The organism is Natronohydrobacter thiooxidans, from assembly GCF_001884735.1.
Lineage (GTDB): Bacteria > Pseudomonadota > Alphaproteobacteria > Rhodobacterales > Rhodobacteraceae > Roseinatronobacter > Roseinatronobacter thiooxidans_A.
This window is the reverse complement of the sequence record NZ_MJAP01000002.1, coordinates 229060-284500: the sequence shown is the minus strand read 5'-3', so window position 1 is coordinate 284500 and position 55441 is coordinate 229060. Positions and strand designations below refer to the sequence as shown.

The following is a 55441-nucleotide window of genomic DNA, read 5'->3' as shown; positions in this document are numbered from 1 at the left end:
CCCGACGCCGGACGCGGAAATGCTGCATCGGATCGCCGAGCGCGAGATCCAGCGCCGTGTCGAAGCGCGCGTTCAGGAGAATGGAATCCTGCTGCGACAGGCCGCCGAGGTCATGCCCGCCGCTGCAGTACCTGCAACGGCAGTCACGGCGCCCGCCGCGATTTCCGCTGGCCAAACCGCCGCCGTCACGACCGAAGCCGCAGAAGACACAGACCAAGGCAACGCCCCGGCAGTGCCCGAGATGGAAACGCCCGTAACGGAAACGCCTGTCGCGGCCGAACCCGCTGGTGATGTCGACACGGCACCAGAAATCGGGATGGCGCCGCAGGAACCGGAAGCCGCAGAGGCTGACACCCCGGTTGCGGACACCGCCGAAACACCGCAAGCCACGGACACAGATGCCGCAGCGCCCCAGATCAGCGCAGTCGCGCCTTCCTCGCCTGCGGCGCAGGAACTTGGCGACAAACTGGCACGAATCCGCGAGGCTGTTGCCAGATCGGCAGTCGCTCCGCTCGCTGAAGCCGTGGTGGCTGAAGCTGCAACCGCAGAGCCTGAGCCTGTCGAAGCCGACGCCGAATCGCTGACGGAAACCGCGCTCGATACGCAGGCACCCGTCACAGATCTGACCGATCCGGAGCTTTCCGAAACTGATCTCGTCGCGGAAACGCTTTCGACCAGTCCGGATGCGGCAGAGGGCAGCGAAGATGACAGCGCCATCGCCGATGATTCGCATCACGAAGATGCCCCACTTGGCCTCGATGAATTGCCCGAGGACGTGGCGGAAACTGCGACCGTTAAAGCTGCGCACGCTCACCCGCAGCCAGAGGCCCAGGTCTGGGACTTCGAAGACGATGCCGCCGAGGAAACGGAACTCTATGATGAAGAGAGCGAGGATTCGAGCCTTGCTGCGCATTTCGCCAAGGTCGATGCCGATGAAGAAGATGATGATGACGATTATCTGACCGACGAGACAGCCAACACCACGGCCCTCGAAGCAGAGCCCGATCTGGCCCCTTACGAGGAAGCCGTGCATGGCGATGATTTTCTCGACGAATCGCTATCGCCTGCCCCGGAGTCCGAATCGGAGCTTGATGAAGAGACCGCACTTGAGTCGGATACAGAGACAGAACATGCTGCGCCGGTTGCACAGGGCGACGCGACTGACGAGACGGCAGATGCCGCCAGCACTGCGGCGCTGCGGTCGCAAATCCAGGGCATTCTCGGCAATACAGGTCTGCGCGCAGAGGACGAAGCGGAACTGATCGGTGAGCTGGCCGAGATCGAGCGGACGGCACAAAAGCAGCGCGGCTCGAAAGCCAAGATGGTCTTCGGTGCGCTGGCCGATGACACGGATGACACGGCGAACCGGCTCATGGAAACCGCCCATGCCGAGCTTGGTCAACATGATGCGCTGCGCCGCCGCGACACATTCGAGCACATGCGCGTTGCTGTGGATGCCGCCCGCGCGGAAGAAGAAGCCAGCGGTCCGCGCCGCCGTGAGCTTGTCCATGAGCGCGAGGTGGAACGCTACAAAGGCGATATGGACACGCCCGAACTGCTGGAACCCGCGATTGCGCGCGCGAAGGAAACCGCGCAACGCCGCGACATGACGGCGACCGACACAGCGGATCTGGTGAAATCCGCGCCTGAGTCGGCCCCTGAGGTGGCTGAAGACGCGTCTGCTGACACCGGTCCCGTCATCGCGGAACCGGTCGAATCGTGCGCGACGCCCAGCCAGAGTGCTGCTGTGACCAAAGCCTTACCACGCCGTCCGGCCCCGATCAGCAAGGAACGTTCGGTCCGGCCGGAAGCGGCGCGCGCGCCGCTGGTGCTGGTATCGGAACAGCGCATCGACGCGCTTGAGCGCCGTGGCCCGGTGCGACCGCGCCGCGTCCAGTCAGCGGGCGCCATCGGCATTGACGTCGCGAACATGAATTTCGATGCGGCGTCATCATCGGCCGATCATCAGGCTTTTCGGGATTTCGCAAAGGAAGTCGACGCCTGGCTGCTCGACGAACAGATCGAAGCCGCCGCCGCCTTCGCCACGCATATCAAGGGGCAGGCGACCTTCTCGCGAATCGAGCTGATGACCTATGTCGTTGCTTTCAATGACGGAAAAACAATCTCGCGCGACGACATGCTACGCGGATTCGGCACCCTGCTGCGCGAAGGGCGGTTGGAGCGGGGGGTGGGGGGGTTTTGTCTTTCGGCAGGGTCCGAATTCGAGGAACCCGCCCGCAGACGCGCCGCCCGCTGAGAGAAAAAACACAGGCCCCGGATCACCTTGGGGCCTGTTCTTCATGTAGCCCGGCCCCGGATTCCTCGGGTCGGGCTTTTTTCATGATGTGAAAAACGATTTCATAATCTAGGGGTGTGCGGCGATCCGCACCCGGCCCAACCCGCGCACCAGAATGCACCTCCACCAGCTTGGGCAGGCTGCGCCGCAAGCGCTGCCCACGGGGGGACGGGCCTTGCGGCCCGTTGCCTTCGGCGAGAGTATTTTTCGGCAAGATGAAGTCAGGGGGGCGTGAAAGCGGGCTGTGGCGCAAGCTGATCGGGAAGGGCGCGTGGGCCTGTTCTTCATGTGCCCCGGCCCCGGAATCCTCGGGTCGGGATGTCCTCATGATACGAAAACCGATTTCATAATCTCTCGGAGCGAGCGGCGATCCGCAAAGCACCTGCACTGCCGATCCCGGACGGCGATCCTTGCCCCGCTCCAACCTGCGAGCGCCAGTAGTATTGATTTCGGCGCGAACCGCGTTGATGTCAGTAAGCGATTTAGAGCAATACCGAAAGCACTCAAAGGCAAACACCCCATCCAATAGGGCATTATGCAATCTGAACGGCAGCAAATGACAAGCGAAGAACAAGGCAAGCGGCTTGCAAAGCAAAAGGAGCGCGAAAAGCGGAGAAATGCGCAATCGGCAGCAGTTTTCGCTTGCCGCCTCTGTCCTTCTGTGTTTAGCTGATGAAATGAGAAGAGCCACACAATGCTGTGTGGCCCCCTCTGGGGTAGGACTGCAATCCAATGACCCCCGCTAGATATGGAGATGACTATGCCGGAACATGTCGATTCCGTCAACAGGGTAGCTGCGTTTTTTCGCGAGCAAGCGAACACTTCCTCGGCTCAATGGAGGGAGAAGTTTACGACTTTCGCTGCGCAGCTTGAGGGTGCAAGCCAAGAGTTGGTTAAGCTCTATGGGTTAACCAGCGCCCTTCCTCCAGACCTTGGAAACATACACGACCTCCCGCCTGATCTTCTTGAGGAACTTGCCATCACAAAAGGTGATGAGCTTGACGACCAACTCGTCACGGTCATCAATGCGTATGGTGGAGAGGCCTCTTTGGATCAGATACTGGTGGGCCTTTACCGAAAATTTCAGGTCAAGCAAAAGCGCAGGTTTTTGCAGAATAAGCTGTATCGCATGACTACGGTGTGGAGCGTTGAGGGTCGAAAGGGCATCTACACCACTACCCAGCCTCAGGCGGGGTTGCTGACCCCGGTTTCAAGTGAGCATAGCCAAGCGGGCCTAAGCGAAGTCAAGGTGCAAGCGGTAGAGGAAGAAACGGATATCCCATTTTGAAGAACGCCCCGCACAAGGCGGGGCGTCATTGATTGCGGGCGGCAGGCGCTAGGGCGGGTTTCCCATCCATCCCCTAGGGGGTTCGACTCCCCTCGTCCGCTCCCTGACCCCCTTCCACAAGGGGTCATGCAGAACTCCCCTTCCACAAGGGAGTGATTAGCCAGAGGCAACAACGGGTCCAACCTTGTCCGCCTCTGGCTAATTCATCTATTCACGCGATGCTGCTTAGTCAACTTTAGACTGCAGTGAGTCGATGACGGAAAAAGACACTTCATCACTCGGAAAGTCCAAGGAAGCCCCCCGTGAACTCGCGCGTGAACAACGACGAAACCGCATTCAACGCGACGCTGCGAAAGCAGCGTGAAGCAGAAGCCGGGCGATAAGAAGCCGTCAGACCACAAATAAGGTGCAACAACACCGCAATTCGCGGAGTTTTCCGATACCATGACAAACGTTGAAACCCGAACGCAGTAACCTGTATCACGCCCCTCGGCCAAGGGCTTTCAGTATCGCGTTCACCGTGTCAGTCCTTACCGCAATCGGATCAACCTCGACAGACAGAACAGTGTCGCAAAGAGGGCAGCAGTGCGCGATTGAGTTGAGCTTGATGTTCCCGAAGCTCTGCCTGCTCTCAACCCCTTTGAAACGAACATAAGTGATGACCTTTTCGCACTTCGGGCACTTAGCCATGTCATGAATCCCCGAGTATAAAAGATCGAGTCTGCCGTGCAGGTACTGGTTTGTCAAAATACAATCGCTCATCTTCCGCCGGACGAAAACCACTTCACGACCCCTCGCCTCGCGCACAAACCACCAGCCCCCCGCCCGCTTCGCGCGCGCCCACCACAGGCCACACCCTCCCCCTACCGCCCCCGCGCCTCGACCAGCGCGTCGATGCGCTCTTGCGGCCAGTCCGGCAAGTCCAGCAGCATGGCCCATGCGCGGGCATAGGTGGCGAAATCATAGGTATGCCCGAAACCCGCAGGCGGCTTGACCGCTGTCATCGTATCGACCGCCAGTTGCAGCACCGTGACCACCGGCAGCCAGCGAAACTCGGGCGAGACATCCGGGCCGCGCGGCGCGCTCATCCAGGGCGGGCGGCGCCATGTGGCGCGCGGATCGAAGAACACCACCGCATCGCTTGCATGCTGCAGATAGAGGATGCGAAACCCGCCCCAGCGCGCCGAGACCCGCGATGTCAGACCCGTCTGGTTCATGAAGCGCACCGCACTGCCATCGCGGTAATCCGGCAGCCATGCGGGGCTGCCACGGTTGCGGTTGCGCGTCACTTCCTGCCATGTGGGGCTGCTGAAGGGCGGGCCGACCCATAGCGCCCCGTTGAAAGGATCGCTCACAACCTGATGCAGGTCATGGCTCAGGTCGGAATTGAGCGCGCCGAGGCTCAGCCCGTTGAGATAGAGCGCGGGACGTTCGGCGCGTGGCAGGCTGCGCCAGTGATCATAGACCGCCGAGAAGACCTCGCGCGCGGTCTCCATGCCATATTCGGAATCGGTCAGCAGCGCGATCCAGCTTGCAACATAGGAATATTGCACCGAGACCGTGGCCACATCGCCGCCCAGCAGATATTCCAGCGCCTGCTGGCCCGCCGGGTCCACCCGGCCGGTGCCGGTGGGGGTCGCGATCACCAGCGTGCTGCGCGAAAAGGCGTCGATGCGCCGGAGTTCCGCCAGCGCCAGTTGCGCGCGCTCTGCCGGATCGGGGGCTGAGTTCAGACCGACATAGACGCGCAGGGGCTCCATCGCCTCTGCCCCGGTCAGCGCCGTGATGCGGGCCTGATCCGGGGCAGCGGCGATCATGGCGCGGCCCATGCGACCCAGACTTTCCCATTCGATCAGCGATCCTTCCGCCCCGGTCTTGAGCGGATCCTGCGGGCGGGGGCTTGCCTCGTCGAAGAGCTCATCGAGCCCGGCATAGACGCGATCGAAAAAGCCCAGCGTGTTGCGGATGATCACGCCATTGCCGATATTCCAGAACAGGATCGCTGTGAGCAGGATCGAGATCAGCGCCGCCTGCGGGCCGGGCAGCACCCGCGCGATCCCGGCGGCGAGCCGTTGCATGAACAGGCCCGCGAGCCGCAGGACCCACAGGACGAGGAGGAACACAGCGAGGGCGCCCAGGGCGATGGAGAAGGGGCGCGCGGTCTCGACCGGGGGCATGGCGAGAAGCGCGCGCAATCCGTTCTGCCAGTCCGACGCCAGCCAGAGCGCGATACCTGCCGCAAGCAGGCATAAGAGCCCGGTCAGCAGGCGCAGGCGCATCTGCCACTTCGCGCGCGCCACCGGCAGCTCAAGCCTGTGCCACAGGAAGGAGATCGCCAGCCCCACCGCATAGCCTGCCAGAAGCGAGACGCCACTGAGCAGCGCCTGCACCAGCGTCTCGCGCGGCACGAGGCTGGGGGTCAGCGAGGCGATGAAGAACAGCGCCGCAATCGGCACAGCGGGGAGAACGGGCTTTGGCAACAGGGCTGTCAGGGTTTTTTGCATGCACATTCACCGGTTTCGGGGCGCGGCGTGGGGCGGCGCGGCTGCGCCGGGCCAGTAGCTCGACCGCATATGCCATGCCTGACCCCGCGCGGTGCCAAGACCTAGGGCAGGCCCCCCCGCAAGGCAAGTCATCGTGCCGATTGGCCTGTTTTTGCTGCGCGTTGCGGTCAGGTCTCCGGGCGCTTTGTCGCCGGACTCGCGACCGGAGAGAACAGGGGCAGGCCGGTTCGTTTCAGTCGGTCAGGGCGAGCAGGGCAATCTCGCCCGGCCAGCGCTGTTGCAGGTTTTGGCCCGCATTATGGGCGCGCAGGCCCGTGGCGCAGGCGAGCACGACGCGGGCGTTCTCTGGCGGGGACAGGCTGGCTATCGCTTCGGGCGGGATATGGCGGGCTTGCGGGGAGAAGGGCGGGGCTTCGCTGCGCAGGTCGATCAGCATGTCCTGCGCGCGGATCTGGCTGCGGGCGATGAAGGGCAAGGGGGCGGCGGGCTCTGGGGCGTTGTCGAAGCGAAAGCCCGCCATGCGCCATGTGGCGGCGTCGAGACGGAGAAGCTGGCCAAGGGCCGAGGGGGTCAGATCCAGCAGCACCGAGAGCGCCATCTGCGCCTGCAGGGCCCCCAGCGCGCCGACCACTGGCCCCATGACGCCTGCGGTGGCGCAGGTAGCCCCGCGCTCGGGCAGATCGGGGAAGATGGCGCGCAGGCTGGGGGCATGGCCGCAGCATCCGGCGACATAGCCCGCCCGCGCCAGTGCAGAGGCGGTGATCAGGGGCTTGCGCTGCGCGTGGCAGAGATCCGAGAGCGTCAGGCTGGCGGCGAAAGTGTCGGCGCAATCGAGCGTGATATCGGCGGCGGCGATCAGGGCGGGGGCATTGGCCGGGTCAAGCATGTGGCAGAGGGGGGTCACGCGGACCTCGGGGTTCAGGGCCGCGAGCGCACTTGCGGCGGCCTGCGCTTTCGGCTGGCCGATCTGGTCCATGCGGTAGAGGGGCTGGCGGTGCAGGTTGTGCGCGGCCACCGTATCGCCATCGACCAGCGTGATCTGCCCGATCCCGGCCCCGGCCAGATACTGCAGCACCGGCACGCCCAGACCCCCTGCCCCCACGACCAGCACATGCGCGCGGGAAAGCCGTTTCTGCCCCTCTGCGCCGATTTCGGGCAGGATGGTCTGGCGGGCGTAGCGGGTCATGCGCAGACCTTGAGCCAGTCGCGCATCCGCGCTTCGGGATCGGGGTTCAGGGTGATGTCGGTGACGGCAGCGACGATATCCGCGCCTGCGTCAAAAGCGCCCGGCGCGCGCTCGACGCTCATGCCGCCGATGGCGCAAAGCGGGGTCTGGCCCACCAGCCGTTTCCATTCTGTCACCCGCTCCAGCCCCTGTTGGTGCCATTTCATCTGTTTCAGGATGGTCGGGTAGACCGGCCCCAGCGCGATATAATCGGGGGCGAGCGCCAGGGCGCGGTCGAGTTCCGCGTGGTCATGGGTGGAGATGCCAAGCTTCAGGCCCGCGCGGCGGATGGCGGGGAGGTCGGCGGCATCCAGATCCTCTTGCCCCAGATGCAGCCAGTCGGCGCCTTCCTCGATCGCCAGTTGCCAATGATCGTTGATCACCAGCGCGGCCCCGTATTGTCGCGCGAGGGCAAGGCCGAGGCGGATATCGAGGCGCAGCGCATCCGGGTCGCGATGCTTGATGCGCAACTGCACCAGCTTCACGCCCAGAGGCAAGGCGCGTTCCAGCCAGTCGACCGAGTCGAAGATCGGGTAGAAGCGGGGCAAACTCATAGCCATGCCTTTCCAAGCACCGGGGTCGAGGGCTGGGCCATGTCGCGCGGGGCCATCGGGTCGGCCTGTCGCGCCAAGGCCCCGGCCTGCACGGCCAGCGCGAAGGCGCGCGCCATGGCAACCGGATCACCCGCCTGCGCAACGGCGGTGTTCAGCAGCACCGCGTCAAACCCCATTTCCAGCGCATCGGCGGCATGGCTGGGCAGGCCAAGCCCCGCGTCGATCACCATGGGCACATCGGGGAAGGCCGCGCGCAGGCTGCGCAGCCCGTAGCGGTTGTTCAGCCCCAGCCCCGAGCCGATGGGGGCGCCCCAGGGCATGAGCACCTTGGCGCCTGCGTCCAGAAGGCGCGCGGCGAGGATCTGGTCTTCGGTGGTGTAGGGAAAGACCTCGAACCCGTCGGCGGCCAGCGTCTCGGTGGCCTCTAACAGGCCGAAAGGGTCGGGTTGCAGCGTGTCGGCATGGCCGATGACTTCGAGCTTGATCCAGTTGGTTTCAAAGAGTTCGCGCGCCATCTGGGCGGTGGTGATCGCTTCGCGGGCAGAATGGCAGCCGGCGGTATTGGGCAGGAGCGGCACGCCAAGGCCCTTGAGGATCTGCCAGAAGCCCTGCCCCTGCCCGGCCTCGCGCCGGAGCGAGACTGTGGCCACCGCAGCACCCGAGGCGCGAAAGGCGGCTTCGAGCACGGCAGGCGAGGGATATTGCGCTGTGCCCAGCATCAGCGGGTTGGCGAGGGTGACACCGTAGAAATCGCGCATGCGCTCAGCCCCCCTGCATGGGGGCCAGCACTTCCAGCCGGTCGCCCGGTTTCAGTCGGGTCTGGCTGCGGGCGGTTTTGGGGATGAAATCGCCGTTCAGCGCCGTGGCGACGCGGGCTTGCGTCCAGCCCAGTTCTGCGAGCGCATCGGCCAGTGTCGGGCCGGTTATGTCTTGCGCCGCGCCGTTTACCTCAATCCTCATGGAGCAGATCCCCTTTGATGCCTTGTGTCAGATACGCAACCGCCTGCGCGGCCAGCGCGGGGGCCATCAGATAGCCGTGGCGGAACAATCCGTTCAGATGCAGCACCCGCCCGCGCCGGGTGATGCGGGGCAGGTTGTCGGCATAGGCCGGGCGCAGATCGGCGCCGGTTTCCACGAGTTCGGCCTCTGCAAAGCGCGGATCGAGCGCATAGGCGGCGCTGAGAAGTTCCAGCACGGCGCGGGCGGTCGCGCCACGGCGGTCGGTGCTTTCGAGTTGGGTCGCGCCCAGCATGAACAGACCATCCGGGCGCGGCACGATATAGAGCGGGTGGCGCGGATGCAGCAGGCGCAGGGGGCGCGAGAGGCGGATTTCGGGGGCGCGCAGCACGACCATTTCGCCGCGCACCCCGCGCAAGCCGGGAAGGGCGGCAGCCATGCCGCGCGCGTCGATCACCGGGCCTTGGGTGTCTTCGGGCGTGGCCTCGGCCCGTTCGATCTGCACCCCGGCTGCGGCCAGCGCGGCCACCAGATCCGAGAGCGCGCGGCGGGGGTCGAGATGCGCCTCTTTCTTGAAATACAGTGCGGGTTTGTGATGCGCGAGGTCGGGTTCCAGTGCTGCGATATCGTCGATAAGGGCATGACCGGTTGTGCGCCGCGCGAAACGCGCCAGTTCGCCACGGTCGCGTTCAAGCGCCACGACCAGCGAGCCGTGATGAGTGACATCCGTCACCCCGGCCCAGAAGGCGGCGGCGTGCTGGCCATGGGTGACCACGGCAGGTTCGGCCACGGCCCCTTCGCAGAAGGGGGCGAGCATGCCGCCCGCCCACCATGAACAGCCATGCGGGCCCGGCGGGCCGTTACGGTCGATCACGCGGACCTCAAGCCCCGCTTTGCGGGCGGAAAGGGCGGCCCATAGCCCTGCGACACCGGCGCCGATGATGGTGAGATCAGCCATGGCGCCAGACCTTGTGGAAATGATGCACCGGGCCGTGACCTGAGCCGACCGTCAGTTGATCGGCCGCCGCGATCGCGGCTTGCAGATAGGCATGGGCGCGGGTGACGGCCTCTGGCAGCGCCCTGCCCTGCGCCAGACCGGCGGCGATGGCGGCCGAAAGCGTGCAGCCGGTGCCATGGGTGTTGCGCGTGTTCTGGCGGGGCGCGGGCAGGCGGGTGACGCCCGCTTGCGTGACCAACAGATCGACGCATTCCGCCCCCGCGGCATGGCCGCCCTTCATCAGCACCGCCTGCGCCCCCATGGCGCGCAGGGCCTGCCCTTGCCGGATCATCGCGTCCTCGTCATGGGCCACGGGTTCGCCCAGCAGGTCAGCCGCTTCGGGCAGGTTCGGGGTCAGGAGCGTGGCGAGGGGCAGCAGGCGGTCGCGCAGCGCATCCAGCGCGTCGGCTGGCAGCAGCCGGTCGCCGGATTTCGCGACCATGACGGGATCGAGCACGACCGGGACTGCGCGCCCGGCCAGCCCTTGCGCCACAGTCGCAATCGCCTCTGGCCCGCCCAGCATGCCGAGTTTGACCGCGCGCAGGTCGAGATCATCGAAGACGGCGGCGATCTGGGCGGCGATCATGGCGGGGCTGGCCGGTTCCACCATGCTCACAGCGCGGGTGTTCTGCGCGGTCAGCGCGGTGATGACGCTCGCGCCATAGACGCCCAGCGCCGAAAAGGTCTTGATATCGGCCTGAATGCCCGCGCCGCCGCCGGAATCCGAGCCTGCGATGGTCAATGCTATCGGGATCATCTTCGCCCCCTTGCTGCAACACCCAAGGCAAGGGAAACGGGATCTGCGCAGTAAGCGCATGCATGCACCGTTCCCTCCGCCGGTATGATCCGGATCAGGTTCGATGGGTTGGCTTGCGCCTCTCAGCCCCATGACAGGGCACCCCAACGGTTCTGGGGCGGAAGCTAGTCCAAGCCGGTCGTGCTGGCAAGGTGTCGCGCGCGAGAAAAGCCTGACCGGCGCGGGCGGGTCAGGTCGGGCGAAGCCGTGCTTCGAACCGGGCCATTTCGCTGTGACCGGGCGCGAGGCCGGTGAAGGTTTTGACATAGCCCGGCACGCGCGTGAGACGGGTGGCCATGTCTTCGCGTACCTGCATCGAGATATAGCCGATCTGGGTCAGATAGACCGTGCGGGCGCGGACATCGGCCTCTGTCGGGTCAAAACCGAAGCGCAGGAACATCGCGCGGATGGCCGCGAGGCGCGCGTCATCGGCGGCACTCACGCGCGCTTTGACCGCATCGGCCCCCTGCCCCCAGGCGCGCACCGCGAAATCCAAGTCGGGATCGAAGAGATCGGGGTCATAGAAAACGGCGATCAGGTTCAGGATCGCCTCGGCGATGGTTTCGGCATAGGCGTCGCGCGCCAGCACGAAGGCGCCGGTATTGCGCGCTTCCCAATCGTCCAGCAGGGCGTCGAGCAGGGCCTGCCGGTCCTTGAAAAACCAGTAGAAACTGGTGCGCGACAGGTTCAGCTGGCTGGCGAGGGGCTGGATTTTCACGGCCTCCAGCCCGCTCTCCAGCAAGGCGCGGCGGGCGGCATCCAGCCAGAGCGCGCGCGAGCCGCGCCAGCCTGTGGTTTTCTCGGTCTCGGTGTCAGTCATTGATGCGGTTTCCATGGGCGGCAGCATAGGCTGGGCGGCGGGTTGCGCAAGATAAATATACAGGGGTGATCTTTTTCTTGACATAAGTGTACATTTCTTGTGAGCCTTGGGGGCAGCCAAGGAGTTTCCCCATGTCGAGCGACCCTCTCCTCCAGCCCTATCGCCTGAAACATCTGACGCTGAAGAACCGGCTGATGATCACCAGCCATGAACCGGCCTATCCCGAGGACGGGATGCCGAAGGAGCGCTACCGCGCCTATCATGTCGAACGGGCGCGGGCGGGGGTGGCGCTGACCATGACCGCCGGATCTGCGAGCGTCGCGCGCGACAGCCCGCCGGTGTTCAACAATATTCTGGCCTGGAAAGACGAGGTGGTGGGCTGGATGCGCCAGTTGACCGATGAGTGCCACGAACACGGCTGCGCGGTGATGATCCAGCTGACCCATCTGGGCCGCCGCACGCGCTGGGACAAGGCGGATTGGCTGCCGGTGGTGTCGCCGGGATTCGAGCGCGAAGCCGCGCATCGGGCATTCCCGAAAAAGGCCGAGGATTGGGATATTGCGCGGATTATCGAAGATTATGCGGCGGCGGCGGAACGGATGCAGGCGGCGGGGCTCGATGGGATCGAATTGCAGGCCTACGGGCATCTGATGGATCAGTTCTGGTCGCCGCTGACCAATGATCTGGATGGGCCCTATGGCGGGTCGCTCGAGAACCGGCTGCGCTTTACCTTCGACGTGCTGCGCGCGATCCGCAGGCGCTGTGGCGATGCGTTCATCGTGGGGGTGCGCTATACCGGGGATGAAGCACTGCCGGGCGGGTTGACGCGCGAAGACGGGCTGGAGATCTCGCGCCAGCTGAAAGCCAGCGGCATGGTCGATTTCCTGAATGTCATTCGCGGGCATATCGACACGGATGCGGCGCTGACCGATGTGATTCCGGTGCAGGGCATGGCCTCTGCCCCGCATCTGGATTTCGCGGGGGAAATTCGTGCGGCGACTGATTTCCCGACCTTCCATGCGGCCAAGATTCAGGATGTGGCGACGGCGCGTCATGCGATTGCCAGCGGCAAGCTGGATATGGTGGGGATGACGCGGGCGCATATGGCGGATCCCCATATCGTGGCCAAGATCCTGCGCGGCGAGGAGGATCGCATCCGGCCTTGCGTGGGGGCGAATTACTGTCTGGACCGGATTTATCAGGGCGGGATGGCGCTGTGCCTGCACAACCCCTCGACCGGGCGGGAGTTGGAACAGCCGCATGCGATTGCGCGGGGTGAGGTGCCGCGGCGCGTGGTGATCGTGGGCGCGGGCCCTGCGGGGCTGGAAGCGGCGCGGGTGGCGGCGGAACGCGGGCATGCCGTGGTCGTGCATGAGGCGGCGAATGATCCCGGCGGGCAGATCCGGCTGACTGCGCAGACCCCGCGCCGGGCCGAGATGATGCAGATCATCCAGTGGCGCCTTGCCGAATGTGAACGGCTGGGGGTGGAGTTCCGGTTCAATTCCTATGCGGATGCCGCAACGGTGGAAGCGGAGAGCCCTGATGTGGTGATCATTGCCACAGGTGGCTTGCCGCATACCGAGGTTCTGGGCGCGGGCAATGATCTCGTGGTGTCGAGCTGGGATATTCTGTCGGGCGATGTGAAGCCGGGCGCGGATGTGCTGATCTATGATGATGCGGGCGATTATCCGGCGCTGCAGGCAGCGGAGAAGATCGCGGCCACGGGCGCGAAGGTCGAGATCATGACCCGTGACCGCAGCTTCGCGCCCGAGGTCATGGGGATGTCGCTGACGCCTGCGATGCGCGACTTGCAGCAGCGGGATGTGACATTCACGGTGACATGGAAGCTGGATGCCGTGGCGCGCGCGGGCAACCGGCTGATCGCGCGGATCGGCAGCGATTATGGCGGGGTGACACGGATGCGTGAGGTCGATCAGGTCGTGGTCAATCACGGCACCCGCCCGCTGGACGAGTTGTATTTCGAGCTGCGTGAGGGATCGGTCAATCTGGGCGAGGTGGATTACGAGGCGCTTGTCGCGGGTGGCGCCCAGAGCCTGTGCACCAACGCTGCGGGCCGCTATCAGCTCTTCCGTATCGGCGATGCTGTTGCCGCCCGAAACACCCATGCCGCGATCTATGATGCGCTGCGGCTGATGCGGACGCTGTGATGCGCTTCGTGATAGAATATCCCGAATCGCAGCCATGGCGCGAGTGGACCATATTGCGCCGCTTCCGTGCGCGCCTCGCGCGCTGCGCGGGGCGAGAAATTGGCTGAAACAACGCAACCGGATTCTATCAGGAAACCCCTGATCTCTTGCCACGAAAGTCCCCTCCGATGATCAGCAATTCTGACCTGCTGTACCTGCTCATGTCGCGCAAGCCGTGGCATTCGCTGCCGCAAGCTTTCTACAATGACCCCGATGTCTATGACGCCGATCTGCGCGAGATCTGGCAGCGGGACTGGATCTTCGCCGCCCCTGCTGCGGAACTGCCGAAACCCGGCGCCTATATCACGCTGGATGTGGGCACGGCCTCGGTGATCATCGTGCGCGGGGCGGATCGCGTGATCCGGGCCTTTCACAATTCCTGCCGCCACCGGGGCAGCCGGATCTGTTCTGCCGAGAAGGGCAATGCCCCCAAGCTGGTCTGCCCCTATCACCAATGGACCTATGATCTGGATGGCAAACTGCTCTGGGCGCGCGAGATGGGCGCGGATTTCGACCCGTCGCAGCATGGGCTGGGGCTGGTCCATTGTCGCGAGATCGCAGGCATGGTGTTCATCTGTCTGGGGCAGGAGGCGCCCGATACCAGCGCACTGGAGGCACAGGCCGCGCGCTATCTTGGCCCGCATGATCTGGCCAATCTGAAAGTCGCGCATCAGTCCAGCATCATCGAGCAGGCCAACTGGAAACTGGTGCTGGAGAATAACCGCGAATGCTATCATTGCGCGGGCTCGCACCCCTCGCTTTGTGTGACCTTCCCGGATGATCCGAACCTGGTCGGGGCGGATGACAGCACCAGCAGCAATGCGGGCCGCGCCCATGTGGAGCGCTGCGAGGCTGCCGGGCTGCCCGCGAAATATGTGATCGACCCGTCCGAGCGCTGGCGCTTCGTGCGCATCCCGTTTCTGGGCAAGGGGGTCAGCTACACGCTGGATGGCAAGGCGGCGGTGTCGAAACGTGTAGGCAAGGTGCCGTTTGATGATGCCGGGTCGTGCCTGTTCTTCCATTATCCGAACACCTGGAACCATTTTCTGTCGGATCAGGTGCTGACCTTCCGCGTGCTGCCGGTCGGCCCGCAGCAGACGCAGGTCACGACGACATGGCTCGTGCATAAGGATGCCGAGGAAGGGCGCGATTATGATCTGAAACGCCTGACCGAGGTCTGGATCAGCACCAATGACGAGGACCGGCGCATCGTCGAGGAGAACCAGCGCGGGATCAACTCGCCCGGTTATCTGCCCGGCCCCTATAGTCAGGTGCAGGAAGGTGGCGTCAACCAGTTCGTGGACTGGTATTGCCGCAGCTTGCAATCGGCCCTGATGGGCCCACGGCGGATCGCAGCGGAGTAAGCACCATGATTCCGATGCCGACCAAGGACAGCCCCATCTGGCGCGATGATGAGGAACTGGAATGCGTGGCGATCCTGCCCGAAGCGCCGGGGGTCAAGACCTTTGTCTTTCGCCCGCCCTCTGCCTCGATCTTCGTCTATCGCGCCGGGCAGTTCCTGACGCTGGATGTGCCTGCCCCCGGCGGCAATGTGCAGCGGACCTTCACGATTTCATCGTCGCCCGTGACCGCGGCCTATGTCAGCATCACCGCCAAGGTGCAGCCTGGATCGGTGGCCACCCGCTGGATGCATGATCATCTGCAGGTTGGCATGCGGCTGCGCGCCTTTGGCCCGGCGGGATTGTTCCATCTGCCGCCGCAGCCGGACGGGAAATACCTGTTCATCTCGGCGGGATCGGGTGTCACGCCGATGATGTCGATGGCAACCACGCTCTTTGAGCGCGGCGAAGACCCGGATATCTGTTTCATTCAATGCGCCCGCAAGCCCAGCGACCTGATCTTCCGGCGCAGGCTGGAATATATGGCCTCGCGCATCTCGGGGCTGGCGCTGCATTTCGTGGTCAGCCGCCCCGAATCCTACGAGGTCTGGACCGGCTATCGGGGTCAGTTCAACCAGCTGATGCTGGGTCTGATGTGCAGCGATTATCTGGAGCGCGATGTCTATTGCTGCGGGCCGGAAAGCTTCATGACTTCGGTGCGCGAGATCCTGATCTCGCTGGGCTATGACATGGGCCGCTATCATCAGGAATCCTTTCACGCGCCCGCCGAGACCGTGGCCGAGATCAAGGAATTTGATGATCCTGTGCCCGATGACACGGCGCAGGCCGAGATCGTTTTCACGCGCTCTGGTCTGTCTGTCACCTGCACCGAAGGCGACACGATCATGCAGATCGCGCGGGCGCAGGGGTTGCCGGTCGCATCCGGGTGCAATTTCGGGCTGTGCGGCACCTGCAAGACCCGCAAGATCGCGGGCGATGTGCATATGGTCCATAATGGCGGGATCAGCGAGGACGATATCGAGCAGGGCTATATCCTTGCCTGCTGCTCGAAGCCGCTGGGACGGGTCGAAATCGACGCCTGAGCGGGGGGGGTCAAGTGTTTTGTTTTGTGGCGCGCGCGCCCTCGAAGGGGCGCAGCGCGATCCCTTCGGCAGTGAGCCTTGCCCGCAGCGCCTGCGCCAGCGACACTGCGCCGCTGGTATCGCCATGCAGGCAGATCGTGTCGATCCGGGCGGGCAGATGCGTGCCCTCTGCGGTGATGATCGCGCCTGCGCGCAGCATGGCGAGGATCCGGGCGCTGACCTGATCGGCGTCATGAATGACCGCACCGGGCAGGCGGCGATCCATCAGCAGCCCGTCTTCGGTATAGGCGCGGTCGGCGAAGATTTCCTGCGCCATGCGCGCGTTCAGCGCCTGCGCCGCGCGGGCCTGTGCGGTGCCGGAAATGACCATCAGGATGATTTCCGGGTCCACCGCGAGCGCGCCCTGATAGCAGGCGCGGGCCAGTGTCTCGTCTTCAGCCGCCATATTCGCCAGCGCGCCATGCAGTTTCAGATGCCGCACCCTGCCGCCTGCGAGCCGCGCCATGGCCTGCGCCGCGCCCAGTTGATAGGCGACGAGATGGCGGGCCTCATCGGGGGCGATCTGCATCCGCCGCCGCCCGAAGCCCTGCAGGTCGGGCAGGCCCGGATGCGCGCCGATGCCCACCCCCTGCGCCACTGCCTGCGCCATGGCGCGGGCCATCACATCCGGGTCGCCCGCATGGAAGCCGCAGGCGATATTGGCCGAGGTGATCACCCTGAGCAGGTCTGCATCCGCGCCCATGGGCCATGGGCCGAAGCTTTCGCCCATATCGGCATTCAGGTCGATCTGTGTGATCATCCTTCGGTCCTTTCCAGATCATCGCCGCGGGTCACGCCGCTGATCAATTGATAGGCCAGAAGATCGGCCATGTCATGCGGGTCGCGGATCAGGGGGCGCAGATCCGCGCGCAGATCGGCGCGGCGCGCGGTCTCGGCGCGTTCCAGCGCGATGGCCTCTTGCAGCGGGATGAAGCGGAAGCGCAGATCCGCGCCCGCCGGGGCCTGCACCAGTCGCGGCAGGTCCGAGGGCAGCACGGTGGCGATGCGCGGATATCCCCCGGTGGTCTGGCATTCGGCGAGCAGCACGAAGGGCATGCCGTCGCCGGTGATCTGGATATCGCCGGGGGCGATGGCTTCGGACAGGATCGTGAGCCCGGTTTTCAGCCCGAAACCCGGCCCATCAAGGATCAGGCGCTGGCCCATGCGGTTGCCGCGTGTATCCTTGCGAAAGCGGGTTTCGGTGAAGCGCTGGCGGTCGGGTTCGGGGAAGAGGCGCGTTTGCGGGGTTGCCACGATCCGCAGCACCCCGCCGTCAAACCGCGCCTGCGGCGTGATCGCCTGTCCGACCCGCTGGCCCGGATCCGCGCCGAGGGGCAGGCTGTCGCCAGCCGCCAGCATCCGCCCGATGCCCGCTGCCAGATGCGCGGAACGTGCGCCCAGCAGTTTTTCGCACTCCAGCCCGCCGCCGAAACTCAGGTAGCTGTAGCCGCCGGGGCTGCCCGCGAGATCCAGCGTGGCGCCTGCGGGCAGCAGATGGCTGGCCTGCCATGCGAGCGCCGCGCCGTCGCAGCGCGCGCGCATGGGCGCACCGGTCAGGGCGATGCGAACCGGGTTATCCGCGCGCAGGCTGAGATAGCTTCCGGCAATCTCGATCCCGGCCAGCGTGGGGTCCTGGCCGAGAAGCGCCGCCCCCTCGATCAGCGCCAGCCGGTCCATGGCCCCGCCGCGCGACAGGCCCTGCGCCAGATAGCCATTGCGGCCCATATCCTGAAGCGTGACGCCCGGCCCGGCGCGCTGCACTTGAATCGCGGCCATCAGCCCGCCCTTTCCGAGACCGCGCCGCCATTCGGCGCGTCGCGGCGGATCGTCTCGAACTCCGCGCGCGAGACGGGCTGGAACAGCACCTCGTCGCCGGGGCGCAGCAGGAACGGGTCCGGGCGGTCGGGCTGAAACAGGCGCAGCGCGGTCTGGCCGACATGCCGCCAGCCGGTGGGGGTGCTGACCGAGAAAAGCACCATCTGCCGGATCGCCACGGCAAGCGCCCCTTCGGGCACGCGCGGGGTGAGGTCGGTCTGACGGGGCAGGTTCCAGTTTTCGGGCAATTGGCCAAGATAGGGTTGGCCGGGGGCGAAACCGATGGTCTGAACGCGCAAGGGGGCAGCGCAGAGTTCGGCAATCGCGTCCTGGGGGGGAAGCCCTGCCAGTGCTGCGGCCTCTTCCAGTTGCGGTGCAAGTTCTGTGCCAAAGAGGGCAGGCACGCGCCAGAGCCTGCGGGTTGCGGGCAAGGGCGCGTCATACCAGTCGCGGCTTTGCAGCAGTGTTGCGAGGGCGGGGCGCAGGGTTTCGAGATCGCAGGCCGAGAGATCAAGGCGCAGATAGACCGAGGTGAGCGAGGTCGCGGCTTCCTTGAGCCCCGGCAGATCGGCGCCGGACAGGGCCGCATGAAAGGCGAGTGCCGCGCGATTGGCCGGTTCCGTCAGCTCGGAGCCGAAGCTGATCAGCACGCCATCGACGCCAAGCGCATGGATCGTCGGCGCGTCGCCCGTCGCGGATGTGTTCTGCGAGATTGCTGTCACGCGCCCGCCCCTGCCTGCCTAAGCCCTCATTGCATGGCTGGTTATTTATCGACAGAATGTCAACGATTGTCGCGCAGGCGCTGGTGACGGGGGACGGGCCTTGCGGCCCGTGGCCTTTGGCGGGAGTATTTGGGGCAAGATGAAGTCGGGGGGGAGCGCCCTTGCGGGGCTGGCTGTGATCGGCCTAGACTGGACGGGCCAAATGCGAGATGAGAAACCGGATGCGCCTGATTGACCCCAACCACCCGTTCTATCGCCCGAAATGGCGCCGCTACCTGCTGGTGGCGCTGCCCTTTGTCTGGGCGGGGATGGAATGGGCCTATGGCAATGTGATCTGGGGCTATCTGGCGGCAGCGGTCGGCGGCTATATGGCCTGGCATCTGGTGCTGAACTGGCGCTCTGACGGCGCGGATTAATCCGCCGCCAGATCAACCGGTTGGCCGGTCTCGCGCGACTGCGTGGCGGCATCGGCCAGTATCTGCGCCCTGAGCCCGTCCACGATCCCCGGACCGAGCCGCGCCTCGCCTTTTGCAGCGGCGATGAAGGCGCGCATTTCGGCGAGATAGGCGGCTTCATAGCGTTCCAGAAAGAAATGCTGCGCCGGGTCGCGGCGGAAACCTGTTTCGGTGGCGATCTCGACGGTGCTTTCCAGCTGGTTTTCGGCGCGCAGCATGCCGCGCTGGCCATGCACCTCGATGCGCTGGTCATAGCCATAGGCGGCGCGGCGCGAGTTCGAGATCTGGCAGATGCGCCCGCTGGCTGTGGTCAGGATCACCGCCGCCGTATCGACATCGCCCGCAGCACCGATTTCGGGATCGACCAGCGCGCTGCCCATGGCATGCAGGCGGATAAATTCTTCGCCCATCAGGAAGCGGGCCATGTCGAAATCATGGATCATCATGTCCCGGAACAGCCCGCCCGAGCGCGCGATATAGGAGACGGGCGGCGGCGAAGGGTCGCGCGAGGTGATGCTGACCAGTTCCACCGCGCCGATATCACCAGCGCGCAGACGCGCGCGCAGGGCGGCGAAATTGGGGTCGAACCGGCGGTTGAAGCCGGTCATGAAGGGCAGATCTGCCGCCTGAACGGCCTGCATGCATTTGCGGATATTTGCGACCGACATATCGACGGGTTTTTCGCAGAAGATCGCCTTGCCCGCCTTGGCGGCGCCCATGATCTGCTCGAAATGGCTGTCGGTGGGGGTGCCGATGATCACCGCATCGACGTCGCGGGCCGCGAGGATCGCGTCCACATCGGAGACGCGCGCGCCGGTTGAGGCGGCCAGCGCCTCTGCGGCCTCGGGGATCGCATCGGCGACCGCCACCAGTTGCGCGCCACCCAGTGCCCCAATGCTGCGGGCATGGACCTGTCCGATCCGCCCGCAGCCCAGTATTGCCATTCTCAGCATGTCACGCCTTTCCTGATGCACCAAGGCCCCGGATGACCGCGCGGGCGGCTTGCAGGACCGGATCATGGGTTTCTTTCAGTATCGCCACCCTGTCAAACCGCGCGGGATCTGCGTTGACCGCATCGCGCAGCGCCTTGCCGAAAGCCATGCGCAATTCCGTGCCGATATTGAATTTCGCAATGCGCGATCCGGCGGCGAGGGCGGCGCGCTGGGCATAGGGCACGCCAGAGCCGCCGTGAATGACCAGCGGCACCTCGGTCACGGCCTCGATCGCGCGGATGCGGGCTTCATCCAGCCCGCCCCCGTGATCGGTTTGCAGATGCAGATTGCCGACGGATATGGCCATCGCGTCGACGCCGCTGTCGCGGGCGAAAATGGCGGCGTCTTCGGGGTCGGTTCCGGCAGAGCCTTCGCCGCCCGAATAGCCGACAAAGCCGATTTCACCTTCGCAGGAGATACCGGCGGCATGGGCCATTTCCGCCACCTGTGCGGTCTCTGCGATATTCTGCGAAACCGGTTTGCGCGAGCCGTCATACATGAGCGAGGTGAAGCCCGCCTCCAGCGCTTCGCGGCAGTCGTCCAGCGTATAGCCGTGGTCGAGATGCACCACGACGGGCACATCGACGCTTGCGGCCAGATGGCGCATCATGGCGCCCAGCACCGGCAGGGGCGTATGCGCGCGACAGCTTGGTCCGGCCTGCAGGATGACGGGGGCGCGTTCGGCCTGCGCGGCCATGGCATAGGCGCGCATATCCTCCCAGCCGAGGCAGACAAGGCCGGGGACGGCATAGCCGCCACTCAGCGCGGGGTGCAGGACATCTGAAAGCGTTGCGAGGGTCATTTGAACTTGGCCACCATATCCATGATTCCGGGGATCGTGTGCAGTTGTGCCGCGTGCGTGGGCTGGAAATACTGTTTCAGGCTGCGCTGCGACTGGCCGCCAAGGATGGTGAAATAATACATCTCATAGCCCGGCAGCACACAGCAGGGGTGATAGCCCTTGTCGATCAGCACGGTGGAGCCATTGACGATGTGAAAGGCGTCGCCCGGTTCGTTATCGACCCGTTGCAGCATTTGCAGCCCCGAGCCGTAATCGGGCTTGAAGCGGAAATTGTAGCATTCGTCATGGCGGGTTTCGTCCGGCAGGCGGTCAGTGTCGTGCTTGTGGCTGGGAAAGCCGGACCAGCCCCCTGCCCCCACAGTAAAGAGTTCCGAGACCAGAAGCCGGCCTACCCTGTCGTGATGCGCGGCACCGAGGATATGCTTGATCTTGCGATGGGTCTTGGTGTCGTCGCTGCCATATTGCACCACATCCAGATCCGGCGCGCGCACGGCGAAGGGGGTGAGGGTCTCTGCGAAGCGCGCGCCTGCGATGAAGGTTTCGGCGTCGGTCTGGGCGGTGATCCGGGCGGCGGTGTCGGTGGGGATATAGACGCCTTCGGGATCGCCATCCCAGACATCGGCACGGCGCTGGCCGATGTCTTTGAAGATCTCGCCGCCGGTTTCGACCGTGACCGTGCCGGTTGCGGGGACGATGCAGGTTTCATAGCCCTGCACGCGGTAGTCGAAGCTCTCGCCTGCGCGCAGTTTCACGATGTTGAAATAGACCAGAGGCACATGGGCATTGTGCCTGTCCACGATGGGCCGGTTCTGGTTGTCGAAAGGGGCGATATGCATGGGCGGATCCTGTCAGGCGGCGCTGGGGTCGGCGTGACGTTGCAGGAAATCGTCGAGTTCCGCGCGCGTGGGCATGGCGGGCGCGCAGCCGACGCGGGCGACGACCATCGCCGCATTGGCAGAGCCTTGCAGGACGGCCTCGCGCACCGGCAGGCCATCGGCCAGCCCCGCGACCAGCCCGCCCATGAAACTGTCGCCCGCGCCGGTGGGTTTGAGCGCGGTTGTGGGGAAAATGCCGGTGGTGATCTCGGCGTCGCGCGTGATGGTGATCGCGCCTTTCTCGCCCATCTTGTAGACGGCGAGGGTTGCGCCATCCGCGACCAGCGCGCGCGCCTTGTCGAGCCCCTTGGCGTAATCCCCGGCCATGAAGCCGAATTCCACGTCATTGCCGACGATCACATCACAAAGCGCACCGGCGCGGGAATAGACCTCGGCGGCGGTCCGGGGTGAGGGCCAGCTATAGGGGCGGTAGTCGATGTCGAAGATCAGCGGCAGGCCCGCCGATTTGGCCAGTTCAAACCCCCGGAAGGCCGCGGAGCGCGAGGGTTCGGCGGCGAAAACCGTGCCAGTGGTGATGAGCGCGTCATAGCGGCTGTAATCCACGGCCTCGACATCGGCGGTCGTCATCTCGAAATCGGCGGCACCATTGCGGTAGATGACGGATTGATGATCCTCGATCCGGCTCTCGACCACGGCGAGCGAATTGCGCGCCTCGCCGCCGACAGAGCGGACATGGGCGCGGCCGATGCCGTATTTGTCCAGCTCGTTGAGCGCGAAGCGCCCGATGGCGTCGTCCGAGACGCAGGTGACAAGATCGGCGCTGCCGCCCAGCCTGCGGATGGCCACCCCGATATTGGCCGAAGAGCCGCCCAGACAGGCGAAGAAGCGGCTGGCCTCTTCGGTTCTGGTGCCGGGCGGGTCGGGGTAGAAATCCATGCCCGCGCGGCCGATGATGACGAAGCGGTTGCCGGTGAGGCGCATCTTACACCCCCTGCCGCTGGCGGGTGCGGGTGGCCTCGATCTCGGCATGTTTCTCGCGCACATCGGGGTTGTCAGAGATCTGCGGCGTGCCGACTTCCCACCAGGCATGGCCCTGACTGGTCCAGCCTTCGTAGGGGTCCACCTGCATGACGATGACTGTGGTCTTGTCGGAGGCTTTGGCGCGGGTGAATGCCTCGCCCAGTTCCGCCGGGTTGGCGACGCTCACGGCATCGGCGCCCATGGCGCGGGCATGGGCTTCGAAATCGACGGTGAAGGGGGCGGGCACGGTCGGGCAATCTGCGATCAGGTTGTTGAAGCTCTCTTGCCCGGTATTGTTCTGCAGCTTGTTGATGACGGCGAAACCGCCATTGTCGAGGACGAGGATGATCAGCTTCTTTTGCGTCAAGACACTGGAATATATGTCGGAATTCATCAAGAGATAGCTGCCGTCGCCGACGAATACGATCGTGTCGGCCTCTGGCTCGACCTCGGCCTGTGCGATGCGCGCGCCCCAGCCGCCTGCGATTTCATAGCCCATGCAGGAAAAGCCGAATTCGACATCGACCGTGCCGATATCCAATGTGCGCCAGTTGGCGGTGACTTCGGCGGGCAGGCCCCCGGCGGCTGTCACCACGCGGTCGCGCGGGTCGCAAAGCGCATTCACCACGCCGATGGCCTGCGCGTAGGAATTGGGGCGGTTGCCGTGGCTGATATTCTGCGCGACATAGGCGTCCCATTTGCGGCGCTCGCCTTGGGCGCGGGCGGTCCAGTCCGTGGGGGCGGTATAGCTGCCCAAGGCTTTGCCCAGCAGCGGCAGGGCCAGTTTCGCGTCGCCCACCACGGGCAGGGACAGGTGTTTCATCGCATCATGCCGCCCGACATTCAGGCCGATCAGGCGGGCGTCGCGCGCAAATGCCGTCCATGACCCGGTGGTGAAATCCTGCAGCCGCGTGCCCACGGCAAGGATCACATCGGCGGATTCGGCAATCGCATTGGCACTGTCAGAGCCGGTGACGCCGATGGGGCCGATATTGAGCGGGTGCGTCGCGAGCATATTGGCACGGCCTGCGATGGTTTCGACGACGGGGATGCCATGGGCTTCGGCGAAAGCGGTGAGTTCGGCCACGGCGCCGGAATATTGCACGCCGCCACCGGCGATGATCATCGGGCGCTTCGCCTGTGCGAGCGCGGCGGCGGCATCGGTGATTTCGGCCTGATCCGGCGGCTGGCGGCGGATGCGGTGGAGACGGCGGGCGAAAAACTCTTCCGGGTAGTCATAGACCCAGCCCTGCACATCCTGCGGCAGACCGATGAAAGCCGGGCCGCAATCGGCGGGGTCGAGCATGGTGGCGAGGGCTGCGGGCAGCGACTGGATGACCTGCGCGGGATGGGTGATGCGGTCCCAGAAGCGGGTCACGGGTTTGAAAGCGTCATTGACGCCAAGGGTGGGATTGCCGAAATGTTCGAGTTGCTGCAGCACCGGGTCCGGCAGGCGCGTGAGAAACGTATCACCGCAGAGCATCAGCAGCGGCAGGCGGTTGGCATGGGCGAGCGCGGAGGCCGTCAGCAGATTGGCGGTGCCCGGCCCGGCGCTGGCGGTGCAGAACATGAAGCGCCGCCGCAGGTGATATTTCGCATAGGCGGCTGCGGCGAGGCCCATGCTTTGTTCGTTCTGGCCCCGGTAGAGCGGCATCTCGGCATGATGGGGATAGAGCGCCTCGCCCAGACAGGGGACATTGCCATGGCCGAAAATGCCGAAACCGCCGCCGCAGATGCGGGTTTCTGCGCCGTCGATCCGGGTGAACTGAGCCAGCAGATAGCGCGTGATCGCCTGTGCGGTGGTCAGCCGGATGGTGCCGCCTGTCTGTGTCATTGTCCCCTCCCCTCGTTTCGCCCCGACACCGGCAATCGGTGAATTGCCAGTTGCGTCTGCGTCCGTGTGAGGATATCAATTTTGCAACCGGTTGCAACCCATCTTGACCGCGAGGGAGGAAGAAAACATGTGCCGCACAGGAATCGGCCCCTTTGGCGGGGGATTTATCGGCAAGGCGCGCGGCGGTGCCGGTGCCGCGCTGGGTTTGGTCAACATCTTTGTCTGAAAGGCAGATCGCATGACGATTCGCATTGGCAATGCCCCCTGTAGCTGGGGTGTCGAGTTTCCCGATGACCCGCGCAATCCGCCCTGGCGCGAGGTGCTGCGCCAATGCGCGGAGGCCGGATATACCGGGATCGAGCTGGGGCCAGTGGGCTACATGCCCGAGGATCCTTCCCTGCTGGGGGATGCGTTGGCCGAGAACGGGCTGGAGCTGATCGGGGGCGTGGTGTTCCGCGCGTTTCATGATCCGGATCAGTGGGAGAATGTGCTGGACGGCGCGGTGCGGACCTGCAAGGCGCTTGTCGCGCATGGGGCGCAGCATCTGGTGCTGATCGATTCGATCTCGCCGCGCCGGGCACCGACCGCCGGGCGGGCGAATGCCGCCGAGCAGATGGACGCGCAAGAATGGGCCGCGTTCCGCGACCGGATCGCCCATGTCGCGCGGATGGGGGCCGAGGACTATGGGCTGACCGTGGGCATTCATGCCCATGCGGCGGGATTCATGGATTTCGAGCCGGAACTGGAGCGGCTGCTGGAGGAAGTGCCCGAAGATATTCTGAAAATCTGCTTTGATACCGGCCATCATTCCTATGCGGGATTTGATCCGGTGGCGTTCATGCGCCGCCATATGGGCCGGATTTCCTATATGCATTTCAAGGATATCGACCCGGTGGTGAAGGCCGATGTGATCGCCAAAGGCACCGGGTTTTATGACGCTTGCGGGCAGGGGATTTTCTGCAATCTGGGCAAGGGGGATGTGGATCTCCCTGCGGTACGGCAATTGCTGCTGGATCACGGATTCGCGGGCTGGTGCACGGTCGAGCAAGATTGCGACCCGACGCTGGATGTCTCGCCCGTCAGCGACGCGCGGGCCAATCGCGCCTATCTGCAAAGCATCGGGTTCTGAGGGGGCGGGGCATGAAGCTGAACTGGGGAATGATCGGCGGCGGAGAGGGCAGCCAGATCGGCCCCGCGCATCGTCTGGGCGCGCAGGCGGACGGGCTGTTCACGCTGGCCGCTGCTGCGCTGGATGCCGATGGCGCCAAGGGCCGCGCCTATGCGCAGCGGCTGGGCGTGGCCCCGGCGCGCGCCTATGGCGACTGGCGCGAGATGCTGGCGGGCGAGCGCGGGCGCGCGGAGCGGGTGGATCTGGTGACGGTCGCCACGCCGAATGCCACGCATTTCGAGATCACCAAGGCATTTCTTGAGGCCGGGTTTCATGTGCTTTGTGAAAAGCCGATGACGATGAGCGTGGAGGAAGGCGAGGAGATTGTGAGGATCGCGCGGGCCTCGGGGCGGATTTGTGCGGTGAATTACTGTTATTCCGCCTATCCGATGGTGCGCGAGATGCGTGAGATGGTTGCGCGCGGCGATCTGGGGCGGATCCGGCTGGTGGTCACGAATTTCAGCCATGGCCATCATGGCAATGCCGCGGATGCCGACAATCCGCGTGTGCGCTGGCGCTATGATCCGGCGATGGCGGGGGTATCGGGGCAGTTTGCCGATTGCGGGATTCATGCGCTGCATATGGCGAGTTTCATCACCGGCGATCAGGTGGAGAAGCTCTCGGCGGATTTCGCCTCGACCATTGCGGGCCGGGCGCTGGAAGATGATGCGATGGTGAATTTCCGCATGATCGGCGGCGCGGTGGGGCGGCTCTGGACCAGTTCGGTCGCGATCGGGCGCCAGCACGGGTTCGATATTCAGGTCTTTGGCGAGGCGGGCGGGCTGGCCTGGGCCTCGGAACAGCCCGATCAGGTCTATTACACGCCGGTTGGCGGGCGCAAGCAGATCATCGAGAAGGGCGAGGCGGGGTTGTCGGACGAGGCTGCGCGCCTGAGCCGGGTGCCGGTTGCGCATCCTGAGGGCTTTCCCTTGGCGGTGGCGAATATCTATGTCGATCTGGCCGCCGCGATCCGGGGCGAGGCGCGGGACGGGCTGCCCTTGGCAGAGGATGGGTTGCGGTCGATGGCGGCGGTTGCTGCGGCGGTGGACTCGGCACGGGCCAAGGGCGCATGGGTGGATGCGCGCCCGCCGATGCTGCGCTGATCCTTGGCGGCATAGCGCCCTCTCAGCGCCCCGCCCGCCCTCCCATGGCACTTCGCGGGCGCTGGCCCTATGGGCCGGGGGGCACGGGCCGCAGCGTGCCGCGTTCGATCACGCGGCAGGGGAAGAGGCGGGTTTCCGGGTGGCGGTCGGGGCGTTCGATTGTGCCGATCACCAGATCAATCGAGGCGGCGATGATCTCGGGGATGGGCTGGCGGATCGTGGTCAGGTTGATGTTTTCCCAGCGCGCCATCGCCATATCGTTCAATCCGATGATCCCGATATCCTGCGGCACGCGCAGCCCCTTGTCGGCCATGGCCGAAAGCGCGCCGATGGAAAGCACATCATCGCCGCCGAAATAGGCCTCAGCCGGGTCGGATTGCAGGAGACGGGCCATTTCCGCGCGCCCTGCCTCGAAAGAATAGGCGCTGGCATAGCTGACGCTCGCCGTGATGCCGGGATGCGCGGCGATAGCGTCGAGAAAGCCGCGCGCGCGGTCCTGGGTCGAGGTGGCCGCTTCCGGGCCGCCCATGAAGGCCACGCGCCTGTGGCCGCGCGCGATCAGCGCCTCTGCCGCCATGCGCCCGCAGGCGATATTGTCGATGCCGACGACATGCACATGCGGGCTGGTGGTGTAGCGCCCGAAGGAATGGACGACCGGCACGCCCGCGTCGCGGAAGGCTTCGGCGAAGCTGGGCGGCAGGGTTGAGGAGGCGACGATCACCCCGTCCACCGAATATTGCCGCAGCATTCTGACCGAATTTGCGGGATCGGTTTCATGGCTGAGATTGACCAGAAGCGGGCGTAATCCGCGATCCTGCAAGCCGCGGGTGAAGAGGTCGAACACTTCGAGAAAGAGCGGGTTGTGAAAGTTGTTCGAGACCAGCCCGATCAGTTTGGTGCGGCCTGTGGTCAGGGAGGAGGCCAGCGCATTCGGGCTGTATCCGAGCGCATGCGCCGCCGCTTCGACCTTGGCGCGGGTCTTGGCAGAGACGGAGGCGCCTTCGGTGAAGGTGCGCGAGACCGCAGAGCGTGACACGCCCGCCCGTTCCGCCACATCTTTGAGCGTGACCGCCATGACACTCCGTCCTGCAGATTTTGCGCAGCTGTTATCGCAAAGCCGTGATCAAAGAAATAGTGCCCGGTGCGAAAGATATTTGCAACCGGTTGCAAAAATTTTGATTCGGGGCTACAGTCCTGACAGGGCGCCTCGGGAACAGCCCGGACCCGCCCGCAACATGTTTGGGAGGACATCATGAAGGCAACCTTGAAAAAGCTCGCAGTCAGCGCCGTTGCGGCCTCTGCGATGATGGGCGGGACCGCCGCCCTCGCGGAGGGCGAGCGCTATATTCTGGTCAGCCATGCGCCGGACAGTGACAGCTGGTGGAACACGATCAAGAACGGTGTCGCATTGGCGGGCGCGCAGATGGATGTGACGGTCGAATATCGCAACCCGCCGACCGGCGATCTGGCGGATATGGCGCGGATCATCGAGCAGGCCGCTGCCAGCAATCCGAACGGGATCATCACCACGCTGGCGGATGCGGATGTGCTGTCCGGCCCGATCAGTGCGGCTGTGGATGCGGGGATCGACGTGATCATCATCAATTCCGGGACCCCCGAGCAGGCACGCGCCTTGGGCGCGCTGATGTATGTGGGCCAGCCCGAATATGATGCGGGTTTTGCCGCCGGTCAGCGCGCGGCGGGGGATGGTGTTGCAAGCTTTCTGTGTGTGAATCACTATATCTCGTCGCCCTCCTCGACCGAGCGCTGTCAGGGCTTTGCCGATGGTCTGGGGGTTGATCTGGGCAATCAGATGATCGACAGCGGGCAGGATCCGAGCGAGATTCAGAACCGGGTCATGGCCTATCTGAATGCCAACCCGGACACGGATGCGGTGCTGACGCTTGGGCCGACCTCGGCGGATCCGACGATCCTTGCGCTGCAGCAGATGGGGCTGGCAGGGGATATCTATTTCGGCACTTTCGATCTGGGCGGCGATATCGTGCAGGCGATCCGTGATGGCGTGATCCAGTGGGGGATTGATCAGCAGCCCTTCCTGCAAGCCTATCTGCCGGTGATCGTGCTGACCAATTACCATCGTTTCGGCGTGCTGCCGGGCAATAACATCAATTCCGGCCCCGGCTTCGTGACCGCCGATGCGCTGGATCTGGTGGCGCAACTGGCGGGCGAATATCGCTGACGGCCTGAGATGCAGAGGCGGGGTCTGCGGGCGCCGCCTCGATCTGTTTCATGACATTCCGGGGAGGAGAACCGATGTCCAGCACGGGCGCGGCCATTGACGAACGCATCAAGGAAACATCGAGACTGCGCAAGGCGCTGATCCGCCCGGAACTGGGCGCGATTGTGGGCACCATCGCGGTATTCCTGTTTTTCATCATCTTCGCCGGTGACAGCGGCATGTTCAACGCGCAGGGCGTGCTGAACTGGTCGACCGTCTCGGCGCAGTTCGTGATCATCGCGGTCGGGGCCTGCATGCTGATGATCGCGGGCGAATTTGACCTGAGCGTGGGGTCAATGATCGGTTTCGCGGGCATGTCGATTGCCATTCTGTCGGTGACGCTGGGCTGGCCGGTCTGGCTGGCGATTCTGCTGACCTTTGCGCTTTGCATCGCCATTGGCGCGCTGAACGGGGTAATCGTGGTGCGTACGGGGTTGCCAAGTTTCATCGTGACGCTGGCCTTTCTGTTCATCCTGCGCGGATTCACCATCTTCTTTCCGCAACTGATCGAGCGGCGCACGATCATCGGCGGCATTGCGGAACGCGCCGCCGGGGACTGGCTGGCGCCAGTGTTCGGCGGCAAGGTCGGCGGGTTTTTCTTCGACTGGCTGGCCAGTCAGGGGCTGATCGCGGTTTTCGAGCGCGGCACGCGGGCGGGCGAGCCGATTGTGAACGGGATTCCGATGCTGATTATCTGGGCGCTGGGGCTGATGGTCGTGGCGCATGTGGTGCTGACGCGCACCCGTTTCGGCAACTGGATCTTCGCCGCAGGGGGCGATGCACAGGCCGCGCGCTATGTCGGTGTGCCGGTCGCGCGGGTGAAGATCCTGATGTTCATGTTCACCGCCTTCTGCGCCACGGTTTTTGCCACTTGTCAGGTGATGGAATTCGGCTCGGCGGGCGCAGACCGGGGTTTGCTGAAAGAGTTTGAAGCGATCATCGCCGTGGTGATCGGGGGCGCGCTACTGACCGGGGGGTATGGGTCGGTCATTGGTGCGGCACTGGGGGCGCTGATCTTCGGGGTGGTCCAGCAGGGGCTGTTCTTTGCGGGGGTCGAATCGAGCCTGTTCCGGGTGTTTCTGGGGGTGATCCTGCTCTTTGCGGTGATCCTGAACACCTATATCCGCCGCATCATCACCGGGGAGCGCTGAGATGAGCAGTTTTGACCACGACCCGATTGTCGAGATGCGCGATATCGAGAAGCATTTCGGCCCGGTCATCGCGCTGAACGGGGTCAGTTTCGACATCCGCCCCGGGGAATGCCACTGCCTGCTGGGCGATAATGGCGCGGGGAAATCGACCTTCATCAAAACCATGTCGGGGGTGCATAAGCCCACGCGCGGGGAAATCCTGTTTGAGGGCAGGCGCATGGATTTCGCAAGCCCGCGCGATGCGATGGAGGCGGGGATCGCGACGGTCTATCAGGATCTGGCGATGATCCCGCTGATGTCGGTGACGCGCAATTTCTGGATGGGGCGCGAGCCGCTGAAGCGCGTGGGCCCCCTCAGCTTCATGGATTTCGCCAGGGCCAATGAGGTGACCATGGAGGAAATGCGCAAGATGGGGATCAATCTGCGCTCGCCCGATCAGGCGGTGGGCACGCTGTCGGGCGGCGAGCGGCAGACTGTGGCGATTGCGCGGGCGGTCTATTTCGGGGCCAAGGTGCTGATTCTGGACGAGCCGACCTCGGCCTTGGGGGTGCGGCAGACGGCGAATGTGCTGGCGACCATCGACAAGGTGCGCAAATCGGGGATCGGGGTGGTCTTCATCACGCATAATGTGCGCCATGCGATGGCGGTGGGCGACCGGTTCACGGTGCTGAACCGGGGCAAGACGCTGGGCACGGCGCAGCGCGGGCAGATCACGCCCGAGGAATTGCAGGATCTGATGGCAGGCGGGCAGGAGCTGGTCGCGCTTGAAGGCTCGCTTGGCGGAACAGTGTGATGGGAAGCTTGCTGCGCAGACCGACAGGCCGGAGCGGGCTGGTTCATGCGATCACCCCCGAGGATGCGGGCTGGCGCTATGTCGGGTTTGATCTGTGGCGGTTGTCGCCGGGGGAGATGGCGGCGGGCGAACTGGAGGGGCGCGAGGCGATCCTTGTGCTGGTCGAGGGCCGTGCCGAGGTGACTGCCGGGGGGGAGCACTTGGGCGAATTGGGCGGACGGATGAGTGTTTTCGAGCGCAGCCCCCCGCATTGCGTCTATATCCCGCCGGGCACGGCATGGCAGGCGCGGGCCACGACGCCCTGTGTGATTGCCGTCTGCAGCGCCCCCAGCCCCGGCGGGCGGCCGGTGCAACTGCTTGGCCCGGACGGGATTGTGTTGGAACAGCGCGGCACGGGCACGAATGCGCGCCATATCAACAATATCGCGATGGAAGGGCGGGATGTGGCCGACAGTCTGCTGGTGACGGAAGTGTTCACGCCTGCGGGGCATTGGTCATCCTACCCGCCGCACCGGCATGACGAGGATTGCTTTCCCGATCTGACCTATCTGGAAGAGACCTATTATCACCGGCTGGACCCCTCCGGCTGTTTCGGGTTTCAGCGGGTCTTCACCGATGATCTGAGCCTTGATGAAACCATGGCGCCCGCGGATCATGATGTGGTGCTGGTGCCGAAAGGACATCACCCCTGCGCCGCGCCGCATGGGGTTGAGATGTATTACCTGAATGTCATGGCGGGGCCGCGCCGGGCCTGGCGGTTTCAGACGCATCCGGCTTTTGCGCATATGGTGGGGCCGCGTAGCGGCTAGATGCCCGCGCATGGGCTGGAATGCGCGCTGATGACGGGGGACGGGCCTTGCGGCCCGTGGCCACTCTGTGAGAGTATTTTTCGGCAAGATGAAGTCAGCGGGGCTCTGGCGCTAGATACCCGGAACGGTGGGGTCCGGCTGCGGGAGGGCGGGCGCGTCTTCGGCATCGAAGAGCGCGCCAAGGCGCTGGGTCACGCTCAGGATCAGGGTTTGTTCCCAATCGGCCAGCGCGTCGAACCGGTCGGTGAAGCGGGTCTGCAGCGGGTCGGGGATATCGTCGAGCAGGGCGCGGCCCGCATCGGTCAGGATCACCCAGATCGCGCGCCGGTCCGCCTGCCGCCGCTCGCGCCGCACCAGCCCGCGCGCTTCCAGCTTGTCGATCTGCAGGCTGATGGTCGCCTGCCCCACACCCAGCGCGCGCGCGATATCGCGCGGCATTTCCTGACCGTGGCGCGCGATTTCGAACAGGACCAGCAACTGCGCCTGCGTGAGATTGGAGGCGCGCGCCATGGAACGGGCATTGGTGTCGAGCGCATGCACGACCCGGCGCAATGCGATCAATGTCTCGGCGGAACGGTCAATCACGGGAACCTCGCATAGGGAAAAGCACTGAAGTTTGCCCGTTTGCGCGGTGCAGCACAAGGTCAGGGCAACAAACAGGGGCGAGTTGCTTCGCCTTCCAAATATTTTGCTTACTAATATAAATTTTACGCCAGATGCGCCGTAGCTTCTGTGATTATCGTCTAAATTACTATTTTATCATAGTTTTTTAGTCAACCGATACAGTTTTTTGCTTCATGTTGAAAATTAACTCAAGGTCGCTATATACATGCATTGACCAAAGAAGCAGCATAATCGGGACACATGTCGAAACATTTCCTCGTATCGAAAACGCAAGAGGGCAGCCAGATCAGCTTCCGGCGCCCTGTCAAGGCAGATGGATCTGACGTCTGGAAGCTTGTCGCCGCCTGCCCGCCGCTGGATCAGAATTCGATGTATATGAATGTCGTGCAATGCGACCACTTCGCGGAAACATGCATCATCGCGGAACGTGACGGAAAAATCATCGGCTGGATTTCCGGGCATATTCCGCCAGAAAGCCCGCAGAGCCTGTTTGTATGGCAGGTTGCCGTGCATGGCGATGCGCGCGGTCTGGGCTTGGGCAAGCGTATGCTGAAGCAGCTTCTCGGCCGTCCGGCCTGCCGCAGCCTGCGCAGGCTGGAGACCACGATCACGCGCAGCAATGACGCCTCCTGGGGGCTGTTCCGCAGCTTCGCCCGCGATCTGGGCGGAACCCTGAGTGATGCGCCGCATTATGAGCGTGAGGCCCATCTGGATGGACGGCACGCGACCGAGCATCTGGTCACCATCAGCCTGCCGCGCCATGCCATGCGCATCGCGGCCTGACAGACCTGAGACAGAAAGGTTTTCCCCAATGACAGATATTTACACACGCCGCGAGTCGCAGGCGCGCAGCTATTGCCGTGCCTTCCCGGTCACGTTCACCAAAGCCGCGAATGCGACACTGACCGATGATCAGGGGCGCGACTATACCGATTTTCTCGCGGGCTGTTCCTCGCTGAATTACGGGCATAACGATGCCGACATGAAAGCCGCGCTGATCGCGCATCTGGAGGCGGATGGCGTGACCCATGGTCTGGACATGCACACGAGCGCCAAGGAAGCGTTTCTGGAGAGCTTCGAGCGGCTGATCCTTGCCCCGCGCGGGATGGATCACAAGGTCATGTTCACCGGTCCCACCGGCACGAATGCTGTCGAGGCGGCGATGAAACTCGCGCGCAAGACGACGGGGCGCGAGACGATCATCGCCTTTACCAACGGATTTCATGGCATGACCATGGGTGCCTTGGCCGCGACCGGCAATGCGGGCAAGCGCGCGGGCGCGGGCACCAGCCTGAGCGGTGTGGTGCGCATGCCCTATGAGGGCGCGCTGGCGGGTGTCGATTCGCTGGCGATGATCCGTGCCATGCTTGAAAACCCGTCGAGCGGCATTGATGCGCCTGCTGCGTTTCTGATCGAGCCGGTGCAGGGGGAAGGTGGTCTGAACGCGGCCTCCAAGGAATTCCTGCAAGGGATCGAGGCGCTGGCGCGCGAACAGGGTGCGCTGGTGATCATGGATGATATTCAGGCCGGGATCGGGCGCACGGGGCCGTTTTTCAGCTTCGAGGAGATGGGCGTGAGCCCTGATCTGATCCCGCTGGCGAAATCGCTGTCGGGCATGGGGCTGCCGATGGCGGCGCTGCTGATCCGCCCGGATTTGGATATCTGGAAACCGGCCGAGCATAACGGCACCTTCCGGGGCAATAACCATGCCTTTGTGACGGCGCGGGTGGCGCTGGAGAAATTCTGGGCCGATGACAGCTTTCAGCGTCGGGTCGGGGAAAAATCGGCTTTCCTGACCCGGCGTCTGCGCGAGATCGCGGCGCTGGTGCCCGGTGCGCAACTGAAGGGCCGGGGCATGATGCAGGGGATTGATCTTGGCTCGGGCGATATGGCGGCCAGTGTCTGCGCAAGTTGTTTCGCGCAGGGGCTGATCATCGAGACCTCTGGCGCGCATGATGAGGTGGTCAAGGTGCTGGCGCCGCTGACCATCCCGCAGGCGCAATTCGCGCGCGGTCTGGACATTCTTGAGGCCGCAGTGAAGGCTGAGATCCGGACACAGAAAATCGCAGCGGAGTAAGCAGATGATCATTCGCGACTTTCATGAGGCCAAATCCACAGAACGACGTGTGGCCGACCAGCAATGGGAATCGGTGCGGATGCTCCTGGCCGATGACGGGATGGGGTTTTCCTTCCATATCACGACCATCGCGGCGGGCAGCGAGCACACGTTCCATTACAAGAACCATTTCGAGAGCGTCTATTGCATCGCAGGGACCGGCAGTATCGAGGACCTGGCCACTGGCGAAGTGCATGCAATCCGTCCCGGCGTGATGTATGCGCTGAACCTGCATGATCAGCACACGCTGCGCTGCGAGACCGAATGTGTCTTTGCCTGCTGCTTCAACCCGCCTGTCTCGGGCAAGGAAGTGCATCAGGCCGATGGCTCTTACGCGCTGGAAATTTCCTGAACAAAGGCTGGCAGGGGTGAAAAGCCACCTGCCGCAAGACCCATGACCCATACAGTCGAGAAAATCGGCGGCACCTCGATGAGCCGTGCGCCGGAATTGGTGGAAAAGCTTTTTCTGGGGGGGCGCAAGAAGGCGGATCTCTATCACCGCGTCTTTGTCGTCTCTGCCTTTGGCGGCATCACGAATATGCTGCTGGAGCATAAGAAAACCGGCTCGCCCGGTGTCTATGCAAGGTTTGCCGCCGATGACAGCGGCGCGGGCTGGCAGGACAGCCTGCGCGAGACCGCCGCGCGGATGGTCGCCATTCATGGCGAGATCCTGACCCATGCGGCGGATCGCGAGCGGGCGGATGCCTTCGTGCGCGACCGGATGGAGGGCGCGCGCGCCTGTCTGATGGATTTGCAGCGACTGGGCAGCTACGGGCATTTCCGCATCGCGCAGCAGATGCATACGGTGCGCGAATTGCTGTCGGGGCTGGGCGAGGCGCATTCCGCCTTTGTGCTGACACTGCTGTTGCAGCGTCATCAGGTCAATGCGCGGTTTGTCGATCTGTCGGGCTGGCGCGACAGCGAGAATCCGGACCTGAGCGCGCGGCTGGATCAGGCCATGGAGGGGGTGGATCTGAGTTCCGAGATGCCCGTGGTCACTGGCTATGCGCATTGCGCGGAAGGGTTGATGCGCGAATATGACCGGGGCTATTCCGAGGTCGTCTTTGCGCATCTGGCGGCCCGGACCGGCGCGCGCGAGGCGCTGATCCACAAGGAATTTCATCTGTCCAGTGCGGATCCGAAGATTGTCGGTGTGGAGAATACCGTCAAGATCGGGCGCACCAGCTATGATGTGGCGGACCAGCTTTCCAATCTGGGGATGGAAGCGATCCATCCCAATGCCGCGCGGGTATTGCGCCGGGCCGATGTGCCCTTGCGCGTGACCAATGCCTTTGAGCCACATGATCCCGGTACGCTGATCGGGCCGGAAGGCGGCGAAGGGGGGCGCGTCGAGATGGTGACGGGGCTGGAAGTGCAGGCTTTCGAGCTGCATGAGCCGGATATGGTGGGGCTGAAAGGCTATGATGCCTGCGCGCTGGAGGCGCTGACGCGGCACCGGCTCTGGATCGTGTCGAAACATTCCAATGCCAATACGATCACGCATTATCTTTCGGGCTCGCTCAAGGCGATCAAGCGGGCCGAGGCGGATGTGCTCAAGACCTATCCCAATGCGACGGTGACCGCGCGCAGTCTGGCGCTTGTTTCGGCCATCGGCTCGGATCTGGGGGAGGTTCAGGTGCTGTTGCGCGGGTTGCAGGCGTTGCAGGAGGCCGGGATCGAGGTGCAGGCCGCGCAGCAGGGGCTGCGGCGGGTCGAGGTGCAGTTTCTTGTCGCGCGCAAGGATCTGACCGCTGCGATCAAGGCGCTGCATGCGGCTTTCATCACGCCAGCACGGGCGATCACGCGCGCCGCTGCCTGATTGCCGGGCCGGATCAGCCGGGACTGAAGGCACAAAGGCGGCAGGTATGGGAGCCTGCCGCCTTTGGTGATGTTCATGTCCTGCGCGGTCAGGCCGCCTCGGGTACTTTCGCGCCGGTCATATAGGCGACGGCATCGGACATCGAATGCTCTTTCGGGTCGATGACGCACAGCCGCTTGCCCAGCCGGTGCACATGGATGCGATCTGCCACTTCAAAGACATGCGGCATGTTGTGGCTGATCAGGATGATGGGAATCCCGCGCGATTTCACATCGAGGATCAGTTCCAGCACCTTGCGGCTTTCCTTGACGCCCAGCGCGGCTGTCGGCTCGTCGAGGATGACCACTTTGGAACCGAAGGCCGCCGCCCGCGCCACGGCCACACCCTGCCGCTGCCCGCCGGAGAGGGTTTCAACGGGCTGGTCGATGTTCTGGATCGTCATCAGACCCAGTTCATTGAGCTTCTCGCGGGCAAAGGCCCGCATCGCGCCCATATCGAGCATGCGAAGCCACTCGCCCACCGGACCCGGTTTGCGCAGCTCGCGCCCCATGAACATGTTTTCCACGATCGAGAGCGCGGGCGAGAGGGCGAGCGTCTGATAGACCGTCTCGATCCCCGCATCCCGTGCCTGCAAGGGCGAGGTGAAGGCAATGGGTTTGCCTTCCAGCGTGATATCGCCCTCGTCGATGGTGACGGCGCCGGAGATGGCCTTGATCAGGCTGGACTTGCCCGCACCATTATCGCCGATCACGGCCAGAATCTCGCCCGGCATCAGGTCGAAATCGCAGTGATCGAGGGCGGTGACGCGCCCGTAGCGCTTGACCAGACCGCGTGCTTTCAGAATGGGTTCCTGTGTCATGCCGAGACCTTTCTGATCCATTGGTCGATTGCGACCGCGATGATGATAAGCCAGCCGATGGCGAAGACCTGCCAGAGAACATCGACCCCGGCCAGACGCAGCCCGGACTGGAACACGCCCACGATCAGCGCGCCGAAGAGCGCCCCCATGATCGAGCCGCGCCCGCCGAAGAGGCTGATGCCACCGATCACCACAGCGGTGATGGATTGCAGGTTGCCCTCGTAGAAGGATTGCGGCGAGATCGAACCGACGCGCCCGATACTGGCCCAGGCGGCAAGCGCACAGATGAACCCGGCCAGCGCATAGACCGAAATCAGCATGCGGTCGGTGCGGATCCCGGCAAGTTCGGCGGCTTCCTTGTCATCGCCGATGGCATAGACATGTCGCCCCCACGCGGTTCGGGTCAGCATGTACCACAGCACCACGAAGACCAGCACCATCAGGATCGAGCCATAGGTGATATTGGCCCCGCCCAGGCGGAAGGAATTGCCGAAGAATTTCAGGAGCGGCGCCATCTGGTCGATATCCTGACTGCGGATCGACTGCGCGCCCGAGAGCCAGAGGTTCAGCGCGAAGAAGATATTCCAGGTGCCCAGCGTCACGATGAAGGGCGGCAGGCGCAGCCGTGTGACCAGAATCCCGTTGAGCATGCCCGCAAGCGTGCCGATCACGAAAGAGGCCGTCAGCGCCAGCGAGGGCGGCACGCCCATGGTGATGGCAAGCTTGCCCGAGATGACCGACATCAGCACCATGATCGCGGCGACCGAGAGGTCGATGCCCGCCGTCAGGATGATCAGCGATTGCGCGGCGGCGAGAATGCCGATGATCGAGACCTGTTGCAGGATCAGCGACAGGTTGAAGGGGGTGAAGAAGCGATCCCCGGCAAGGATACCGAAGACGATCAGGCTGAGCACCAGAACGATCACTGGCACCATGGTTGGATGGGAATGCAGGAAATGCTGGATATGACCGAGCGGCGTGCGTTTCGGCCCGTCGAACTGCGCGACGCGCGTATCGGCACCGGTCAGGGTCTGTTCATATTCTGCGGAACTGCGGGGTGTATCGGACATCAGCAACCTCCGGCTGAGCGGGACATGGGTTATCCTGCCGCCAGCATGACGCTGGCGGCAAGATCTTTCACGATTTCAGAGGGGTTTTTTGGTCAGGTCAGCCCCAGCAGCGGGCCAGACCTTCTTCAGAGGTGATCGACGGGATGCCGTCGACCGGATTGTCAGTGACGAGTTCCACGCCGGTATTGACGAAATCGAGCCCTTCGGTGTTCTCGGGCTTCTCGCCGGTTTCGGCATAGGCCTTGATGGCCTCAATGCCTTGCGACGCCATCAGGAGCGGGAATTGCATCGAGGTTGCGCCGATGATGCCTTCGGCGACGTTCTGCACGCCGGGGCAGCCGCCATCGACCGAGACGATGATCACATCATCCTGACGCCCGACCGAGCGCAGGGCTTCATAAGCCCCGGCGGCGGCGGGTTCGTTGATGGTATAGACCAGATTGATGCCCGGATCGCGCTGGAGCAGGTTCTCCATCGCGGTGCGCCCGCCCTCTTCATTGCCGTTGGTCACGTCATGGCCGACAATGCGCGGGTCATCTTCGTCGCCGATCACGGTGGGGTCTTTGACGTCAATGCCGAAGCCGGTCATGAAGCCCTGATTGCGCAGGTAATCGACCGAGATCTGGCTGGGGTTCAGGTCCAGCGTGGCGATCTTGGCATTGGCGGCCTCGTCACCCATCTGCGCCAGCGCCCATTCACCGATCAGCACACCTGCCAGAAAATTGTCGGTGGCGAAGGTGGAATCTGCGGCCTCTGGCGGTTCCAGCGGCGTGTCGAGCATGATCACCAGCACGCCATTGTCGCGCGCCTGGGTCACGGCCGGCACCAGCGCGCGGCTGTCATTGGGGGTCAGCAGGATACCACTGACGCCCGACGCGATGCAGCTTTCAATCGCTGCGATCTGGGTTTCGACATCGCCGTCAAGGCGACCGGCATGGGTCTGCAGCGCGATGCCATGTTCCGCCGCAGCGGCCTGCGCACCTTCGCGCATCTTGACGAAGAACGGGTTCGTGTCCGTTTTCGTGATGAGGCAGGCGCCGGTTTCGGCAATAGCGGGGCTCGCCAGAAGCGCGGCACCGGCGACCGCACCCATCAGAGACAATTTCAGTCCGTGTCTCAGTTCCATCTCATTCCTCCCTGAGTCTGCGCACGGCACGTCACTGGCCGCGATATGGCATAGAAACTCCAGAATCGGCGCTCTGTCAATAATTAAATCACTTTTATTTAGTATTGACAGAATGCCGATTTACCCCTCCTTCTGTCAGCGGCAGAAAGGCACATCATGGCTGAGCATCAGACGCAACTTCCAGCGGCGCAGAACATGCGCGGAACAAATCAATCGGGCCTGCGCGCCTGGAATGAGCGGCTTATCTTCACGCTGCTGCATAATAATGGCGCCATGCCCAAGGCCGAGATCGCGCGGGTCACGGGTCTGTCGGCGCAAACCGTGTCGGTGATCATCCGCGCGCTGGAACAGGAAGGATTTCTGGAAAAAGGCGAGCCGGTCCGGGGGCGGATCGGTCAGCCCTCGGTGCCGATGTCGCTGGCGGCGCGGGGGGCTTATTTCCTTGGGCTGAAGATCGGCAGGCGGTCCAGTGAAATGATCCTGACCGATTTTCACGGCACGATCCGCGACCGGGAGGTGCTGCGCCATGACTGGCCGGAGCCCGAATCGGCGCGCGCTTTTGCCCTGCGCGCGGCGCATGATCTGGTGATGCGCCTGCCCAAATCGCATCGCGAGCGGGTGGCCGGGCTGGGGATTGCGCAGCCCTTCCAGCTCTGGGGCTGGTCGCAGGCGCTGAACGCGCCGCAGGATGTCATGGATCGCTGGCGCAATGCTGATCTGTGCACCGAAATCGGGCAGCATCTGCCCTATCCGGTCTTCATGCGCAATGATGCCAGCGCCGCCTGCGGTGCCGAACTGGTCTTTGGCCGCTCAAACCTGCCGCGGGATTTCGTCTATTTCTATATCGGGTTTTTCATCGGCGGCGGCGTGGTGCTGAACGGCGCGCTGCACACTGGCGAGGGCGGGAATTCCGGGGCGCTGGGGTCAATGCCGGTGCGCGCGCCGGGGGGCGAGACGGTGCAGTTGATCGAGCTGTCCTCGATCTACGGGCTGGAAAAACTGCTTGTCCAAGAAGGGCTTGACCCGGATCTGCTCTGGCAGGATCCGAATCTCTGGCCGGTTCCGGACAGCATCATGACCGCCTGGGTCGAGTTGGCCGCAGATGCGATTGCGCAGGCCATCGTGGCCTGCCTTGCGGTCATTGATTTCAAGGCAGTGGTGATTGATGGCTGGTTCCCGCCCGCGATCCGCGAGAAGCTGCGGGCGCGCGTGTTTGAGGCGCTGGTGCGGCGCGATCTGGCGGGGCTGAATATTCCCCAGATTCATGAGGGCAGTCTGGGCGGGGATGCGCGGGCGCTGGGTGCGGCGGCGCTGCCACTGACGGACCGGTTTCTGGTCGCGGCGGATGCCGGGCTGGGCACCAGTCTGTCGCAATCCGACCTGCCCTGAACCCGCGCTGGCGCCCTACGCGGGGTTACTCAGGCCACCATGGTTCGGGCTCTGCGTCGCGACGCAGGGTCAGGAAGCCGTTGGCCAGCACATCGTGCCATGCGCCAGCCGCGCCATCGGGCCAGATCACGCGCAGATCGACGGTCTCTGCCGCGCCAAGACCGAAATGCAGCCAGCCCAGCGCGCCGCTGACATGGCCGCCGCCGGATGTGACCTCGTGGCTCTCCAGCCGACCATCGCGCAGAATCTCGATGATGGCCCCGATCGCATTGCGATTGGCGCCCTCCTGCTCCAGCCGGATCTGCAGCCAGTTCCCCGAAGGTGCGCCGGTCTGGCGCCAGATTTCGGGTTCTGTCCAGCGATTGACGACCACCAGATCAAGCTGGCCGTCGAGATTGAGATCCACAAGCTGCGCGCCGCGCGCGATGCCCATGCTGGCCACGCCTGCGCCCTCGCCCGCCTCGATGAACAGCCCGTCGCTGGTCTGCAGCAGGAGATTGTTCGGATCATCGGCGGCGAAATCCGGCATCTCGGCCACATTGCCCTTGGCGATGAAGAGATCCAGCCGCCCGTCATTGTTCACATCGGCAAATTGCGGGTGCCATGCGGTGGAGGGCCGGATATCACCGCCGGTATAGGGCCGGTGCGCGGTCACGCCCGCCTGAAAGGCCAGATTGGCGTAATCCGGCCTGCCGCTTGCCGGGTCACGCAGCACCTGAAGCCAGTTATCGGCCATGCTGGTCAGGAAGAACTCGGGCAGGCCGTTCCCGGTCAGATCTGCCGCCGCAATGCCCATGCCCCAGATGCGCAGGCGCTGCCAGCCTTCCTCCTCGGTATAGAGACGCGGCGGCTGGCCGGGGTCGATATGCCAGAGTTGTTCTTGTCCGCCCTTGTAATATTCGCGGTCATTCGAGACGCGCAGGCTGGGCCTGCCGGAGCGGTTCCAGTCGGTGAAGAGCATCGACAGCGCGCAATGCGAGGGGGTCAGCGCGTGGGGCGGGGCAAAGCGCCGCCCGTCGGGGCGGTGGAGCCAGTTCTCGGTGCATGAGCCCCAGGGGAAGGCATCCTCGTTGCGGTCGATATAATTGCCGATGGCCAGCGTCGGCCAGTCCGCGCCCGTTTCCCATGTCGCGGAAAAGGCGGTGGACCAGGCATCGCCGCCGTCAAAGCCCCAGGCTTCTGTCGCATCTTCGAACTGGCAATCGCCCAGCCCGCGCAACAGCCGGTTCGCGCCCTGCCGCAGCACGACCAGATCGGTCACGCCATCGCCGTCGATATCGAGCGGATAGGCCCCGGTGACGGCATCGAGGGTGATCGCATCGGTTTTCTCGAAGACGAGTCGGCCGCCTTCGCTGCTGCGGTTGAGATAGAGTGCCGAAGGCCCGGCGCCGCCAGCAAGAAACAGGTCGGGAAAGCCATTGCCGGAACAGTCGAAAGCCGCGACGCCGCCGCCCACCATATAGTCCCAGTCGCCCTGATAGGCGGTCGAGAGACCGGCGGTCGCGGTCTCATTGGTGAATTCGGGGATGACCGGATCCGCGAGTGCGGGGACGGCGATCAGCGCCGCAGCGATGGCAAGGGATCTCATGCGTCTGTTCTCAGTGCTTTGGCATAGGCCCCGACGCAGCGTCCCTGTTCGGTGCCCGCCTCATTGCCGAAACGGAAATGGATCCCGCCATAGAGCCGCGACAGGGCGGCCTCTTCAGCGGCGGCCCAGAAAGAGGGGAAGCTGCGCACCGGCAGCCCTTCATCGACATGGGTATGGTCGTCGAAGGCGAAATCCTCGCCGAAAATCGCGGTCAGCACTTCGGCAGAGGCGGCCGATTGCGTGCTATGGCCGGAAGGATACTCCGGGAAGGGTGGCGTGTTCAGAAGCGGGGTCCAGTCCGGGTCGATATGGCGGCGGATATAGGTGAGCGGGCGCAACAGGTTATAGGCGTATTTCGCCTCCCAGCAGGCGATGAAGGAATCGGCCTGCGCCGCGCCCAGCTTGGCCAGCGCGGAGCCGAGGCGTTCGACACTCAGGCTGTCGCGTTCGGCAATGTCGAGCAGGATCGACAGCCAGTGTCCCGGCGGGGTCGGTGTCAGCATCGGATCATCCGACCAGAAGCGCGCGATCAGCTTCTGTTCCTCGGTCAGATTGGCCTTGATCTCGACCACTTCCTGCGCGGCGAGATGGAAGGGCGATCCGGGGCTGGGGTCATAGGCCGGATGGGCAGGGATGGCGCAGGCGGCGCCTGTGGGCATGGCGAAGGGCCGGATCTTGCCCCAATCGGGCAGAAGCGGCATTTGTTGCTGGCGCACAAGGCTGGTAGGCAGCCAGTCTGCGGGCCGGGCGGCGGCGGGATAGGTGAGCGGGAAGCCCATATTCTCGATCACCGCCCCGCCATCGGTCGCGGCCCATGCCAGCACATGTTCGGCCACGCGGCGGCCCAGCGCCGCGCTGCGCGACTGGATCCCGGCGTCAAGCCCGTCTTCCGCCCGCGCGCCCAGCCGGGCCGACAGCGCCCCATGCGCGCGCTGGCCAATCGGGCCGGTATTGCCGAAAAGATCGAGCACCGCGACCGAAAGCGCGTGATGCAGGGCCACCGATTTGTCGATCTGCCCGGCCTCGGGTGCGGGGGCGGTGAAGCCGTTCAACTGCCCGCCAAGGCTGCGAAGGGCCGGATCCGTGGCGGCGAGGGTTTCATGCGTCACCACGCCCAGATAGCCGAAGGCCCGCGCAGCGACGGGGGGCGAATAGGTTGCGGTATGCCGCACCAGTTCCAGCACCAGACGGTGCCATGTGATCACGATATCGCGGGCGATATCGGCGCGATCACGGGCGAAGGCGGGCCGTGCGGCAAAAGCCAGCCCCATGCCAAGGACATGCCGACGATGCAGGTTCATGAGCAGCCCCTCCCGATCTCGAAAAAGTTATGGCATGTGATCGGTTCCGGGGCAAGCAGCGCGGGCAAGAGAGCGATGGGCCGCTGGCTCAGGCCCTTCGGTGAGGGGGGAGCGGCTGTGCACTTTGGAGCATGGGCGTTGAGGCTGGCGGCACGGCCCGGACCTCCCCCTGATAGGTAAAGAACACTTTACTTTATGTTAGAATTACATTACTCTGTGTACAGTCTATTTTACCTATCAATTGTCGCGAGACCGTCGCATGTCGCATGAAGAACGCAATGTCCTGACCGAGATCCTCGCCAATCTGGTGATTATCGGTCTGTTCCTGTGGTTTCTTGTGGCGGGTCAGGCGGCGGGCCGGTTTGACGGGCCGGACGGGGTGCAGGTCTGGGCGGTGCTGGTGCTGAAGCTGATCGGGGTCAGCATCGTGATCGGGATCGCGCTGGCCGTGATCATGGCTGTGATCTGGCGGGTGATCACGGGCGAGAGTTCGGAACTGACCCGTGATGAACGGGACCGGGCGATTTCTGGCATTGGCTGGAAGGTGCAGGGGCTTGCGACGGCTTTCGGGATCGTGACGGCCATAGGCGCACTGGCACTGGGGCATCAGATCATCACAGCGATGAACCTGATCCTTGCGGGCTGCGCGCTCGGCGACACGGCGGGCAATCTGGCCAAGCTGCACGCCTATCGCCGGGGGCTTTGATGCCCCGGATCGAAAACACCATTCGCCGCCTGCGCTTCGACGCAGGCGAGATGACGCAGAAAGATCTGGCCGCGCATGTGGGCGTGACGCGGCAGACGATCCTTGCGATCGAGAACGGGAAATACGCGCCCACGCTGGAGCTTGCATTCCGCATCGCACGGCATTTCGGCGTGGGGGTCGAGGATGTGTTCATCTATCACGACGACTGACTGTCGTCCCGACGAAGGGTTTGCCATGATCCGCCTGTTTGCGCGGCCGATGCCGTTTGCCCTGCTGCTGATCTTCGCGAGTTTCATCCCGGTCATGATGGCTGCGGTCCGTGTGCTGCAGATCCCGGCGGGATGGCTGCCCGAGGACAGTCTGCGCCTGAGCGCCGCCCCCGCCGCGCATTGGCTGCACGCGCTTGCCGGGGTCTGGTTCGGGCTGCTGGGGCCGGTGCAATTCGTGCGGGCCCTGCGCCTGCGCTTCGGCAGGCTGCACCGTGTCGCGGGACGGGTCTTTGTGCTGGCGGGCATTGTCATGGGGTTGTCGGGGCTGGGATTGCTGATGCGGGTCGAGAGCATCGCCACGCCGCTTCTGGATATCGCGCGCGCGGTGTTCAGCGCCGCGCTGATCGCGGTGCTTCTGCTGGGGCTGCGCGCGGGGCGCACGGGCCAGCGGGGTGCGCATCGCGCATGGATGATCCGCGCCTATGCGCTGGGGATGGGCGGGGCCACGGTCGCGCTGGTGATGCTGCCGCTCTATCTGATCACCGGCGAGGCGCTCAGCGGGTTGCCCTCTGATCTGGTGTTCCTTGCGTGGTGGGTGATCATGATCGCACTTGGGGAATGGGTCATCAGGATGGTGTCGATCAGGGAGTTCAGAATATGAAAGCCGCGCTGTGCCGCCGTTACGGCGCCCCCGAAACGGTTGTGATCGAGGATTTGCCCCGGCCCCGGCCCGGGTCGGGCGAGGTGCTGATCGCGGTTGCGGCAGCGGGGCTGACCAGTGGCGATGCGCGCATACGCGCGGCGCAGGCGCCGAAAGGGATGGGGCCGCTCATTCGTCTGGCCTTTGGCCTGACCGGGCCGCGCCACCCGGTTCTGGGGCGGGAATATGCGGGCCGGGTTGTCGAAACCGGTGCCGACGCAGGTCGCTTCGCGCCGGGGGATGCGGTCTTTGGCATCACTGATGGCCTGCGGCTGGGCGCGCATGCCGAATATCTGGTGGTGAAGGAAAGCGGGCTGATCCTGCCCCGCCCGGACAACCTGGACGAGATCCACGCCGCTGCCTTTTTCTTCGGCGGGCTGACCGCTGCGGATTTCCTGATTGATCAATGCGCTTTGCAGCCGGGGGAGCGGCTGCTGATTGTGGGCGCGACCGGGGCGGTCGGCTCTGCGGCGCTGCAGCTTGCGCGCCATATCGGCGCAGAGGTTACGGCACTGACCAGCGGGGCAAATCTGGCACTGGCGCGGGATCTGGGGGCGGATGTCGCGCTGGACTATCGCAGCGGGCCGGTCCTGGGGCAGTATGATGTGATTCTGGATGTGCCGGGCCTGTTGCCCGGTGCCATGGCGCAGCTTGCGCCGGGGGGGCGTCTGGGATTGGTGACAGCCGATCTGCGCGGGATGCTGGCGGCGATGCTGCACCCGCGCCGGAGCGGGGGGCGCCGCCTCTGTGCAGGGATCGTCAAGGAAACCCCGCAGGCGATGAACCGGCTGTTGGCGTATTTTCACGCTGGCGCCTATCGCCCGGTGATCGGCGGTGAATTTCCCTTGCAGGAGATTGCGGTGGCCCATGCCATCGCCGCGAGCGGCCATAAATGCGGCAATCTGGTCATCACCCTTGCGCAGGACCGGGCATCAGTGGAACAGGATCTGCGATCCTGCCAGCCATAGGGGGATCTTTCCACCGGGCGCGGCGCTTGACAGTCATGCCATCTTGCCGCGACAGTCCTGCGGATGCGGATATGAAAGCGATGCAGTTGTACAAGCTTACCCCGGTTCGATGGATTGGCGCTGTGCTGACGGTGCTGGCGCTGGCGCATGTCCCGACGCGCGCGGGCGCACAGGATGTGCTTGTCTTTGCGGCGGCCAGTCTGACCGATGCGCTGAGCCGCGTCGCCGAAGCCTGGACGGCGGAGACAGGTCAGGTGGCGGTGATATCCTTTGCGGGCGCTTCGGCGCTGGCCCGGCAGATACAGGAGGGTGCGCCTGCCGATATCTTCATCTCGGCAAGCCCCGACTGGATGGACGCGCTGGAGGCCTCGGGGGATCTGCGCGAGGGCACGCGGCGCGACATTCTGGGCAATACTCTCGTGCTGATCGCCCATGGGCATGAGGCGGCGCCGGTGATCCTCGACGCGGATCTGGATCTGGCGGGTATGCTGGGGGATGAGCGGCTGGCCATGGCGCTGGTCGATGCGGTTCCGGCGGGGATCTATGGCCGGACGGCGCTTGCGACATTGGGGCTGTGGGAGAGCGTCGCACCGCGTGTCGCGCAAACCGACAATGTGCGCGCGGCGCTTGCCCTGGTTGCGCGGAATGAGGCGCCTCTGGGCATCGTCTATGCGAGCGATGCGGTGGCGGAAGATGCGGTCAGCGTGATCGGCACCTTTCCGGCCGACAGCCACGCGCCGATCACCTATCCGGCCGCGATCACCGCTGAGAGCGACAGCGCTGCGGCGGAGAGCTTTCTCGATTTTCTGACCTCCGGGCCTGCCCGTGCGATCTGGCTGGCGCACGGATTCAGTATCGTGGACTGATGGGGGGAGAGTGGGCAAACTGGCTCGGCCCCGCCGAGTGGCAGGCGGTGCGGCTGTCGCTGCGGGTCTCGCTCTGGGCGACGCTTGCGAGCCTGCCACTGGGCATATTCGTGGCCTATGTTCTGGCGCGCTGGGAGTTTCCGGGCAAGCAGGTGCTGAACGGGATCGTGCATCTGCCGCTGATCCTGCCGCCAGTGGTCACGGGATATCTGCTGCTGATCGTGCTGGGACGGCGCGGCATGATCGGGCAGTTTCTGGATCAATGGTTCGGGATCGTGTTTTCCTTTCGCTGGACCGGGGCTGCGGTGGCGGCGGCGATCATGGCTTTTCCGCTGATGGTGCGCGCGATCCGGCTGGCGATTGAAGCGGTTGACCCGAAGCTGGAGGCGGCGGCGAGCACGCTCGGGGCCTCGCGTTTCTGGGTGTTTGTGACGGTCACGTTGCCGCTGATCCTGCCCGGCATCATCGCCGGGGCGATCCTTGCCTTTGCCAAGGCGATCGGCGAATTCGGCGCGACCATCACTTTCGTGTCGAATATTCCCGGCCAGACCCAGACCATCCCCTCGGCGATCTATGCTTTCCTGCAGGTGCCGGGCGGGCAGGAAGCGGCAACACGGCTGGTCATTGTCGCGGTGATCATTGCCATGGCCGCCCTTCTGCTGTCCGAGATCATCGCGCGCCGGGTGGCGCGGCTGGTAGGTGGCACATGAGGCTGGCCTTGCAGGTGCGGCACCGCTTCGCGGGGCTGGAGCTGGATGTGGATGTCCTGGCGCCGCCGGGGGTGACGGTGCTGTTCGGCCCCTCGGGGTCGGGCAAGACCACGCTGGTCAATGCGGTGGCGGGATTGCTGCGGCCCGATCAGGGGCGGATCGCCGCCGGAGACTGGGTGCTGATGGACAGCGCCACACGGCACTGGCTGCCGCCAAGCAAGCGGCGGCTGGGATATATCTTTCAGGAAGGGCGGTTGTTTCCGCATCTGACCGTGCGCCAGAACCTGCTCTATGGGCGCTGGTTCGCCCCTCGGGATGCACCGGCGGAAAGCCTGGAGCGGGTGGTGGATCTGCTGGGGATCGACCGTCTGCTCTCGCGCCGCCCCGGTGCGCTGTCGGGCGGGGAAAAGCAGCGGGTCGCCATTGGCCGCGCGCTCTTGGCCGCGCCCAGACTGATCCTTGCCGACGAGCCGCTGGCCGCACTGGACGAGGCCCGCAAGGCCGAGATCCTGCCCTATTTCGAGCGTCTGCGCGATGCGGTTTCGGTGCCGATCCTCTATGTCAGCCATTCCTCTGCCGAAGTCGCGCGGCTAGCCACAACGGTCATCGCGCTGCGCGAGGGCAAGGTGGCCGCTTTCGGGCCACCTGCGCAGGTGCTGGGTGATCCGGCAACGATGGGCGCGCGCGGGCTGGTCTCGGTTCTGTCGGCGCAGGTGGTCGCGCATCATGGCGACGGGTTGAGCGAATTGCAGGTGGCGGGCGGCACGATCTGGCCCCCGCGCCTGCCCGAGGAGGCCGGGCGCGACTTGCGTATCCGGGTCGCGGCCAAGGATGTCATCCTGTCGCGCGTGGCGCCGCAGGGGCTGTCGGCGCTGAATATCCTGCGCGGCACGATCCGCGAGATCCGCGCGGCAGAGGCGCCGAATGTGCTGGTCACGGTGGCGCTTGGCGACGGTGCTGAGGCGCAGATGCTGATGGCGCAGATCACGAGGCGGTCGCTTGACGCTCTGGCGCTGGAGCCGGGGCAGAGCTGTTACGCGATTCTGAAATCCATCGCGGTTTCGCCCTGAGGCGAGCTCTGTGCCCGAAGGCCACGCCGCCCCGGCAGGGCGGCGTGGCGCTCAGCCATCAGCCGGGAAAAGATGCGCCTCTGCCGGGTTGAACCGCAGCGAGACCGCCTCATCCGGCGGGAAGACGCGATCTTCCGAGAAGGTGGCGATCAGATTGGTGCCGTCGCGCAGCACCAGATCGGCCACGGTTTCGCTGCCCAGACGCTCGGCGACAACCACCTTGCCCTCGACCAGCCCCGAACCCGTGCCCCCGGCGGACAGATATTGCGGACGCAGCCCCATCACGGCGCGGCTGCCCTTGATTATCGCGCGCCCCCTGGTGTTCAGGACAACCGGGTCCATGGCGGGGTGCGTGACTTTGGCTTCCTGCCCTTGCACCTCCAGCACATCGACATTCAGGAAATTCATCGAGGGCGCGCCGAGAAAGCCCGCCACGAACAGGTTTTCCGGATTGTGATAGAGATCCATCGGTGCGCCCATCTGCATGACGCGGCCTTCCTTCAGCACCACGATCTTGTCAGCCAAGGTCATCGCCTCGACCTGATCATGGGTCACATAGATCATGGTCGCGTCCAACTGGCGGTGCAGTTTGCCGATCTCCATGCGCATATCCATGCGCAGCGCCGCATCGAGATTGGAGAGCGGTTCATCGAAGAGAAACACATTGGGCTTGCGCACGATGGCGCGACCGATGGCCACGCGCTGACGCTGCCCGCCCGATAACTGGCTGGGGCGGCGGTCCAAGAGATGTTCCATCTGCAGGATGCGCGCGGCTTCCTGCACCTTGGCGTTCTTCTCGGCCTTGGACGCGCCCGAGATGGTCAGGCCAAAGGCGATATTCTCGCGCACGGTCATATGCGGAAAGATCGCATAGGACTGGAACACCATGCCCACGCCGCGCTCTTTGGGGGTGATGTCATTGACCACGCGCCCCCCGATGGAAAGCGTGCCCTCGGTGATATCCTCCAGCCCGGCGATCATGCGCAGGAGTGTGGATTTGCCGCAGCCCGAGGGGCCGACAAAGACGCAGAATTCGCCATCCCTGATGTCGATATCAACGCCCTTGATCACATCGACCGCCCCGTAGGATTTGCGCAGGCCCTTGAGGTTCACATCCGCCATGGCTCTACTCCGCTGCCTGTGGGGCCGGGGTTACGATCAGCCGGCCATCTTCCGTCACCTCGACCGGTTCGGGATCGAGGATCACGCCCAGAAACTGCCCGTCGGCATCCTTGTCGGCAAAGCCCATGATGCGCAGCCCGGCATCGGTTTCCACGATGCGCGCGGCGTAGCGGCGGCAGGGCAAGGCGCCATCGAGAAACGGCCCCGGCGCAATCGTCCACGGCCCGCGCGGGTTGTCGGCTGTCAGGTAATGCGTGCCTGTGACCGGGCCGCCGGGGATGGCGGCGGCCTCGGCCTGCGAGAAATGCTCGGCAGCGGTGCAAAACAGGCAATACCAGCGGCCTGCGACCTGAAACACCTGCGGCACTTCGAGCTGGCCATAGCCGCCGATGAACACCGGCTCCTGCAGGGTCCATGTCGTCAGATCATCGGATGTCGCGAAGCCGATGGCACCGCCGGCATTGGGTTCCGCGATGCCCGGCGCGCGGGCGGTGAAATACATCAGCCAGCCCGCGCCATCGGGGTCGCGCATGACCCAAGGGTCGCGCATGGCGCGGTCATGCCAGAAGCCCCTGGCAAAATCGGCCTCATAGGAGGCAGCTTGCGGTCCGGTCAGGTCCAGACACAACCCGTCCCCCACGCGCTGCCAGTTGTGCAGATCGTCCGAGGTGGCATGGCCGATGCGCTGGTAAAGCCCCTCATCGGCGCGGGATGTGCCGGTGTAGAAGAGATGCCACAGCCCGGTGTCGTCGCGCACCACCGATCCTGTCCATGTGGTGAAATCATCCCATGCCGGGCCGCTGACGGGCGCGAGGCAGGTGCCCAGATGGTCCCAGTTCACCAGATCGTCGCTGACTGCATGGCCCTGCGTGACATTGAAATGGCGCAGTTCGGGGTTGATGAGCGATTTATCCGCTTTCAGGAAAAAGACATGCCATTTGTCGCCGTCATGGGCGTACCAGCTGTCCCAGATCCATTGTTTGTCGAGTGCCAGAACCATTACGGGTTATCCTTTCACACCGGTTGACGCGATCGAGGCGATGAAGGCGCGTTGCAGGGCCAGATAGAAGGCCAGCACCGGCAGGGTGATCATGGTGAGATAGGCCATGACCTCGCCCCAGGCGATATTGAGTTGGAAGAAGTATTGCAGACCGACCATGACGGGGCGGTATTTCTCTTGCTGGACCACGATCAGCGGCCAGAGATACTGGTTATACATGACCAGAAATTTCAGGATCGCGGCGGTGGCCAGCACCGGGCCGGAGAGGGGCATGACCACGCGCCAGTAGATCTGGAACCATGTCGCGCCCTCGACGCGCGCGGCTTCGATCAGCTCGCGTGGCAGGCCCTTGAAATACTGCACGAAGAGAAAGATCGTCAGCGCATCGGCAATCCAGGGGATGATCTGGACGCGGTAGCTGTTGAGCCAGCCATAGCTCACCCCCTCCCAGCCGATCCATGGCAGTTTCGACACCAGGAGCAGAAGCGGGATGGCGATGGTCTCGAACGGCACGATCAGCGTGGCCAGAATGATCGACAGGAACAGGTCACGCCCGCGCCAGTTCAGATAGACAAAGGCGAAACCCGCCATCGAGCAGACAGCCAAGCACAGGAGCACCGTCAGCCCGGTGACCAGAACCGAGTTGAAGACAAAAAGCCCGATTGGGGCGCGCTGGAAGGCCCGTGCATAATTGTCCAGACTGATATCGCCCACCGGCAGGAAGGCGCGCAGGCTGGCAGTATCGGCCAGCAATTGCTGCGCAGGTTTCAGGCTGGACATGACCATGAAGACCAGCGGGAAGACGAAGATCAGCGCGATCAGGATCAGCACCGCATAGCGCACGGCCAGCCGCAGCCCGTGATTGTCTGGGGAAATTGACGCCATGTCAGGCCCTCTCTCTGGTCAGCCAGCGTTGCAGCAGCGAAATGGCCAGCACCATCAGGAACAGCACCACGCTGATCGTCGCCCCGCCGGAAATATCCTGCTTGCCATAGCCGCGTTCGACCGCCTGAAAGACCAGCGTCTGGGTGCTGTCCAGCGGGCCGCCGCGGGTCATCACGTCGATCTGGGCAAAGAGCGCGAAAGCCTGCATGGTGATGACAATGAGCACCAGCACGGCGGTATGGCGCAGCCCCGGCCATGTCACATAGCGGAAGGTCTGCCATTTCGACGCGCCTTCGATCTCGGCGGCCTCGTAAAGCGTGGGGCTGATGGTCTGCAGACCCGAGAGCCAGATCACCATATGGAAGCCCACTGCCTGCCAGATCGACATGCCCATGATCGCGGGAAGCGCGGTATCGGGATTGCCCAGCCAGTTGACGGGTTGGAAGGCCCCGAAAGTGAGCGCCGACAACAGGTTGTTCAGCAAGCCCCCGTCCGGGGAATAGATGAAGCGCCACAAGAGAGACACGACCACAATCGAGACCACCACAGGCATGAAATAGATTGCCCGGAAGAGGGTGATCCCGCGCAGTTTCTGGTTGACCAGAAGGGCGAGGATCAGCGCCAGCCCCCCTTGCACCGGGGCCACGACCAGAACGAAGGTGAGCGTATTGACCAGCGCCTTCATGAACACCACATCGCGCGCGATCACGACATGGGCTGTCTCGCCCATATGAAAGCGGAACCATTCGCGCATGCCGCGATATTGCGGGAAATCCGGGCTGCGGGTGATGTCGCGGATCCGGGGATAGACCGGGGCGCCTGCCGCGTCGCGCTGGATCTGGCCCGCGTCATCGCGGTCGGGGGCAAGACGCAGCACCGAGACTGACAGCATGTCGCGGTAATTCTGCATGCCCACGAATTGGGTGGGATTGGGCGAGATCAGCCGCTGGTTGGTCAGTGACAGCGCGAAGGCAAAGAAGAACGGCAGGATGATGAAGACCGCGATCAAAGCGATCCCCGGTGCCGCGAAGGCCCAGCCTGCGCGGTTGGATGTGGTCAGTTTCGAAGACATGGGAGTGCCTTTGTCAGGCTGGAGGGAAGTCCCGCGCCCGAGATCAGGCGCGGGCATTCGGGGTCAGTGGCCGTAGCCGCCATTGCGGGCGATATCGGCGTCGATCTCATCGACGGCGGCATCGAGCGTATCGGCCACATCCGCGCCATTGGCGATATCGGCAAGGGCTTTTTCGAAGACCAGCGCCTGCACCACATAGCCGGGCGAGACGGGCCGCACGAGGCCCTGCGCCTCGCTGAGGTCAAAGAACACGGCCATCGCGCCCCCTTCGGCGTAGTGTTCCGTCATCTCCGCCGCCGAGGCCGTGGCCGGAATCAGGCCGATCCCGTCGGAGAAGGCCGCCAGATATTCGTCCTGAAGCGCGAATTCGATGAAAGCCGCCGCGCCGTCCGGGTGCTGAGAGGTGCCCGAAACGCCGAATTGCCAGCTTGCCGCACCGATTTTCGGGCCATGGCCGAAATCGGGCGCAGGCAGGAAGAGCGTGTCGTCAAATGTGTTCAGGGCGTTCAGCGCGGCCCAGTTGCCATTCCACGAGAATGCATAGCGCCCCTCAACGAAGCCATTGTCGCGCGCGGCCGGATCCTGACTGGTGCCCGGCGCATAGCCGCCGGTGAAGAGGCTCTGCCACCATTCCCCGAAGGCGATGGCCTCATCCCCGTTCAGCACACCATCGGCGGATTGATAGCTGCTGCGGTCCACGATATCGCCGCCGAAGCTTTGCAGGAAGGGCGAGAAGGCATAGGGAAACCATTCGCCGGTCCAGGCGAGGCCCGGATCGAAAGCATATTCCCACTCGCCCGCAGCCTTGGCGGCATCGAGCGCGGCCATGAATTCCTCGCCGCTCCAGGGCTCATCGAGCGTGGGGGTGCGCAGATCCAGCGCATCCAGTGTCGATTGGCGCGTGACCAGCGCCACGGCGGCATCCCACAGGCCGATGGAATAGAGCTGCCCGTCCCAATAGCCCTTGGTGCCGGGCAGGAAATCCGCGATCACGGCTTCGTCCAGCGGCAGGGGCTGCATATAGCCCGCCCAAGCCCAGTTGGGCATGACAGGGCCATCCACATCGAGAATATCGGGCAGATTGCCTGCAAGGGCTGCCGCGACGACCGAGTCGTTATAGGCGCCCTGCGGGAAGCTTTCGAGCGAGACGACCCAATCCGATTGGCTGGCGTTGAAATCAGCCACGATCTGATTGATGATCACGCTTTCTACCTCATTGCCCGCGCCGTGATACCACATGCTCAGGGGTGTTTGTGCAAAAGCCGCGCTCAGGGCAAGGCTTTGCGCTGCCAGTGAACAGGCAGCAAGTCTCTTCAGTTTCATGGTGTCCTCCCGTTTTTTGAGACTGAATTCAGGTTTGGATGGCGGTCACGGAATCGCGCCAGACCACGGGCGAGGCGACCAATTCGCACAGACCGTCACCGGGTGCTCGGCCGGATGCGATCTGTTCCAGCAATCTGGCGGCGACGCTTTCGCCCATGGCGCGATAGGGCAGTTCAACCGTGGTCAGGGGCGGGTAGAGGGTTTCGGCAATGGCGCGGTAATTGTCATAGCCGGTGATCGAGATTTCTTCGGGCACGCGCATGCCGCGCCGCCGCAGATGTCCGTAAAGACGCAATGCCATCTCGTCATTGCCGCAGCAGATGACAGAGGGCGGGTTGGGCAAGGCCAGAAGGTGATCAATCGACCGCGCCAGCCGCGCATTCGCATCCTGCGCATCCTGCTTGTGGCCTTCGATCAGCAAGGCCGGGTCAAAGGCGATCCCGGCCTGCACCAGCGCGTCGCGATAGCCCTGACTGCGCAGGCGGGTTGCGTCCATGCTCTCGTCGAGCGTGACATAGGCGATCCGGCGATGGCCATGCGCAAGAAGGCGCTGCGTCAATGCCTGCTGGCCTGCCCGGTCATCGGGCAGGACGCAGGGCAGGCCCGTCGCGTCATAGCAATTGACCAGATGGATCGGGCAACTGGCCTGCGCATCCGACAGGTCCACTTCGCGGTGATAATCGGCGACATAGATCAACCCCTCGACCCGGTGTTCCTGAAAGGTCTGGATCAGCGGTGCCACGCGGTCCTGCGCGCCCCCGGTATCGGCGATCATCAGCGTCATGCCGCATTCGGCCATATGGCTCTGAATGCCCTGAACAATATACAGATCGGGCAGGCCGGTCGGCTCTGTCGGCTCAGTGCTGCGCGAGATGGCGCCGGTGATCAGACCGATCAGCCCCGATTTGTTGGAGCGCATCATGCGCGCGGCCTGCGAGGGGACATAGCCAAGCTGGCGGATCGCCTCTTGCACTCGGGCGCGGGTTTTCTGACCGACAGGGCCATCGCCGTTCAGGACGCGCGAGACGGTCTTGGCAGACACCCCGGCCCGCT

General features: G+C 64.3%; 54 protein-coding genes and 1 riboswitch (2 of these 55 running past the window's edge). Of the genes, 24 read left to right on the top strand and 30 right to left on the bottom strand.

The genetic code is table 11. The annotated features are described in order from the left end of the window. Nucleotides 1–2257 carry the 3' portion of a hypothetical protein gene (locus BG457_RS02370; RefSeq protein WP_139257509.1) on the top strand. Its footprint begins 149 nt before the window's first position, so only the last 2257 of its 2406 coding nucleotides appear in the window; its start codon lies off the left edge, out of view; it ends in the stop codon at nt 2255–2257. A 22-nt stretch (nt 2258–2279) separates the two neighbouring features. Here the strand turns inward: BG457_RS02370 and BG457_RS19785 are convergent, their stop codons facing one another. After that, complete coding sequence (locus BG457_RS19785; RefSeq protein WP_139257508.1) at nt 2280–2987, bottom strand: hypothetical protein; 708 nt, start codon at nt 2985–2987, stop codon at nt 2280–2282. Between the two features lie 69 nt (nt 2988–3056). Here BG457_RS19785 and BG457_RS02365 point away from each other — a divergent pair, with 69 nt between their 5' ends. Continuing rightward, the gene (locus tag BG457_RS02365) at nt 3057–3584 is read left to right on the top strand and encodes a hypothetical protein (protein WP_139257507.1); all 528 of its coding nucleotides are present in this window, start codon (nt 3057–3059) and stop codon (nt 3582–3584) included. An 863-nt stretch (nt 3585–4447) separates the two neighbouring features. On the opposite strand, the gene BG457_RS02355 is transcribed toward BG457_RS02365, so the two are convergent. From BG457_RS02355 to BG457_RS02320, 8 genes are all read right to left on the bottom strand, one after another. Beyond that, complete coding sequence (locus tag BG457_RS02355; RefSeq protein ID WP_175546710.1) at nt 4448–6088, bottom strand: alpha/beta hydrolase; 1641 nt, start codon at nt 6086–6088, stop codon at nt 4448–4450. Between the two features lie 232 nt (nt 6089–6320). Next, a complete protein-coding gene (locus BG457_RS02350; protein ID WP_071795368.1) occupies nt 6321–7274 on the bottom strand; it encodes a HesA/MoeB/ThiF family protein in 954 nt (317 codons plus the stop codon). After that, nucleotides 7271–7867, bottom strand: coding sequence for a thiamine phosphate synthase (locus tag BG457_RS02345; RefSeq protein ID WP_071795367.1), 597 nt, complete (start codon nt 7865–7867; stop codon nt 7271–7273). Before BG457_RS02345 ends, BG457_RS02350 begins: the two co-directional genes overlap by 4 nt. Next, on the bottom strand, nt 7864–8625 hold the full coding sequence (locus BG457_RS02340) for a thiazole synthase (RefSeq protein ID WP_071795366.1): 762 nt from the start codon (nt 8623–8625) through the stop codon (nt 7864–7866). The genes BG457_RS02345 and BG457_RS02340 overlap by 4 nt, the downstream gene beginning before the upstream one ends. A gap of 4 nt (nt 8626–8629) precedes the next feature. Further along, the gene (thiS, locus tag BG457_RS02335) at nt 8630–8827 is read right to left on the bottom strand and encodes a sulfur carrier protein ThiS (protein WP_071795365.1); all 198 of its coding nucleotides are present in this window, start codon (nt 8825–8827) and stop codon (nt 8630–8632) included. Next, nucleotides 8817–9782, bottom strand: a complete 966-nt coding sequence (locus BG457_RS02330; RefSeq protein ID WP_071795364.1) for an FAD-dependent oxidoreductase — start codon at nt 9780–9782, stop codon at nt 8817–8819. The genes thiS and BG457_RS02330 overlap by 11 nt, the downstream gene beginning before the upstream one ends. Next, nucleotides 9775–10578: a bifunctional hydroxymethylpyrimidine kinase/phosphomethylpyrimidine kinase gene (gene thiD, locus BG457_RS02325; RefSeq protein ID WP_071795363.1), complete on the bottom strand. Its 804-nt coding sequence runs from the start codon at nt 10576–10578 to the stop codon at nt 9775–9777. The genes BG457_RS02330 and thiD overlap by 8 nt, the downstream gene beginning before the upstream one ends. A 54-nt stretch (nt 10579–10632) precedes the next feature. Next, nucleotides 10633–10734: riboswitch (TPP riboswitch) on the bottom strand. A 73-nt stretch (nt 10735–10807) separates the two neighbouring features. Then, a complete protein-coding gene (locus BG457_RS02320) occupies nt 10808–11437 on the bottom strand; it encodes a TetR/AcrR family transcriptional regulator (protein WP_071795460.1) in 630 nt (209 codons plus the stop codon). Between the two features lie 131 nt (nt 11438–11568). On the opposite strand from BG457_RS02320, the gene BG457_RS02315 reads away from it, so the two are divergent. The 3 genes from BG457_RS02315 (at nt 11569) to BG457_RS02305 (ending at nt 16087) form a co-directional block, all read left to right on the top strand. Next, nucleotides 11569–13605: an NADH:flavin oxidoreductase gene (locus tag BG457_RS02315; RefSeq protein WP_071795362.1), complete on the top strand. Its 2037-nt coding sequence runs from the start codon at nt 11569–11571 to the stop codon at nt 13603–13605. 167 nt (nt 13606–13772) lie between these two features. Next, complete coding sequence (locus BG457_RS02310) at nt 13773–15008, top strand: aromatic ring-hydroxylating oxygenase subunit alpha (protein ID WP_071795361.1); 1236 nt, start codon at nt 13773–13775, stop codon at nt 15006–15008. 5 nt (nt 15009–15013) lie between these two features. Then, nucleotides 15014–16087: an FAD-binding oxidoreductase gene (locus BG457_RS02305; RefSeq protein ID WP_071795360.1), complete on the top strand. Its 1074-nt coding sequence runs from the start codon at nt 15014–15016 to the stop codon at nt 16085–16087. 10 nt (nt 16088–16097) lie between these two features. Here the strand turns inward: BG457_RS02305 and BG457_RS02300 are convergent, their stop codons facing one another. From BG457_RS02300 to BG457_RS02290, 3 genes are read right to left on the bottom strand one after another with little or no spacing between them, the layout of a single operon-like run. Further along, nucleotides 16098–16886, bottom strand: a complete 789-nt coding sequence (locus BG457_RS02300; RefSeq protein ID WP_071795359.1) for a LamB/YcsF family protein — start codon at nt 16884–16886, stop codon at nt 16098–16100. After that, a complete protein-coding gene (locus BG457_RS02295) occupies nt 16883–17902 on the bottom strand; it encodes a 5-oxoprolinase subunit C family protein (RefSeq protein WP_071795357.1) in 1020 nt (339 codons plus the stop codon). The genes BG457_RS02300 and BG457_RS02295 overlap by 4 nt, the downstream gene beginning before the upstream one ends. Next, nucleotides 17902–18663, bottom strand: coding sequence for a 5-oxoprolinase subunit B family protein (locus BG457_RS02290; protein ID WP_245770909.1), 762 nt, complete (start codon nt 18661–18663; stop codon nt 17902–17904). Before BG457_RS02290 ends, BG457_RS02295 begins: the two co-directional genes overlap by 1 nt. Nucleotides 18664–18884: 221 nt before the next feature. Here BG457_RS02290 and BG457_RS02285 point away from each other — a divergent pair, with 221 nt between their 5' ends. Next, nucleotides 18885–19079: a hypothetical protein gene (locus BG457_RS02285; protein ID WP_071795458.1), complete on the top strand. Its 195-nt coding sequence runs from the start codon at nt 18885–18887 to the stop codon at nt 19077–19079. Here the strand turns inward: BG457_RS02285 and iolG are convergent. The 5 genes from iolG to iolD are packed head-to-tail and all read right to left on the bottom strand — an operon-like array spanning nt 19076 to nt 24602. Further along, the gene (gene iolG / locus BG457_RS02280; RefSeq protein WP_071795355.1) at nt 19076–20071 is read right to left on the bottom strand and encodes an inositol 2-dehydrogenase; all 996 of its coding nucleotides are present in this window, start codon (nt 20069–20071) and stop codon (nt 19076–19078) included. The genes BG457_RS02285 and iolG overlap by 4 nt on opposite strands. A 1-nt stretch (nt 20072) precedes the next feature. Further along, nucleotides 20073–20912 carry a class II fructose-bisphosphate aldolase gene (locus tag BG457_RS02275; RefSeq protein WP_071795353.1) on the bottom strand — a complete coding sequence of 280 codons (840 nt, stop codon included), beginning with the start codon at nt 20910–20912 and terminating at the stop codon, nt 20073–20075. Continuing rightward, nucleotides 20909–21748 (bottom strand): 5-deoxy-glucuronate isomerase, encoded by an 840-nt coding sequence (locus BG457_RS02270; protein ID WP_071795352.1) that lies wholly within the window; start codon nt 21746–21748, stop codon nt 20909–20911. The genes BG457_RS02275 and BG457_RS02270 overlap by 4 nt, the downstream gene beginning before the upstream one ends. 12 nt (nt 21749–21760) lie before the next feature. After that, on the bottom strand, nt 21761–22729 hold the full coding sequence (gene iolC / locus BG457_RS02265; protein WP_071795350.1) for a 5-dehydro-2-deoxygluconokinase: 969 nt from the start codon (nt 22727–22729) through the stop codon (nt 21761–21763). A 1-nt stretch (nt 22730) separates the two neighbouring features. Next, entirely contained in the window at nt 22731–24602 is a 1872-nt protein-coding gene (gene iolD, locus BG457_RS02260; RefSeq protein WP_071795348.1) for a 3D-(3,5/4)-trihydroxycyclohexane-1,2-dione acylhydrolase (decyclizing), read from the bottom strand. A 238-nt stretch (nt 24603–24840) separates the two neighbouring features. On the opposite strand from iolD, the gene BG457_RS02255 reads away from it, so the two are divergent. Then, nucleotides 24841–25731 (top strand): sugar phosphate isomerase/epimerase family protein, encoded by an 891-nt coding sequence (locus BG457_RS02255; protein ID WP_071795346.1) that lies wholly within the window; start codon nt 24841–24843, stop codon nt 25729–25731. 11 nt (nt 25732–25742) lie between these two features. Further along, the gene (locus tag BG457_RS02250) at nt 25743–26873 is read left to right on the top strand and encodes a Gfo/Idh/MocA family protein (RefSeq protein WP_071795344.1); all 1131 of its coding nucleotides are present in this window, start codon (nt 25743–25745) and stop codon (nt 26871–26873) included. A 67-nt stretch (nt 26874–26940) separates the two neighbouring features. Here the strand turns inward: BG457_RS02250 and BG457_RS02245 are convergent, their stop codons facing one another. Beyond that, nucleotides 26941–27948 carry a LacI family DNA-binding transcriptional regulator gene (locus BG457_RS02245; RefSeq protein WP_071795343.1) on the bottom strand — a complete coding sequence of 336 codons (1008 nt, stop codon included), beginning with the start codon at nt 27946–27948 and terminating at the stop codon, nt 26941–26943. Nucleotides 27949–28125: 177 nt separating this feature from the next. Between BG457_RS02245 and BG457_RS02240 the strand changes: the two genes are divergently transcribed. From BG457_RS02240 to iolB, 4 genes are all read left to right on the top strand, one after another. Beyond that, complete coding sequence (locus BG457_RS02240) at nt 28126–29073, top strand: sugar ABC transporter substrate-binding protein (protein WP_071795341.1); 948 nt, start codon at nt 28126–28128, stop codon at nt 29071–29073. Nucleotides 29074–29147: 74 nt separating this feature from the next. After that, entirely contained in the window at nt 29148–30263 is a 1116-nt protein-coding gene (locus BG457_RS02235) for an ABC transporter permease (RefSeq protein WP_071795339.1), read from the top strand. A 1-nt stretch (nt 30264) separates the two neighbouring features. Beyond that, the gene (locus BG457_RS02230) at nt 30265–31056 is read left to right on the top strand and encodes an ATP-binding cassette domain-containing protein (protein WP_071795337.1); all 792 of its coding nucleotides are present in this window, start codon (nt 30265–30267) and stop codon (nt 31054–31056) included. Then, nucleotides 31056–31865, top strand: a complete 810-nt coding sequence (iolB, locus tag BG457_RS02225; RefSeq protein WP_071795335.1) for a 5-deoxy-glucuronate isomerase — start codon at nt 31056–31058, stop codon at nt 31863–31865. The genes BG457_RS02230 and iolB overlap by 1 nt, the downstream gene beginning before the upstream one ends. A 111-nt stretch (nt 31866–31976) precedes the next feature. Here iolB and BG457_RS02220 read toward each other — a convergent pair whose 3' ends face one another. Next, on the bottom strand, nt 31977–32450 hold the full coding sequence (locus BG457_RS02220; RefSeq protein ID WP_071795332.1) for a MarR family winged helix-turn-helix transcriptional regulator: 474 nt from the start codon (nt 32448–32450) through the stop codon (nt 31977–31979). A gap of 279 nt (nt 32451–32729) precedes the next feature. Between BG457_RS02220 and ectA the strand changes: the two genes are divergently transcribed. From ectA to BG457_RS02200, 4 genes are read left to right on the top strand one after another with little or no spacing between them, the layout of a single operon-like run. Further along, nucleotides 32730–33272: a diaminobutyrate acetyltransferase gene (ectA, locus tag BG457_RS02215; protein ID WP_071795331.1), complete on the top strand. Its 543-nt coding sequence runs from the start codon at nt 32730–32732 to the stop codon at nt 33270–33272. Nucleotides 33273–33300: 28 nt separating this feature from the next. Next, on the top strand, nt 33301–34566 hold the full coding sequence (gene ectB, locus BG457_RS02210; RefSeq protein WP_071795329.1) for a diaminobutyrate--2-oxoglutarate transaminase: 1266 nt from the start codon (nt 33301–33303) through the stop codon (nt 34564–34566). Between the two features lie 4 nt (nt 34567–34570). Beyond that, nucleotides 34571–34957 (top strand): ectoine synthase, encoded by a 387-nt coding sequence (locus tag BG457_RS02205; protein ID WP_071795327.1) that lies wholly within the window; start codon nt 34571–34573, stop codon nt 34955–34957. Nucleotides 34958–34999: 42 nt separating this feature from the next. Continuing rightward, complete coding sequence (locus tag BG457_RS02200) at nt 35000–36424, top strand: aspartate kinase (protein WP_071795324.1); 1425 nt, start codon at nt 35000–35002, stop codon at nt 36422–36424. Between the two features lie 88 nt (nt 36425–36512). On the opposite strand, the gene BG457_RS02195 is transcribed toward BG457_RS02200, so the two are convergent. The 3 genes from BG457_RS02195 to BG457_RS02185 all read right to left on the bottom strand — a co-directional run bounded on the left by BG457_RS02195 (nt 36513) and on the right by BG457_RS02185 (nt 39479). Further along, the gene (locus BG457_RS02195) at nt 36513–37283 is read right to left on the bottom strand and encodes an ATP-binding cassette domain-containing protein (RefSeq protein ID WP_071795457.1); all 771 of its coding nucleotides are present in this window, start codon (nt 37281–37283) and stop codon (nt 36513–36515) included. After that, nucleotides 37280–38353 (bottom strand): ABC transporter permease, encoded by a 1074-nt coding sequence (locus tag BG457_RS02190; protein ID WP_071795322.1) that lies wholly within the window; start codon nt 38351–38353, stop codon nt 37280–37282. The genes BG457_RS02195 and BG457_RS02190 overlap by 4 nt, the downstream gene beginning before the upstream one ends. A gap of 97 nt (nt 38354–38450) precedes the next feature. Then, nucleotides 38451–39479, bottom strand: coding sequence for a sugar ABC transporter substrate-binding protein (locus BG457_RS02185; protein WP_139257505.1), 1029 nt, complete (start codon nt 39477–39479; stop codon nt 38451–38453). Nucleotides 39480–39635: 156 nt separating this feature from the next. On the opposite strand from BG457_RS02185, the gene BG457_RS02180 reads away from it, so the two are divergent. After that, nucleotides 39636–40868 (top strand): ROK family transcriptional regulator, encoded by a 1233-nt coding sequence (locus tag BG457_RS02180; RefSeq protein ID WP_071795320.1) that lies wholly within the window; start codon nt 39636–39638, stop codon nt 40866–40868. A 25-nt stretch (nt 40869–40893) separates the two neighbouring features. On the opposite strand, the gene BG457_RS02175 is transcribed toward BG457_RS02180, so the two are convergent. Further along, on the bottom strand, nt 40894–42456 hold the full coding sequence (locus BG457_RS02175) for a CRTAC1 family protein (protein ID WP_071795319.1): 1563 nt from the start codon (nt 42454–42456) through the stop codon (nt 40894–40896). Then, nucleotides 42453–43757, bottom strand: coding sequence for a vanadium-dependent haloperoxidase (locus tag BG457_RS02170; protein WP_071795317.1), 1305 nt, complete (start codon nt 43755–43757; stop codon nt 42453–42455). Before BG457_RS02170 ends, BG457_RS02175 begins: the two co-directional genes overlap by 4 nt. A gap of 259 nt (nt 43758–44016) precedes the next feature. Between BG457_RS02170 and BG457_RS02165 the strand changes: the two genes are divergently transcribed. The 7 genes from BG457_RS02165 (at nt 44017) to modC (ending at nt 48986) form a co-directional block, all read left to right on the top strand. Further along, nucleotides 44017–44463: a hypothetical protein gene (locus tag BG457_RS02165; RefSeq protein ID WP_071795315.1), complete on the top strand. Its 447-nt coding sequence runs from the start codon at nt 44017–44019 to the stop codon at nt 44461–44463. After that, complete coding sequence (locus BG457_RS02160; protein ID WP_071795313.1) at nt 44463–44672, top strand: helix-turn-helix transcriptional regulator; 210 nt, start codon at nt 44463–44465, stop codon at nt 44670–44672. The genes BG457_RS02165 and BG457_RS02160 overlap by 1 nt, the downstream gene beginning before the upstream one ends. Before the next feature lie 25 nt (nt 44673–44697). Next, entirely contained in the window at nt 44698–45333 is a 636-nt protein-coding gene (locus tag BG457_RS02155) for a DUF2306 domain-containing protein (RefSeq protein ID WP_071795311.1), read from the top strand. Further along, entirely contained in the window at nt 45330–46340 is a 1011-nt protein-coding gene (locus tag BG457_RS02150; protein WP_071795309.1) for an NAD(P)-dependent alcohol dehydrogenase, read from the top strand. The genes BG457_RS02155 and BG457_RS02150 overlap by 4 nt, the downstream gene beginning before the upstream one ends. A gap of 80 nt (nt 46341–46420) precedes the next feature. Continuing rightward, nucleotides 46421–47206, top strand: coding sequence for a molybdate ABC transporter substrate-binding protein (gene modA / locus BG457_RS02145; RefSeq protein WP_071795455.1), 786 nt, complete (start codon nt 46421–46423; stop codon nt 47204–47206). Next, a complete protein-coding gene (gene modB, locus BG457_RS02140) occupies nt 47206–47916 on the top strand; it encodes a molybdate ABC transporter permease subunit (RefSeq protein WP_071795307.1) in 711 nt (236 codons plus the stop codon). The genes modA and modB overlap by 1 nt, the downstream gene beginning before the upstream one ends. Beyond that, nucleotides 47913–48986, top strand: coding sequence for a molybdenum ABC transporter ATP-binding protein (gene modC / locus BG457_RS02135; RefSeq protein ID WP_071795305.1), 1074 nt, complete (start codon nt 47913–47915; stop codon nt 48984–48986). The genes modB and modC overlap by 4 nt, the downstream gene beginning before the upstream one ends. A 51-nt stretch (nt 48987–49037) precedes the next feature. On the opposite strand, the gene BG457_RS02130 is transcribed toward modC, so the two are convergent. From BG457_RS02130 to BG457_RS02105, 6 genes are all read right to left on the bottom strand, one after another. Continuing rightward, nucleotides 49038–50108 (bottom strand): ABC transporter ATP-binding protein, encoded by a 1071-nt coding sequence (locus BG457_RS02130; RefSeq protein WP_071795304.1) that lies wholly within the window; start codon nt 50106–50108, stop codon nt 49038–49040. Between the two features lie 4 nt (nt 50109–50112). Next, nucleotides 50113–51108 (bottom strand): glycoside hydrolase family protein, encoded by a 996-nt coding sequence (locus BG457_RS02125; RefSeq protein WP_071795302.1) that lies wholly within the window; start codon nt 51106–51108, stop codon nt 50113–50115. Between the two features lie 6 nt (nt 51109–51114). After that, the gene (locus BG457_RS02120) at nt 51115–51993 is read right to left on the bottom strand and encodes a carbohydrate ABC transporter permease (protein ID WP_071795300.1); all 879 of its coding nucleotides are present in this window, start codon (nt 51991–51993) and stop codon (nt 51115–51117) included. 1 nt (nt 51994) lies between these two features. Continuing rightward, nucleotides 51995–53065: a carbohydrate ABC transporter permease gene (locus tag BG457_RS02115; RefSeq protein ID WP_071795298.1), complete on the bottom strand. Its 1071-nt coding sequence runs from the start codon at nt 53063–53065 to the stop codon at nt 51995–51997. Between the two features lie 63 nt (nt 53066–53128). Next, nucleotides 53129–54388, bottom strand: coding sequence for a sugar ABC transporter substrate-binding protein (locus BG457_RS02110; RefSeq protein WP_071795296.1), 1260 nt, complete (start codon nt 54386–54388; stop codon nt 53129–53131). A 28-nt stretch (nt 54389–54416) separates the two neighbouring features. Next, on the bottom strand, nt 54417–55441 hold the 3' portion of the coding sequence (locus BG457_RS02105; RefSeq protein WP_071795294.1) for a LacI family DNA-binding transcriptional regulator. The gene runs 25 nt beyond the window's last position; only the last 1025 of its 1050 coding nucleotides appear in the window; the start codon falls outside the window, past its right edge; it ends in the stop codon at nt 54417–54419.

What these genes read in the sequence shown, in the direction of transcription:
- BG457_RS02270 (WP_071795352.1), bottom strand. Translation starts at nt 21,748, where the DNA reads ATGCATATCGCCCCTTTCGACAACCAGAACCGGCCCATCGTGGACAGG.
- BG457_RS02275 (WP_071795353.1), bottom strand. Translation starts at nt 20,912, where the DNA reads ATGACCCTCGCAACGCTTTCAGATGTCCTGCACCCCGCGCTGAGTGGC.
- BG457_RS02195 (WP_071795457.1), bottom strand. Translation starts at nt 37,283, where the DNA reads ATGACACAGGAACCCATTCTGAAAGCACGCGGTCTGGTCAAGCGCTAC.
- BG457_RS02240 (WP_071795341.1), top strand. Translation starts at nt 28,126, where the DNA reads ATGAAGGCAACCTTGAAAAAGCTCGCAGTCAGCGCCGTTGCGGCCTCT.
- BG457_RS02235 (WP_071795339.1), top strand. Translation starts at nt 29,148, where the DNA reads ATGTCCAGCACGGGCGCGGCCATTGACGAACGCATCAAGGAAACATCG.
- BG457_RS02340 (WP_071795366.1), bottom strand. Translation starts at nt 8,625, where the DNA reads ATGCGCGATTTCTACGGTGTCACCCTCGCCAACCCGCTGATGCTGGGC.
- BG457_RS02185 (WP_139257505.1), bottom strand. Translation starts at nt 39,479, where the DNA reads ATGGAACTGAGACACGGACTGAAATTGTCTCTGATGGGTGCGGTCGCC.
- BG457_RS02120 (WP_071795300.1), bottom strand. Translation starts at nt 51,993, where the DNA reads ATGGCGTCAATTTCCCCAGACAATCACGGGCTGCGGCTGGCCGTGCGC.
- BG457_RS02320 (WP_071795460.1), bottom strand. Translation starts at nt 11,437, where the DNA reads ATGACTGACACCGAGACCGAGAAAACCACAGGCTGGCGCGGCTCGCGC.
- iolC (WP_071795350.1), bottom strand. Translation starts at nt 22,729, where the DNA reads ATGCGCCTCACCGGCAACCGCTTCGTCATCATCGGCCGCGCGGGCATG.
- BG457_RS02165 (WP_071795315.1), top strand. Translation starts at nt 44,017, where the DNA reads ATGTCGCATGAAGAACGCAATGTCCTGACCGAGATCCTCGCCAATCTG.
- thiD (WP_071795363.1), bottom strand. Translation starts at nt 10,578, where the DNA reads ATGATCCCGATAGCATTGACCATCGCAGGCTCGGATTCCGGCGGCGGC.
- iolD (WP_071795348.1), bottom strand. Translation starts at nt 24,602, where the DNA reads ATGACACAGACAGGCGGCACCATCCGGCTGACCACCGCACAGGCGATC.
- BG457_RS02130 (WP_071795304.1), bottom strand. Translation starts at nt 50,108, where the DNA reads ATGGCGGATGTGAACCTCAAGGGCCTGCGCAAATCCTACGGGGCGGTC.
- BG457_RS02200 (WP_071795324.1), top strand. Translation starts at nt 35,000, where the DNA reads ATGACCCATACAGTCGAGAAAATCGGCGGCACCTCGATGAGCCGTGCG.
- BG457_RS02300 (WP_071795359.1), bottom strand. Translation starts at nt 16,886, where the DNA reads ATGATCACACAGATCGACCTGAATGCCGATATGGGCGAAAGCTTCGGC.
- BG457_RS02250 (WP_071795344.1), top strand. Translation starts at nt 25,743, where the DNA reads ATGAAGCTGAACTGGGGAATGATCGGCGGCGGAGAGGGCAGCCAGATC.
- BG457_RS02315 (WP_071795362.1), top strand. Translation starts at nt 11,569, where the DNA reads ATGTCGAGCGACCCTCTCCTCCAGCCCTATCGCCTGAAACATCTGACG.
- BG457_RS02155 (WP_071795311.1), top strand. Translation starts at nt 44,698, where the DNA reads ATGATCCGCCTGTTTGCGCGGCCGATGCCGTTTGCCCTGCTGCTGATC.
- BG457_RS02355 (WP_175546710.1), bottom strand. Translation starts at nt 6,088, where the DNA reads ATGCAAAAAACCCTGACAGCCCTGTTGCCAAAGCCCGTTCTCCCCGCT.
- BG457_RS02255 (WP_071795346.1), top strand. Translation starts at nt 24,841, where the DNA reads ATGACGATTCGCATTGGCAATGCCCCCTGTAGCTGGGGTGTCGAGTTT.
- modB (WP_071795307.1), top strand. Translation starts at nt 47,206, where the DNA reads ATGGGGGGAGAGTGGGCAAACTGGCTCGGCCCCGCCGAGTGGCAGGCG.
- BG457_RS02125 (WP_071795302.1), bottom strand. Translation starts at nt 51,108, where the DNA reads ATGGTTCTGGCACTCGACAAACAATGGATCTGGGACAGCTGGTACGCC.
- BG457_RS02230 (WP_071795337.1), top strand. Translation starts at nt 30,265, where the DNA reads ATGAGCAGTTTTGACCACGACCCGATTGTCGAGATGCGCGATATCGAG.
- iolG (WP_071795355.1), bottom strand. Translation starts at nt 20,071, where the DNA reads ATGCTGAGAATGGCAATACTGGGCTGCGGGCGGATCGGACAGGTCCAT.
- BG457_RS02180 (WP_071795320.1), top strand. Translation starts at nt 39,636, where the DNA reads ATGGCTGAGCATCAGACGCAACTTCCAGCGGCGCAGAACATGCGCGGA.
- BG457_RS02345 (WP_071795367.1), bottom strand. Translation starts at nt 7,867, where the DNA reads ATGAGTTTGCCCCGCTTCTACCCGATCTTCGACTCGGTCGACTGGCTG.
- BG457_RS02175 (WP_071795319.1), bottom strand. Translation starts at nt 42,456, where the DNA reads ATGAGATCCCTTGCCATCGCTGCGGCGCTGATCGCCGTCCCCGCACTC.
- BG457_RS02245 (WP_071795343.1), bottom strand. Translation starts at nt 27,948, where the DNA reads ATGGCGGTCACGCTCAAAGATGTGGCGGAACGGGCGGGCGTGTCACGC.
- ectB (WP_071795329.1), top strand. Translation starts at nt 33,301, where the DNA reads ATGACAGATATTTACACACGCCGCGAGTCGCAGGCGCGCAGCTATTGC.
- modA (WP_071795455.1), top strand. Translation starts at nt 46,421, where the DNA reads ATGCAGTTGTACAAGCTTACCCCGGTTCGATGGATTGGCGCTGTGCTG.
- ectA (WP_071795331.1), top strand. Translation starts at nt 32,730, where the DNA reads ATGTCGAAACATTTCCTCGTATCGAAAACGCAAGAGGGCAGCCAGATC.
- BG457_RS02365 (WP_139257507.1), top strand. Translation starts at nt 3,057, where the DNA reads ATGCCGGAACATGTCGATTCCGTCAACAGGGTAGCTGCGTTTTTTCGC.
- modC (WP_071795305.1), top strand. Translation starts at nt 47,913, where the DNA reads ATGAGGCTGGCCTTGCAGGTGCGGCACCGCTTCGCGGGGCTGGAGCTG.
- BG457_RS02115 (WP_071795298.1), bottom strand. Translation starts at nt 53,065, where the DNA reads ATGTCTTCGAAACTGACCACATCCAACCGCGCAGGCTGGGCCTTCGCG.
- iolB (WP_071795335.1), top strand. Translation starts at nt 31,056, where the DNA reads ATGGGAAGCTTGCTGCGCAGACCGACAGGCCGGAGCGGGCTGGTTCAT.
- BG457_RS02295 (WP_071795357.1), bottom strand. Translation starts at nt 17,902, where the DNA reads ATGGCCGCGATTCAAGTGCAGCGCGCCGGGCCGGGCGTCACGCTTCAG.
- thiS (WP_071795365.1), bottom strand. Translation starts at nt 8,827, where the DNA reads ATGAGGATTGAGGTAAACGGCGCGGCGCAAGACATAACCGGCCCGACA.
- BG457_RS02160 (WP_071795313.1), top strand. Translation starts at nt 44,463, where the DNA reads ATGCCCCGGATCGAAAACACCATTCGCCGCCTGCGCTTCGACGCAGGC.
- BG457_RS02310 (WP_071795361.1), top strand. Translation starts at nt 13,773, where the DNA reads ATGATCAGCAATTCTGACCTGCTGTACCTGCTCATGTCGCGCAAGCCG.
- BG457_RS02205 (WP_071795327.1), top strand. Translation starts at nt 34,571, where the DNA reads ATGATCATTCGCGACTTTCATGAGGCCAAATCCACAGAACGACGTGTG.
- BG457_RS02110 (WP_071795296.1), bottom strand. Translation starts at nt 54,388, where the DNA reads ATGAAACTGAAGAGACTTGCTGCCTGTTCACTGGCAGCGCAAAGCCTT.
- BG457_RS02305 (WP_071795360.1), top strand. Translation starts at nt 15,014, where the DNA reads ATGATTCCGATGCCGACCAAGGACAGCCCCATCTGGCGCGATGATGAG.
- BG457_RS02190 (WP_071795322.1), bottom strand. Translation starts at nt 38,353, where the DNA reads ATGTCCGATACACCCCGCAGTTCCGCAGAATATGAACAGACCCTGACC.
- BG457_RS02350 (WP_071795368.1), bottom strand. Translation starts at nt 7,274, where the DNA reads ATGACCCGCTACGCCCGCCAGACCATCCTGCCCGAAATCGGCGCAGAG.
- BG457_RS02150 (WP_071795309.1), top strand. Translation starts at nt 45,330, where the DNA reads ATGAAAGCCGCGCTGTGCCGCCGTTACGGCGCCCCCGAAACGGTTGTG.
- BG457_RS02170 (WP_071795317.1), bottom strand. Translation starts at nt 43,757, where the DNA reads ATGAACCTGCATCGTCGGCATGTCCTTGGCATGGGGCTGGCTTTTGCC.
- BG457_RS02285 (WP_071795458.1), top strand. Translation starts at nt 18,885, where the DNA reads ATGCGCCTGATTGACCCCAACCACCCGTTCTATCGCCCGAAATGGCGC.
- BG457_RS02330 (WP_071795364.1), bottom strand. Translation starts at nt 9,782, where the DNA reads ATGGCTGATCTCACCATCATCGGCGCCGGTGTCGCAGGGCTATGGGCC.